Source organism: Roseateles sp. P4_D2 (genome assembly GCF_056401875.1).
Genome location: NZ_JBFUIM010000008.1, coordinates 169,128 through 224,751, shown reverse-complemented (window position 1 = coordinate 224,751; position 55,624 = coordinate 169,128). Strand labels below are relative to the sequence as shown.

The 55,624-nt window shown below is 68.0% G+C and carries 49 protein-coding genes and 1 tRNA gene (2 of these 50 only partly in view); 16 read left to right on the top strand and 34 right to left on the bottom strand.

The annotated features are described in order from the left end of the window. Window positions 1–1,125 carry the 5' portion of a TonB-dependent receptor gene (locus AC1DW0_RS16420; protein ID WP_457354287.1) on the bottom strand. 1,431 nt of this gene lie to the left of the window's left edge, so only the first 1,125 of its 2,556 coding nucleotides appear in the window; it begins with the start codon at window positions 1,123–1,125; the stop codon falls past the left edge of the window. Window positions 1,126–1,538: 413 nt separating this feature from the next. On the opposite strand from AC1DW0_RS16420, the gene AC1DW0_RS16415 reads away from it, so the two are divergent. The 3 genes from AC1DW0_RS16415 (at window position 1,539) to AC1DW0_RS16405 (ending at window position 6,884) form a co-directional block, all read left to right on the top strand. Continuing rightward, window positions 1,539–3,215, top strand: coding sequence for a bifunctional metallophosphatase/5'-nucleotidase (locus tag AC1DW0_RS16415; protein ID WP_477946918.1), 1,677 nt, complete (start codon window positions 1,539–1,541; stop codon window positions 3,213–3,215). A gap of 121 nt (window positions 3,216–3,336) precedes the next feature. Next, window positions 3,337–5,949: a response regulator gene (locus tag AC1DW0_RS16410; protein WP_477946916.1), complete on the top strand. Its 2,613-nt coding sequence runs from the start codon at window positions 3,337–3,339 to the stop codon at window positions 5,947–5,949. After that, on the top strand, window positions 5,946–6,884 hold the full coding sequence (locus AC1DW0_RS16405) for a diguanylate cyclase (RefSeq protein ID WP_457324618.1): 939 nt from the start codon (window positions 5,946–5,948) through the stop codon (window positions 6,882–6,884). The genes AC1DW0_RS16410 and AC1DW0_RS16405 overlap by 4 nt, the downstream gene beginning before the upstream one ends. A 194-nt stretch (window positions 6,885–7,078) precedes the next feature. Here the strand turns inward: AC1DW0_RS16405 and AC1DW0_RS16400 are convergent. Then, window positions 7,079–7,152, bottom strand: a tRNA-Gly gene (locus tag AC1DW0_RS16400). 286 nt (window positions 7,153–7,438) lie between these two features. Between AC1DW0_RS16400 and AC1DW0_RS16395 the strand changes: the two genes are divergently transcribed. The 4 genes from AC1DW0_RS16395 to rpoH all read left to right on the top strand — a co-directional run bounded on the left by AC1DW0_RS16395 (window position 7,439) and on the right by rpoH (window position 14,786). Beyond that, entirely contained in the window at window positions 7,439–10,006 is a 2,568-nt protein-coding gene (locus AC1DW0_RS16395; protein WP_457444773.1) for an ABC transporter permease, read from the top strand. Between the two features lie 5 nt (window positions 10,007–10,011). Next, the gene (locus AC1DW0_RS16390) at window positions 10,012–13,188 is read left to right on the top strand and encodes a CHASE domain-containing protein (RefSeq protein ID WP_056199371.1); all 3,177 of its coding nucleotides are present in this window, start codon (window positions 10,012–10,014) and stop codon (window positions 13,186–13,188) included. Window positions 13,189–13,219: 31 nt separating this feature from the next. Next, window positions 13,220–13,720 (top strand): chemotaxis protein CheW, encoded by a 501-nt coding sequence (locus AC1DW0_RS16385; RefSeq protein WP_056199375.1) that lies wholly within the window; start codon window positions 13,220–13,222, stop codon window positions 13,718–13,720. Window positions 13,721–13,868: 148 nt separating this feature from the next. Next, window positions 13,869–14,786, top strand: a complete 918-nt coding sequence (gene rpoH, locus AC1DW0_RS16380) for an RNA polymerase sigma factor RpoH (protein WP_477946913.1) — start codon at window positions 13,869–13,871, stop codon at window positions 14,784–14,786. A 44-nt stretch (window positions 14,787–14,830) separates the two neighbouring features. Here the strand turns inward: rpoH and AC1DW0_RS16375 are convergent, their stop codons facing one another. From AC1DW0_RS16375 to AC1DW0_RS16355, 5 genes are read right to left on the bottom strand one after another with little or no spacing between them, the layout of a single operon-like run. After that, window positions 14,831–15,433 carry an SCO family protein gene (locus AC1DW0_RS16375; RefSeq protein ID WP_056199381.1) on the bottom strand — a complete coding sequence of 201 codons (603 nt, stop codon included), beginning with the start codon at window positions 15,431–15,433 and terminating at the stop codon, window positions 14,831–14,833. After that, complete coding sequence (gene cyoE / locus AC1DW0_RS16370; protein WP_477946911.1) at window positions 15,430–16,335, bottom strand: heme o synthase; 906 nt, start codon at window positions 16,333–16,335, stop codon at window positions 15,430–15,432. The genes AC1DW0_RS16375 and cyoE overlap by 4 nt, the downstream gene beginning before the upstream one ends. Before the next feature lie 2 nt (window positions 16,336–16,337). After that, window positions 16,338–17,423, bottom strand: a complete 1,086-nt coding sequence (locus AC1DW0_RS16365) for a COX15/CtaA family protein (protein WP_457325419.1) — start codon at window positions 17,421–17,423, stop codon at window positions 16,338–16,340. Beyond that, complete coding sequence (locus tag AC1DW0_RS16360; RefSeq protein WP_477946909.1) at window positions 17,420–18,118, bottom strand: SCO family protein; 699 nt, start codon at window positions 18,116–18,118, stop codon at window positions 17,420–17,422. The genes AC1DW0_RS16365 and AC1DW0_RS16360 overlap by 4 nt, the downstream gene beginning before the upstream one ends. Then, a complete protein-coding gene (locus AC1DW0_RS16355) occupies window positions 18,069–18,779 on the bottom strand; it encodes an SURF1 family protein (RefSeq protein WP_477946907.1) in 711 nt (236 codons plus the stop codon). The genes AC1DW0_RS16360 and AC1DW0_RS16355 overlap by 50 nt, the downstream gene beginning before the upstream one ends. Before the next feature lie 29 nt (window positions 18,780–18,808). Between AC1DW0_RS16355 and AC1DW0_RS16350 the strand changes: the two genes are divergently transcribed. Further along, on the top strand, window positions 18,809–19,024 hold the full coding sequence (locus AC1DW0_RS16350) for a DUF2909 domain-containing protein (RefSeq protein ID WP_457391322.1): 216 nt from the start codon (window positions 18,809–18,811) through the stop codon (window positions 19,022–19,024). A gap of 58 nt (window positions 19,025–19,082) precedes the next feature. Here AC1DW0_RS16350 and AC1DW0_RS16345 read toward each other — a convergent pair whose 3' ends face one another. The 7 genes from AC1DW0_RS16345 to AC1DW0_RS16315 form a co-directional block, all read right to left on the bottom strand. Next, entirely contained in the window at window positions 19,083–19,967 is an 885-nt protein-coding gene (locus AC1DW0_RS16345) for a cytochrome c oxidase subunit 3 (RefSeq protein WP_056199399.1), read from the bottom strand. Between the two features lie 50 nt (window positions 19,968–20,017). Then, the gene (locus AC1DW0_RS16340) at window positions 20,018–20,260 is read right to left on the bottom strand and encodes a DUF2970 domain-containing protein (protein WP_457326213.1); all 243 of its coding nucleotides are present in this window, start codon (window positions 20,258–20,260) and stop codon (window positions 20,018–20,020) included. Then, on the bottom strand, window positions 20,257–20,871 hold the full coding sequence (locus AC1DW0_RS16335) for a cytochrome c oxidase assembly protein (protein ID WP_477946904.1): 615 nt from the start codon (window positions 20,869–20,871) through the stop codon (window positions 20,257–20,259). The genes AC1DW0_RS16340 and AC1DW0_RS16335 overlap by 4 nt, the downstream gene beginning before the upstream one ends. Before the next feature lie 83 nt (window positions 20,872–20,954). Continuing rightward, window positions 20,955–21,071, bottom strand: a complete 117-nt coding sequence (locus AC1DW0_RS16330) for a cytochrome oxidase small assembly protein (protein WP_394326330.1) — start codon at window positions 21,069–21,071, stop codon at window positions 20,955–20,957. After that, a complete protein-coding gene (ctaD, locus tag AC1DW0_RS16325; protein WP_056199408.1) occupies window positions 21,071–22,726 on the bottom strand; it encodes a cytochrome c oxidase subunit I in 1,656 nt (551 codons plus the stop codon). Before ctaD ends, AC1DW0_RS16330 begins: the two co-directional genes overlap by 1 nt. Window positions 22,727–22,756: 30 nt before the next feature. Continuing rightward, window positions 22,757–23,944: a cytochrome c oxidase subunit II gene (gene coxB, locus AC1DW0_RS16320; protein ID WP_477858554.1), complete on the bottom strand. Its 1,188-nt coding sequence runs from the start codon at window positions 23,942–23,944 to the stop codon at window positions 22,757–22,759. A 186-nt stretch (window positions 23,945–24,130) separates the two neighbouring features. Further along, on the bottom strand, window positions 24,131–25,054 hold the full coding sequence (locus tag AC1DW0_RS16315) for a class I SAM-dependent methyltransferase (protein WP_457444789.1): 924 nt from the start codon (window positions 25,052–25,054) through the stop codon (window positions 24,131–24,133). Between the two features lie 23 nt (window positions 25,055–25,077). Between AC1DW0_RS16315 and AC1DW0_RS16310 the strand changes: the two genes are divergently transcribed. Both AC1DW0_RS16310 and trmL read left to right on the top strand, forming a co-directional pair. After that, the gene (locus tag AC1DW0_RS16310) at window positions 25,078–25,830 is read left to right on the top strand and encodes a ComF family protein (protein ID WP_057295803.1); all 753 of its coding nucleotides are present in this window, start codon (window positions 25,078–25,080) and stop codon (window positions 25,828–25,830) included. Window positions 25,831–26,014: 184 nt separating this feature from the next. After that, window positions 26,015–26,485, top strand: coding sequence for a tRNA (uridine(34)/cytosine(34)/5-carboxymethylaminomethyluridine(34)-2'-O)-methyltransferase TrmL (gene trmL / locus AC1DW0_RS16305; RefSeq protein ID WP_457391331.1), 471 nt, complete (start codon window positions 26,015–26,017; stop codon window positions 26,483–26,485). Between the two features lies 1 nt (window position 26,486). Here trmL and AC1DW0_RS16300 read toward each other — a convergent pair whose 3' ends face one another. From AC1DW0_RS16300 to AC1DW0_RS16285, 4 genes are all read right to left on the bottom strand, one after another. Next, window positions 26,487–27,485, bottom strand: coding sequence for an NAD(P)H-dependent glycerol-3-phosphate dehydrogenase (locus AC1DW0_RS16300; RefSeq protein ID WP_477946900.1), 999 nt, complete (start codon window positions 27,483–27,485; stop codon window positions 26,487–26,489). 79 nt (window positions 27,486–27,564) lie between these two features. Beyond that, window positions 27,565–28,038 carry a protein-export chaperone SecB gene (gene secB / locus AC1DW0_RS16295; protein WP_056199425.1) on the bottom strand — a complete coding sequence of 158 codons (474 nt, stop codon included), beginning with the start codon at window positions 28,036–28,038 and terminating at the stop codon, window positions 27,565–27,567. A gap of 142 nt (window positions 28,039–28,180) precedes the next feature. Beyond that, window positions 28,181–28,441 (bottom strand): glutaredoxin 3, encoded by a 261-nt coding sequence (gene grxC / locus AC1DW0_RS16290; protein ID WP_457326074.1) that lies wholly within the window; start codon window positions 28,439–28,441, stop codon window positions 28,181–28,183. 83 nt (window positions 28,442–28,524) lie between these two features. After that, window positions 28,525–28,935, bottom strand: coding sequence for a rhodanese-like domain-containing protein (locus AC1DW0_RS16285; protein WP_056199428.1), 411 nt, complete (start codon window positions 28,933–28,935; stop codon window positions 28,525–28,527). 89 nt (window positions 28,936–29,024) lie between these two features. Here AC1DW0_RS16285 and gpmA point away from each other — a divergent pair, with 89 nt between their 5' ends. Next, window positions 29,025–29,768 (top strand): 2,3-diphosphoglycerate-dependent phosphoglycerate mutase, encoded by a 744-nt coding sequence (gene gpmA / locus AC1DW0_RS16280; RefSeq protein ID WP_457326075.1) that lies wholly within the window; start codon window positions 29,025–29,027, stop codon window positions 29,766–29,768. On the opposite strand, the gene AC1DW0_RS16275 is transcribed toward gpmA, so the two are convergent. Further along, window positions 29,753–30,799, bottom strand: a complete 1,047-nt coding sequence (locus AC1DW0_RS16275; protein ID WP_477946899.1) for a glycosyltransferase family 9 protein — start codon at window positions 30,797–30,799, stop codon at window positions 29,753–29,755. The two genes, gpmA and AC1DW0_RS16275, sit on opposite strands and share 16 nt — an antisense overlap. 30 nt (window positions 30,800–30,829) lie before the next feature. Between AC1DW0_RS16275 and AC1DW0_RS16270 the strand changes: the two genes are divergently transcribed. Next, window positions 30,830–31,591 (top strand): hydroxypyruvate isomerase family protein, encoded by a 762-nt coding sequence (locus tag AC1DW0_RS16270; protein ID WP_477946897.1) that lies wholly within the window; start codon window positions 30,830–30,832, stop codon window positions 31,589–31,591. Here the strand turns inward: AC1DW0_RS16270 and AC1DW0_RS16265 are convergent. From AC1DW0_RS16265 to AC1DW0_RS16240, 6 genes are all read right to left on the bottom strand, one after another. Further along, a complete protein-coding gene (locus AC1DW0_RS16265) occupies window positions 31,572–32,303 on the bottom strand; it encodes a lysophospholipid acyltransferase family protein (RefSeq protein ID WP_457324814.1) in 732 nt (243 codons plus the stop codon). The genes AC1DW0_RS16270 and AC1DW0_RS16265 overlap by 20 nt on opposite strands. 76 nt (window positions 32,304–32,379) lie before the next feature. Beyond that, window positions 32,380–33,681, bottom strand: coding sequence for a dihydroorotase (locus AC1DW0_RS16260; RefSeq protein ID WP_477946895.1), 1,302 nt, complete (start codon window positions 33,679–33,681; stop codon window positions 32,380–32,382). Between the two features lie 2 nt (window positions 33,682–33,683). Beyond that, window positions 33,684–34,646, bottom strand: coding sequence for an aspartate carbamoyltransferase catalytic subunit (locus AC1DW0_RS16255; protein WP_056199446.1), 963 nt, complete (start codon window positions 34,644–34,646; stop codon window positions 33,684–33,686). Then, the gene (gene pyrR / locus AC1DW0_RS16250; RefSeq protein WP_056199449.1) at window positions 34,646–35,134 is read right to left on the bottom strand and encodes a bifunctional pyr operon transcriptional regulator/uracil phosphoribosyltransferase PyrR; all 489 of its coding nucleotides are present in this window, start codon (window positions 35,132–35,134) and stop codon (window positions 34,646–34,648) included. Before pyrR ends, AC1DW0_RS16255 begins: the two co-directional genes overlap by 1 nt. Beyond that, window positions 35,131–35,526 (bottom strand): Holliday junction resolvase RuvX, encoded by a 396-nt coding sequence (ruvX, locus tag AC1DW0_RS16245; protein ID WP_457354310.1) that lies wholly within the window; start codon window positions 35,524–35,526, stop codon window positions 35,131–35,133. The genes pyrR and ruvX overlap by 4 nt, the downstream gene beginning before the upstream one ends. Next, window positions 35,523–36,101, bottom strand: a complete 579-nt coding sequence (locus AC1DW0_RS16240; protein WP_056199455.1) for a YqgE/AlgH family protein — start codon at window positions 36,099–36,101, stop codon at window positions 35,523–35,525. Before AC1DW0_RS16240 ends, ruvX begins: the two co-directional genes overlap by 4 nt. Window positions 36,102–36,213: 112 nt before the next feature. Between AC1DW0_RS16240 and AC1DW0_RS16235 the strand changes: the two genes are divergently transcribed. Beyond that, entirely contained in the window at window positions 36,214–37,638 is a 1,425-nt protein-coding gene (locus tag AC1DW0_RS16235; protein ID WP_477946892.1) for a cryptochrome/photolyase family protein, read from the top strand. Window positions 37,639–37,701: 63 nt separating this feature from the next. Here the strand turns inward: AC1DW0_RS16235 and AC1DW0_RS16230 are convergent, their stop codons facing one another. From AC1DW0_RS16230 to AC1DW0_RS16200, 7 genes are all read right to left on the bottom strand, one after another. Then, entirely contained in the window at window positions 37,702–38,739 is a 1,038-nt protein-coding gene (locus AC1DW0_RS16230) for a GGDEF domain-containing protein (protein WP_056199460.1), read from the bottom strand. Window positions 38,740–38,746: 7 nt separating this feature from the next. Next, entirely contained in the window at window positions 38,747–44,824 is a 6,078-nt protein-coding gene (locus AC1DW0_RS16225; protein ID WP_477946890.1) for a hybrid sensor histidine kinase/response regulator, read from the bottom strand. A 39-nt stretch (window positions 44,825–44,863) separates the two neighbouring features. Then, a complete protein-coding gene (locus AC1DW0_RS16220) occupies window positions 44,864–47,236 on the bottom strand; it encodes a methyl-accepting chemotaxis protein (protein WP_457354316.1) in 2,373 nt (790 codons plus the stop codon). Window positions 47,237–47,308: 72 nt separating this feature from the next. Then, window positions 47,309–47,839: a chemotaxis protein CheW gene (locus tag AC1DW0_RS16215; RefSeq protein ID WP_056199470.1), complete on the bottom strand. Its 531-nt coding sequence runs from the start codon at window positions 47,837–47,839 to the stop codon at window positions 47,309–47,311. 84 nt (window positions 47,840–47,923) lie between these two features. Then, window positions 47,924–48,289 carry a response regulator transcription factor gene (locus AC1DW0_RS16210; protein ID WP_056199473.1) on the bottom strand — a complete coding sequence of 122 codons (366 nt, stop codon included), beginning with the start codon at window positions 48,287–48,289 and terminating at the stop codon, window positions 47,924–47,926. Window positions 48,290–48,300: 11 nt separating this feature from the next. Further along, a complete protein-coding gene (locus AC1DW0_RS16205; RefSeq protein ID WP_477946887.1) occupies window positions 48,301–48,705 on the bottom strand; it encodes a response regulator in 405 nt (134 codons plus the stop codon). A 70-nt stretch (window positions 48,706–48,775) separates the two neighbouring features. Continuing rightward, window positions 48,776–48,928: a rubredoxin gene (locus AC1DW0_RS16200; protein WP_056199756.1), complete on the bottom strand. Its 153-nt coding sequence runs from the start codon at window positions 48,926–48,928 to the stop codon at window positions 48,776–48,778. Window positions 48,929–49,110: 182 nt separating this feature from the next. On the opposite strand from AC1DW0_RS16200, the gene thiD reads away from it, so the two are divergent. From thiD to mpl, 3 genes are read left to right on the top strand one after another with little or no spacing between them, the layout of a single operon-like run. Beyond that, a complete protein-coding gene (thiD, locus tag AC1DW0_RS16195; RefSeq protein WP_056199479.1) occupies window positions 49,111–50,058 on the top strand; it encodes a bifunctional hydroxymethylpyrimidine kinase/phosphomethylpyrimidine kinase in 948 nt (315 codons plus the stop codon). A gap of 18 nt (window positions 50,059–50,076) precedes the next feature. Beyond that, a complete protein-coding gene (gene hemL / locus AC1DW0_RS16190; RefSeq protein ID WP_477946884.1) occupies window positions 50,077–51,363 on the top strand; it encodes a glutamate-1-semialdehyde 2,1-aminomutase in 1,287 nt (428 codons plus the stop codon). Window positions 51,364–51,392: 29 nt separating this feature from the next. Further along, entirely contained in the window at window positions 51,393–52,754 is a 1,362-nt protein-coding gene (mpl, locus tag AC1DW0_RS16185; RefSeq protein ID WP_477946882.1) for a UDP-N-acetylmuramate:L-alanyl-gamma-D-glutamyl-meso-diaminopimelate ligase, read from the top strand. A 151-nt stretch (window positions 52,755–52,905) separates the two neighbouring features. Here the strand turns inward: mpl and AC1DW0_RS16180 are convergent, their stop codons facing one another. Both AC1DW0_RS16180 and AC1DW0_RS16175 read right to left on the bottom strand, forming a co-directional pair. Beyond that, on the bottom strand, window positions 52,906–53,316 hold the full coding sequence (locus AC1DW0_RS16180) for a PaaI family thioesterase (protein ID WP_457325307.1): 411 nt from the start codon (window positions 53,314–53,316) through the stop codon (window positions 52,906–52,908). A gap of 83 nt (window positions 53,317–53,399) precedes the next feature. Continuing rightward, window positions 53,400–55,624 carry the 3' portion of a zinc-dependent metalloprotease gene (locus tag AC1DW0_RS16175; protein ID WP_477946880.1) on the bottom strand. 460 nt of this gene lie beyond the right edge of the window, so 2,225 of the gene's 2,685 nt are visible here — the last part of the coding sequence; its start codon lies beyond the right edge, outside the window; its stop codon occupies window positions 53,400–53,402.

Below are 55,624 nucleotides of genomic sequence, written 5' to 3'. Positions count from 1 at the left end.
GCCGCCGTTGCCAAAGCCGTACCACATGTAGGGCTGGACCTTCAAATAAGTGTCCTGGGCGACCTTGAAGGAACCCGACACCGACGCAATCACGTTCTTGAACGGGTTCAGCGCCATGCCGTAGTAGACCGGCGACTGGGTGACGTCGGTCTGGGCCGTGCCGCCCACCGGTGTCTTCAGCGCCTTGAAGTTCGCGCCGTAGTCATAGTTGTAGCCATAGGGCGTGCCATTGGCATCAGAGCCAGAGGCAAAGGAGGCGGCGCAGCTGGAGAGCGGAACGAGCTGAGCTTGGCACAGGCTGACCGAGAAGATGTTCTGGTTGTACAAACGGTTGTACAGGATCGAGCCCAGGATGTGGTTGTCCTCGTTCAGGTCGAGCGTGAAGCCGGCGTCGACATGGTCCTTCTTGAGCTTGCCGACACCCTTCCACTTGTCGGCTTCGGCATGCGAATAGCTCAGGAAGACCTTGGCCTTGTTGTCCAGGAAACGACCCGTATCGACACGCAGGAAGGAGCGGAACAGGTTCAGGCCACCGAACGTCTGCGAGAAGCGGAGGCGGCTCGTGTCATTCGGGTCGCAGGTGATCATGCTCACGCTGCCGCCGGTGGCGCCGCTGTGGGGCGATTCCAGCTCGGGAGAGCCCTGGGCCACCGAAGCGGTACAGAGGTTCTCCTTGTCGATCATTTCCTGGGCGTAGAAAGCATAGCCGCCCGAATCGTTGACCGGCACGCCGTTCACCGTGAAGCCGATCTGATCGGAGCCGAAGCCGCGGATGCTCACGTCGCCGCCGTTTAGGCCGGTCGCGTCGTAGTTGTAGGTGTTCACGCCGGGCAGCTGCGCAATGCTCTGCAGCACGTTTCCGGTGGCGATTTCCTTTTCCATCGCGGCCTTGGTGATCGTGCTGCGGCCCTTGACGGAGTCGTCATTGATCATATTGCCACCGGCCAGCTTGGCACCGGAACCAATGACCGTGATCGTGCCCAGGCGGACGGCATCGTCCTTGGCGCGCGGTGCGGCCTCTTCCTTGGCTTGATCCACCGGCGCTTGCTGCGCGTACACCGTGCCGGTGGCCAGCACGGAAACTGCCAGGGCGGTGGCGGTCTTGCAGAATAGTCTGCTCTTCATTCCTAGACTCCTAGTGGGTGCGCCAAGCGCGCGGGCTTCAACAGATTCAGTAGGGTGCCGTTCGTCGATGACCGCGGCAGAAAGACGCTTCGCAAAGCGCCCCGGAATTGTCATGACTTTCTGTGACAGAACTTTACGGGTAAGTCAGAAGTGGCCCGATTCAGACACTCGCGCCCGGCGTGAAGCACTGGGACAGTGCGTCGCCGGCCGGCGACATTGCTCCCCGTTTTTTGGCCCGCTGACTTGGGAATCACGGACCCAAGCCACGAATCGGGCCACCGGCAGCACCGAAATGGTGCGATCTTTACTGAAATGTAAACCTTGCGGCAGAACCTCGTGATGTCGCGAAACCGCGACAAACTCGCGCTACAAACCGACCTCCAAGATCCCAGCCTCCTCCAAGCAGCTCCGTCATGGCCTTTACCCACTCCTTCCGTCTCGCCACCGGCCTCGTGCTGGGCGCCCTGTTTGCCGGCTGCGCCACCCAGCAGCAGCCCGCCACGACAGAGCTGACGCTGCTGTCCATCAACGACTTCCACGGCAACATCCAGCCCGCCGACCCGACGCCGCTGCTGCCGCGCCTCCCCGACGCCACAGGCGCGCTCAAGTCCCAGCCTGCCGGCGGTGCCGCGTATCTGGCCACGGCCCTGTCTGCGTTGAAGGCCAGGAACCCCGACGCCCTGGTTGTGGCGGGCGGCGACCTGATTGGCGCTTCGCCGCTGATCTCCAATCTGCTGCGCGACGAACCGACGCTGACGGCCATGTCCCAGCTCGGCATCGCCGCCAGCGCCCTGGGCAACCACGAGCTGGATGCCGGCCTGCCCGAGCTGCTGCGCCAGACCCGCGGCGAATGCGGCGCAGGCGGTTGCCTGTGGCCGGGCTACAAGGGCCCCGGCTTTCCCTATCTCGGCGCCAATGTGCTGGACGCGAACACCGGCAAGCCGCTGCTGCCCAGCCATGTCATCAAGCAGGCTGGCGCGCTGAAAGTCGCCATCGCGGGCGTAGCGACGCTGGAGACGCCCCATGTCATCGTCGCCCGGGCGATCAAAGGCATCCGCTTCGCCGACGAGGCCGACACGCTGAATGCCCTCGTCCCCCAGCTCAAGGCGGAAGGCGCGCAAGTGCTGGTGGCCGTCATGCACGAGGGTGGCGTTCAAGGAAGGGACGCCAGTGCCAACGATCCGAGCTACGCCTGCCCGACGTTGACCGGCCGCGTGCAGGACATCGCCAAGCGCCTGGACCCCGCCTACGCCATCATCATCGGCGGCCACACCCATCAGGCCTACACCTGCAAGATCGATGGCCGCCTCGTCGTGCAAGCCGGCAGCTATGGCGGCTGGATCACCGAAAGCCATCTCAAGTTCGACGCTGCCGGCCGCGTGCTCGATGCCCAGGCCGTCAACCACCCGGTGCTGCAGTCGGCCTACGCGCCCAACCCGGCACTGGCCGCCCTGGTCGCCCAGGCCGCCGCGCTGACCGAAGCAGCCCGCAACAAGCCGGTCACCACCTTGACGCAAGGCGCCTCGCGCAATGCCAAGGAGCCCCATGGCGACTCCGCGCTGGGTAACCTCATCGCGGACAGCCAGCTCGCCTTCGCGCGCAAGCAGGGCCCGGCCGACGTGGCTTTCATGAACCCCGGCGGCATCCGCGCCGACCTGACCGTGAAGCCCGGCAAGCCCACGACGATGAGTGACCTGCTCGCCATCCAGCCCTTCGGCAACGACATCGTCGCGGTGACGCTGACCGGCCAGCAGCTGCTGGACATTCTGCAGCGCCAGCTGCCCAAGGGCGACGCCGCCCCGCGCATGCTGCAGCCCTCGTCGACGCTGCGCTACCACTGGCGCGCCGCGGCCGATGGCGTCGCCCAACTCGTCGACCCGCGCATCAACGGCGAACCGGTGGATCCGGCTCGCAACTACCGCGTCGTCATCAACAACTTCCTCTCCGAAGGCGGCGACGCCCAGGCGGGTTTCAAGCATGGCCGCGACCGCGCCGTGCTCGGCACCGACATCGACGCCCTCGTCGAGCTGCTGCGCGACAACCCACAGGCGCTTTCCCAGGCGGCGCCGGGCCGCATCGTGCGCGACTAGGGCAAACCTGTAACTTCTTGTAGCGACCCCGGCCCGGCGCCCTGACGAGGCCGCCCTAGACTCTAAGCGCCCGGCAATGCTGGCTGGGCAGCAGCGGCTCGGGGGCGTGATGGCGTGGGACATGCAAGCCGGCGGTGACGCCCAGCCTCAGGCCGGTCCTGCAGCCGCGAGCCCCACGCCCGGCGCGCCCAGCCCGTTGATCCGCGAGGTCATTGCCCACCTGCCCTGCGGCTTGGCCGTTTTCGACGCCGAACGCCGTCTCCTCGTGCACAACGCCGAGTTCGAGCGCCTGCTCAACGTGCCGGCCTCCCTTTTCGAAGAACCGCCGCTGCGCTTCGACGACCTGATCCTCTTCTTCGCCGCGCGCGGCGACTATGGCGAAGGCGAACAGGCCCGCGCCGCGGTCGACGCGGCCCTGGCCCTGGGCCGCGACCAGCGCGCCAACCGCCTCGAGACCTACCGCACCGGCGAGCGCCTCATCGAGGCCCGCACGGCGCCCCTTCCCGATGGTGGCCTCGTGCTGACGGTCCTCGACCTGACGCCCCAGGCCCAGGCCCGCCTCGCCGCCGAGCGCGCGTCGCAAGCCAAGACGCGCTTCCTGGCCAATATGAGCCACGAGATCCGCACGCCGATGAATGCCGTGCTGGGCATGCTGCGCCTGCTGCAGAAGACGCCGCTGGACGCTCGCCAGCGTGACTACGCCGTCAAGAGCGAAGGCGCCGCGCGTGGCTTGCTCGGCCTGCTCAACGACATCCTCGACTTCTCCAAGATCGAAGCCGGCCACCTCGGCCTGGACCCGCACCCGACACGCCTGGACGAGCTGCTGCGCGACCTCTCCGTCATCCTGGCCGCCAACGTCGACAAGCGCGAGCTCGAGCTGCTGTTCGACCTCGACCCCGCCCTGCCGCCGGTCGTGGTCGCCGATGCACTGCGCCTGCAGCAGGTGCTCATCAACCTGGCCGGCAACGCCATCAAGTTCACGCAGGCCGGCGAGGTCGTGCTCGGCATCTCGCTCGTGTCGCAGAACGCCAGCAGCGTCGTGCTCGCCTTCTCGGTGCGCGACACCGGCATCGGCATCGCGCCCGAGCAGCAGCAGCGCATCTTCTCGGGCTTTGCCCAGGCCGAGGCGTCAACGGCCCGGCGCTTCGGCGGCACCGGCCTGGGCCTGGCCATCAGCCGCCGCCTGGTGCGCCTGATGGGCGGCGACATCCACATCGAAAGCACGCCCGGCAAGGGCAGCCGCTTCAGCTTCACGCTGAGCTTCCCCTTGCCCGCCGAGGAGTGCGCGCCGGCGCCGCGCCAGGCCCTACAGGCCCTCGTCATCGACGACCATGCCGAGGCACGCCGGGTCATCGGCACACTGGCCCAATCCCTGGGCTGGACGGCACGCCTGGCGGCCAGCGGTGCCGAGGCGCTGGAGCTGATCACCAGCGGCACGCCGGAGGTCGTGCTGCTCGACTGGGTCATGCCCGGCATGGATGGCTGGCAGACCGCCGTGCACCTGCGCCAGCGCCTCGGCCCCGAGCCGCTGATCCTGATGGTCACCAGCTACGACCGCGAACGCCTGGCCCAGCGCAGCGCGGCCGAGCAGGCCCTGCTCGACGGCTTCCTCGTCAAGCCCATCACCGCGACCCTGCTGAGCCAGGCCGTCAGCGCGGCCATCCAGGCACGCTGCAGTGACGGCGAGCCGCCCGAACCGGCACCGCAGCGCCTGGCCGGCCTGCATCTCCTCGTCGTCGAGGACAACCCCGGCAACCAGCAGGTCACGCGCGAACTGCTTGAACTCGAAGGTGCCCAGGTCAGCCTGGCCGGCGACGGCCAGCAGGCCCTGACCCTGCTCGCCCAGACCCGCGGCCGGCGCGGCTTTGACGCCGTGCTGATGGACGTGCAGATGCCCGTCATGGACGGCACGACGGCCACGCGGCTGATCCGCCGCCAGCTGGGCCTGACCCTGCCCATCATTGCGATGACGGCGGGCGCGTTGGACGCGGAACGCCAGGCCTGCCTGGAAGCCGGCATGGACGAGCACATCGGCAAGCCCTTCGACCCCGACGTGCTGGTCGCCGTGATCAGCCGGCGCTGCGGCGCTGCGCCCACGGCGCCCAGGACCGTGGCCGCCGAGCTGCCCCCCACCCTGCTGGCCGACGCGGGCCGTGCCGGCATCGCACTGGCCGAGGCGCTCGCGCGCATGTCCGGCCGCATTGAGCTGTTCGAACGCACGCTGGCCGCCCTGCACGAACAGGATCGCAAGCTCGCCCGGGCCCTGGCCGAGGGCGGCCGTACCGCCACGCGCGGCCTGCATGGCTACCGCGGGCTGGCCGCCATGCTCGGCGCGGGGGAACTGGCGGCCCTGGCCGCCGAAGGTGAACATGCCGGCGCGCCCGACGAAGACTGGCGCCGCCGTTTTCTCGAGCGCCGCCAGGCCGACCTCGCCGCGCTGGACCGGCTCGCCGCCGACCTGCACGCCCGCCAGGCCCTGCACGACGATCTCGCCGAACAGCAGCGGCCCGCAGCGCCCGGCAGCCTCGCCCAGCGCGTGGACGCCCTCGCCGAACTGCTCGACGGCGCCGACCTCGCTGCGCTCGACTTCCACCAGGGCCTGCGCGAGCGGCTGCGGCAGGAGGCCGATGAAGGCACCGCGATTGCCCTCGATTCGGCCATGGAAGCCCTCGACTTCGGCACTGCGCTGACGCTGTGCCACCGCCTGCGCACGACGCTGGAAGCCCGACCATGATGCAGCTCTCCCTGCCTGACCGCGCACCGCTGACGCCCGGCCACGCGCCGGCCGGCCGCCGCCCGCGCCTGCTCATCGTCGACGACCAGCCGGTCAACATCCAGGCCCTGCACCGCGTCTTCGCGAGCGACTGCCAGGTGCTGATGGCCACCGACGGCAGCCGCGCCCTGCAGCTGTGCCGCGACCGCCAGCCCGACCTGGTGCTGCTGGACGTGCAGATGCCCGGCATGGACGGCCACCAGCTCTGCGCCGAATTGAAGGCCGACCCGCTGCTGCGCAGCATCGCCGTCATCTTCGTGACCGCGCAGGACCAGCCCGAGGACGAGACCCGCGCGCTGGACGCCGGCGCGGCCGACTTCATCACCAAGCCCTTCAACCCCACCGTCGTGCGGGCGCGGGTGCGGACCCAGCTGACCTTGAAAGCCCAGTCGGACCTTTTGCGCGAGCTCGCCTTCATCGACGGGCTGACCGGCGTGCACAACCGCCGGCATTTCGACGAGCGCTTCATCGCCGAGGCCCGACGTGCGCAGCGCTCGCGCTCGCCACTGGCCATCGTGCTCGCCGATGTCGACCACTTCAAGCGCTACAACGATGCGCTGGGGCATCTGGCGGGGGACGACTGCCTGCGGCGCGTGGCGGCGGCATTGCGGGCTTGCCTGCGGCGGCCGACCGATCTGCTGGCGCGCTACGGCGGAGAGGAGTTCGTCTGCCTGCTGCCGGACACCGATCTGGCAGGAGCGATCGGGGTGGCGCAGTTGATGGAGGACACGGTGAGGGCCTTGTCCTTGCCGCATCCGGGGGTGGAAGGCTGCGTGACGATCAGTCTGGGGGTGTCCGCGGGGTCGCAGGCTCAGGGTCTCGTCGAGGCGGCGGACAAGGCGTTGTATTTGGCGAAGGCGGCGGGGAGGGGGCGGGTGAGTTGGGTGGAGGGGTGACGTGGGGTGGTGAAGGGATGGGAATGCTCGGAATGCGATGGATCGGTCGGACCGATCCCTCGGCCTCGCTGGTACTCGGCCCGGCGCACGGCGCCGTCCAAGGACAGCCACTGGCTGTCCTTGAGCGAACCGTGGGTTCTCATCCCAAGCCCCCACCCCAAATGCCAACGGCCCCGAGTGGGGCCGTTGGCATTTGGAGCGGGTGATGGGAATCGAACCCACGTAGTCAGCTTGGGAAGCTGAAGTTCTACCATTGAACTACACCCGCAATGGGCCGCGAGTTTACGTGACTCAGAGGCTCAGACCAGGAAGGTCGAGGTCATGTTGAGCAGCACGCCAAGAGGCGATGGGAATGCTCGGAATCGGCTGGACCGATTCCTCGGCCTCGCTTGTACTCGGCCCGGCGCTGAGCGCCTCCAATGACAGCCGCTGGCTGTCATTGAGCGAACCCACGTAGTCAGCTTGGGAAGCTGAAGTTCTACCATTGAACTACACCCGCATCGGGGCGCGAGTTTCCAGGGCCGGATGTGATTCCCACGGCTACAGTCGCGCGCATGACGTCCTCCGCCTCGCCCGCCCAGCGTCCGCCTGCCACTTTGCTGATCGCCTGGCGCCAGTTGCTGCGGGACTGGCGGGCCGGCGAGTTGCGCTTGCTGATGCTGGCCGTGGCCCTGGCCGTCGCGGCGCTGTGCGCTGTGGCCTTCCTGTCCGACCGCCTCGACCAGGGCCTGCGCCGCGACGCAGCCAAGCTGCTGGGCGGCGATGCAGTCGTTGCCAGTGACCAGCCCACGGCCCCTGCCCTCGTCGACCTGGCCGCCGCCCAGAACCTGACCACCGTGCGCACGGCCACCTTCCCCAGCATGGCGCGCAGCGACGAAGCCCATGGCGGCGAGAGCCGGCTGGTGGCCGTGAAGGCCGTTGGTGCGGGTTATCCGCTGCGCGGCAGCATCAAGCTGCGTGAGGCCCTGCCCGGCCGCAGCGGTGCGCCAGCCGCCGGCGAGGTCTGGGTCGATCCGGCCGTAGCCGATGGCCTGGGGCTGAAGCTCGGTGACTCGCTGCTGCTCGGCGACGCGAAGCTGAAGCTCGCCGCGCTGATCGAGACCGAGCCCGACCGCGGCGCTGGGTTCATGAGCTTCGCGCCGCGCGTCATGCTGGCCGAGGCCGACCTCGCCGCCACCCGTCTCGTGCAGCCCGCCAGCCGCCTCACCTACCGCATGGCGGTCGTGCCCGGCCCGGGCGCAGCACCGGGTGCCGTCGGCCGCTTCGTGGCCGGCGCCGAGCAACTCGTCGAGAAGGACAAGCTGCGCGGCGTGCGCCTGGAGTCGTTGGAGTCCGGCCGCCCCGAGATGCGCCAGACGCTGGACCGCGCGGCCCGCTTCCTGCGCCTGGTGGCCATGCTGTCAGCCCTGCTCGCAGCCGTGGCCGTGGCGCTGGCGGCACGCGACTTTGCAGCCCGCCATCTGGACGACTGCGCCATGCTGCGCGTGCTCGGCCAGCCGCAGCGCCGCATCGCCTGGGCGTACGGCCTGGAGTTCCTGCTCGCAGGCCTGAGCGCCAGCGCGGTCGGCGTGCTGGGCGGCCTGGCCCTGCACCAGGTTTTCGTGTCGCTACTGGCCGGGCTGATCGACGTCGACCTGCCACCGCCCAGCATCTGGCCGGCGCTGCTGGGCCTGGGCCTGGGCTTGTCGCTGCTGCTGGGCTTCGGCCTGCCGCCGGTGCTGCAGCTCGCCGCCGTGCCACCGCTGCGCGTCATCCGCCGCGACCTCGGCGCGCCCAAGGCCGGCTCACTGCTGGTGCTCGGCGCGGGTGTGGCGGGCCTCGCGGCCATCCTCGTCGTGCTGGCAGGCGACGTGAAGCTCGGCGCCATCGCCGCCGCAGGCTTTGCCGCCGCGGTGCTGCTGTTCGCGCTGCTGGCCTGGGCGGCGGTGTGGCTGCTGCGCCGGCTGGTGCCGGTCAATGTCAGCGGTGCGGGCGTGCCGCGCTGGCTGCTGCTGGCCACGCGCCAGGTCGCGGCACGGCCGGGCTTTGCAGTCATGCAGGTGTCGTCGTTGGCCGTTGGTCTGCTGGCGCTGGCGCTGCTGGTGCTGCTGCGCACCGACCTGATCGACAGCTGGCGCCGCGCGACGCCGGCTGCCGCACCGGACCGCTTCGTCATCAACATCCAGCCCGACCAGGCGACTGCCTTTCGCAAGACGCTGACGGACGCCGGCGTGAAGGACTACGACTGGTACCCGATGATCCGCGGCCGCCTGACGGCGATCAACGGCGAGCCCGTGCAGGCCAAGCGCTTTGCCGAGGAACGCGCCCAGCGCCTGGCCGAGCGCGAGTTCAACCTCAGCCACACGGCCGACAAGCCGGCGCACAACCAGATCACCAGCGGCCGCTGGGGTGATGCCAAGCCCGACGAGACCGGCCTGAGCGTCGAGGAAGGCCTGGCGCAGACGCTCGGCCTGAAGCTCGGCGACACGCTGGCCTTCGACATCGCCGGCCAGCCCGTGCAGGGGCGCATCACCAATCTGCGCAAGGTCGACTGGTCGTCCATGCGGGTCAACTTCTTCGTGCTGTTCGAGAAGGCGGAGCTGCCCGAGTTGCCGTCCACGCAGATCGCCGCCTACCGCAGCCCGCCGGCCACCAAGCTGGACCGCGAGCTGGCGCGCCAGTTCCCCAATCTCACGGTCATCGACGTGTCGGCCCAGCTCAATCAGGTGCAGGGCGTGCTGGACCAGGTCATCCAGGCGGTGCAGTTCCTGTTCAGCTTCACGCTGGCCACCGGCCTGGTCGTGCTGCTGGCGGCCGTGGGCAGCACGCGCGAGGCGCGCACGCGTGAGTTCGCGCTGATGCGGGCCCTGGGCGCGCCGTCGTCGCTGCTGGCCCAGGTGCAGCGCGCCGAGCTGCTGGGTGTCGGCGCCCTGGCCGGCTTCCTGGCCGGCACTGTGGCGCTGGTGCTGGCGGCCCTGCTGGCGCGCTTCGTCTTCGAGTTTGACTGGCACATCAAGCCCTGGGTGCCGCTGGTTGGCGCGGCCTGCGGCGCGCTGCTGGCCTGGAGCGCCGGCTGGTGGAGCCTGCGCGGCGTGCTGCAGCGGCCCGTCGTGCAGACGCTGAGGGAGGCCCAGGCCGAATGAAGGCCATGCGGCCGCTGAGCGCCCGCGACGTGGGCCGCTACCTGGCGCTGTCGGCGGCCATCGTCGCCGTCTATTACGTGCTGGCGCGGCTGGGCCTGCTGATGGTGCTGCCGCCCTACCAGGTCGCGCCCATCTACCCCGCCGCCGGCTGGGGCCTGGCCGTGCTGCTTGTCTGGGGCCTGCGCTACACGCCGGCCGTGGCTTTGGGGTCCTTCATCGTGCAGGCCACGACGATGAACGAACTGAGCGGCGTGCTGCCGCTGGCCCTGGGCATCGGCCTGGGTGCCGCCGCCCAGGCAGTGGCCGGCACGCTGCTGATGCGGCGCTGGTGCGGCCGGCCGCTGGTGCTGGCCTCGCCGCGCGAGATCGCCGGCTATCTGTTCGCGGCGGCGCTGGCGGGCGTCGTCAGCCCAACTTGCGCGAGCTTGGTGCTGAAGGCCTTCGGCGTCATCGCCACCGCGCAGATGGGCCTGGTCTGGACGATCTGGTGGACCGGCGACCTGATGGGCGTACTCATCGCCACGCCGATCACCCTGGCCCTGATCGGCCAGCCGCGTTCGGCCTGGGCAACGCGGCGCTTCAGCGTCGGCCTGCCGATGCTGCTGACCACGCTGCTCGTGGGCCTGGGCGTGGCCGTCACGATGGAATGGGACCGCCAGCGCAACCGCGCCGACTTCACGCGCGACGCGACCAGCGCCGCCCAGGACCTGGCCGGCCGGCTGCGCGAGCCGCTGCTGGCACTGGAGGGCGTGCACGGCCTCGTCAAGGTCAAGCCAAGGCCGACGCGCGCGGAGTTCGCCCAAGCGACGAGCGGCTTCCTGACCGAGGAGAGCCCGTTGATCGCGCTGGGCCTGACGCTGCGTGTTGCGCGCGCCGACGTCGACCGCTTCAACGCGGCTGCAGCGGCCGATGCCTTTCCCGGCGGCTACCAGGCGCGCGACCGCCTGCGTGCCGGCGACCTGCGCCCACCGGCGGACGAGGACATGCTGGCCATCCGCCTCATCGAACCGCTGTCGCGCAATGCCGGCGCGCTGGGCGTGAACGTGCGCACCATCCCCGGCGCGCGCGCAGCCATCGAGCGCGCCGCGTCGCTGGGGAAACCGGTGGCGTCGGCGGGCTTCCAGCTGTCGCAGGACAAGGAGGCCGCGGTCGGCGTCGTGGTCTATCAGCCCCTCTACCGGGGCCAGGCGGCGCCCAGCGAGCAGGCCCTGGACGGCGTCGTCTTCGCCACGCTGAGGCCCGACCTGCTGCTGTCGCGCCTGGCGGCCAACTGGCCCGAGCATCTCGGCGCCTGTCTCGTCGACCTGGAGCGCGGCGCGCTCTATCCGCGACTGGGCGGGCGCCTGGGCTGCGAGGCCGTGCAACGTGGGGGCGCCGACCTGCCCCTGGTCAAGATGCCGCTGGAGTTCGGCGGCCGGTCATGGGAGATTCGCATCTATGACCTGCCCGGCTTGGTGCAGGCGCCGGGGCGCAGCTGGGCCTTCGCCCTCGTCGGCCTGCTGGCCACGGCCATGGTGGGCGCGCTGCTGCTGCTGATGTCGGGCCGCACCCAGCATGTCGAGGCGCTGGTGCAGGAACGCACCGCCGCGCTGGAGCGCGAGGTTGCCAACCGCGCCCAGGGCGAGCGCGCGCTGAGCCAGAGCGAGCAGCGCTTTCACAGCATCTTCGAGACTGCGCCCATCGGCATCGCCTTCACCGACCTCAACGGCGGCTTCCAAGAGGTCAATGCCCATTTCTGCCATCTGGTCGGCTACACGGCCGAGGCGCTGGCGAACAAGCGCTCCATCGACGTGACCCATGCCGATGACCGTCGTGAGGACATCCGCCTGGCACGCCGGCTGATGCGCGGCGAGATCCCGTTCTACCGCCGCTTGAAGCGCTATATCCGTCCCGACGGCAGCACCGCCCATGCGCGCGTGCTGGTCAGCCTGCTGCGCGGCGCGGACGGCCGGCCGCACCGGCTGGTGGGCATCATCGAGGACATCACCGACCAGCTGCGCATCGAGGAGCTGGACCGCGCCCGCGAGGCCGCCGAGGCGGCCAACCAGGCCAAGAGCGAGTTCCTGTCGCGCATGAGCCATGAGCTGCGCACACCGATGAACGCCATCCTCGGCTTCACGCAGCTGATGCAGATGGACGCCGGTGAACCGCTGGCACCGGGCCAGCGCGCACGCGCCCAGCAGATCGCCCAGGCCGGCTGGCATCTGCTGGAAATGATCAACGACACGCTGGACCTGTCGCGCATCGAGGCAGGCTCGCTGCGCCTGGAGCCTGTGCTGCTGGAGCTGCCGCCGCTGCTGGCCCGGGCCTTGGCGCTGGTGCAAGGTCAAGCCGCAGAGCGCGGCCTGGCCATCAGCCAGCGTATCGACCCGGCCGCCGTGCGCCTCGTCGGCGACCCCACGCGGGTTACCCAAATCCTGACCAACCTGCTCAGCAACGCGGTCAAGTACAACCGCCCAGGCGGCAGCGTCAGCGTCGAGGTGGCTCGTCCTGAGCTGGGGTGGGTCGAAATCGCCGTGCGCGACACCGGGCTGGGCCTTACCGAAGAGCAGCGCGCCGCCCTCTTCCAACCTTTCAACCGCCTGGGCCGCGAGCGCAGCGGCCTGCCGGGCACGGGTATCGGCCTGGTCATCAGCCAGCGCCTGGCCGAGATGATGGGCGGCAGCCTGCGCGCCGAAGAGCAGGACGGCCCCGGCGCCTGCTTCGTGCTGAGGCTGCCGGCCAGCGGCGCTGCCGCTGCACTGTCCCAGGAGACGGCCCCGGACGAACCGACCAGCCCGCGCCCCAGCCCCCAGCGGAGCGTGCTCTACGTGGAGGACAACCCGCTCAACGCCGAAGTCATGCGCGGCATCCTGGAGCAGCGGCCCGGCATCGAGCTGGAAGTGGCGCCGACCGTTGAAGCCGGCCTGCGCGCCTTGCGCGAGCGCCCGCCGGCCCTGCTGCTGCTCGACTGGCAGCTGCCCGATGGCGACGGCCTGACGCTGCTGAGCCGCATGCGCGAGCTGGGCCAGCCACTTCCCCCCGTCGTCGTCGTGTCGGCCAATGCCCAGCCCGAGCAGATCGCCGCCGCCGAGGTGGCGGGCGCCCAGCACTATCTGACTAAGCCGCTGGACGTGCGTGAATTGCTCGCCCTGGTCGATGAATTGTTGGCGCCGGGCTCCGTCGTAGCGGGGGCAGAATGAGGGCCCAGTCCCCAACACGCGTCAGCGCCCGATGAGTTCCACCGATCTCGTTCCCAGCACCGGTGCCCAGGCCGTGCAGGCCCTGGCACGCACCGATGGCCGCCAGTTCCTGACCTTTCGCATCGGCGCAGAGGAATACGGCCTCAACATCCTGCGCGTGCAGGAAATCCGCTCTTACGAGCCGCCCACCCGCGTTGCCAATGCACCGGCCTTCGTCAAGGGCGTCGTCAACCTGCGCGGCGTCATCGTGCCCATCGTGGACCTGCGCATCCGCCTGGGCCAGGCCGGTGAATACAACGCTTTCACCGTCGTCATCGTGCTCAATGTGGCCGGCCGCGTCGTCGGTGTCGTCGTGGATTCGGTGTCCGACGTGCTGGAACTCAGCGCCGACGAGATCAAGCCCCGCCCGGAAGTGGCCGCCGCCCTGGACGCCCGCTTCATCACCGGCCTGGGCAAGCTCGGCGAGCGCATGCTGATCCTGCTGGATATCGAGGCCATGATCAAAAGCCCGGATTTCGGCCTGGTCGACTGAAGGAAAGTTAGCGATCGCTGACTGTTTCACCGTTGGAAACATTGCATTCCAGCAGCGTCACGAACTGACTTAGCACTCGCCAAACCAGAGTGCTAATATCCTGCTCACCGCGGCATTCCGCGCCGCGGTTTAGCAAGGATTCATGACGATGTCCGCCTCTTCTGCCATTGCCGTCCGCGACCCCTGGGCCATGGTGCCTTCGCTGGGCAATCTGGACGCATACATCTCCGCCGTCAACCGCCTGCCGCTGCTGACGGCCGAGGAAGAAGGGTCCGCCGCGCGCAGCCTGCGCGACAAGGGCGACCTGGAAGCCGCCGGCCGCATGGTGCTGTCGCATCTGCGCCTGGTGGTGGCCATCTCCCGCCAGTACATGGGCTACGGCCTGCCCCAGGGCGACCTGATCCAGGAAGGCAATGTCGGCCTGATGAAGGCCGTCAAGCGCTTCGACCCGGACCAGGGTGTGCGCCTGGTGAGCTATGCCATGCACTGGATCAAGGCCGAGATCCACGAGTACATCCTGAAGAACTGGCGCATGGTCAAGGTCGCGACGACCAAGGCCCAACGCAAGCTGTTCTTCAATCTGCGCTCGATGAAGCACCAGATGAAGGCCGACCAGGCCGACGGCCAGACGCATCGCAACACGCTCACCGAGGCCGAACTGGCCCATGTCGCCAGCACGCTGAACGTCAAGCGCGAGGAAGTGCTGGAAATGGAAACCCGCATGTCGGGTGGCGACGTGGCGCTGGAGCCGCAGACCGACGACGAGGGCGAGAGCTTCGCGCCCATCGCCTACCTGGCCGACGACAGCCACGAGCCGACCCGCGTCATCGAGGCCCGTTCGCGCGACGAACTCGCCGGCGACGGCATCCACCGCGCGCTGGACGTGCTGGACCCGCGCAGCCGCCGCATCGTCGAGGAGCGCTGGCTGAAGGTGAACGACGATTCGTCGGGCGGCATGACGCTGCACGAGCTGGCTGCCGAATACGGCGTGTCGGCCGAGCGCATCCGCCAGATCGAGGTGGCGGCGATGAAGAAGATGAAGAAGGCGCTGACCGAAGCGGCCTGATTGACCCTCTTCCGCTCCAGGTAAAAGGCCCCTCGGGGCCTTTTCTACTTTTTGGCTTCGGCCAGCAGCAGCTTGATGTCGTCCGCCAGCGGCTGGGCGCCTGAGCCGTAGCGCGCGTAAACGCGCACGCGGCCTTCGGTGTCGAAGATGAAGCTCGCCGCCGTGTGGTCCATCGTGTAGGTCTCGGGTGTCTTGCCCGGCGCCTTGGCGTAGAAGACCTTGAACTCCTTGGCCGCGGCCTTCGTCTGCTCCTCGCTGCCGCGCAGGCCGACAAAGCTGGGATCGAAGCTGGCCAGATAGGCCTTGAGCAGCTGCGCCGTATCGCGCTCCGGGTCGACGGTGACGAAGATGCCCTGCACCTTGTCGCCGTCCGCGCCCAGGCTGCGCTTGACTTCGGCCACCTCGGCCATCGTCGTCGGGCAGACGTCGGGGCATTGGGTGTAGCCGAAGAAGACCACCAGCACCTTGCCCTTGAAGTCAGCCAGCGAGCGGGCGCGGCCGTCCTGGTCGGTCAGGTTCAGCGTGCGGGCGTACTCGGCGCCGGTCAGGTCGATGCCCTTGAAGGCAGGCTTGTCGGGGCTCGCCTTCTGGCAGGCGGCCAACGACAGTGCGGCCAGCGCGGTCAGCGCGAAACGACGGGTGTTCATGCGATGTAGTGGTCGATCAACAGCGCCGCAAAGAGCAGCGACAAATGCCAGATGGAGAACCAGAAGGTCCGCCGCGCCAGCATCTCCGAATACGAGCGCCACAGCCGGAAGGCATAGCCGCAGAAGCCCAGGCCGAGTGCGACGGCGCTGGCGAGGTAGAACCAGCCGCTCATGCCGGTCAGGAAGGGCAGCAGCGTGGCCGCAAACAGCACCCAGGTGTAGAGCAGGATCTGCAGCCGCGTGTAGTCGTTGCCATGCGTGACGGGCAGCATGGGTAGGCCGGCGCGCGCGTAATCTTCAGCGCGGTACAGCGCCAGCGCCCAGAAGTGCGGCGGCGTCCACAGGAAGATGATCAAGCACAGCAGCCAGGGCTCGGGGCCGAGGTCGCCACGCAGCGCGGCCCAGCCCAGCACCGGCGGCATGGCGCCCGAGGCGCCGCCGATGACGATGTTCTGCGGCGTCATCGGCTTCAGGATGACGGTGTAGATGACGGCATAGCCGATGAAGGTGGCGAAGGTCAGCCACATCGTCAGCACGTTGACGTACAAGCCCAGCAGCGCCATGCCGGCTGCACACAGCAGGGCCGAGAAGGTGAGCGTCTGCGTACGGCTGAGCTCGCCCTTGGCCGTAGCGCGCCAGGCGGTGCGCTTCATGCGCGCGTCGATGCCGTCCTCGATGAGGCAGTTGAAGGCGGCCGCGGCGCCGGCGACCAGCCAGATGCCTGCGACGGCGGCAAGCATGGTGAGGGCCTGTTCCAGCGACGGCAGGCCGGGCACGGCCAGGGCCATGCCGATGGCCGCGCAGAAGACGATGAGCTGGACGACGCGCGGCTTGGTCAGCTGGTAGAACTGCTGCCAGCGCGGGCTGTGCACGAAGGCGCTGGCGGTGGACGTGGAAGCCATGGTCAAGTTTGCGCCCTCAGGCGCGCGAGCAAGATGGTGAGCAAGGCGAGCAGCAGAGCGGCGCCAGCGGTGTGGGCGAGGGCCGCCACGATAGGCCAGTCGAGCACGACATTGGACAGGCCGGAGGCGAGCTGCCAGCCAGCCGCGGCGAGCAGCCAGTTGGACCAGTTCGCCGCATGCCGACGCAGCCGCCAGGCCAGTGCCAGGATGGCCGCAAAGACGACGCCCGCGCCGATGCGATGGGCCGTGTGGATGGCGGCCAGCGCCTCGAACCCGAGCCAGCCGCCGTCGGCGCGCTGGCCCAGTGCGCGCCAGAGCTGAAAGCCCTGCGCGAAGTCCAGTTGCGGCCACCACTGGCCGCCGTGGCAGGTGGGGAATTCGTCGCAGGCCAGCACGGCGTAATTCGTGCTGACCCAGCCGCCAAGGGCGACCTGGACAAGTGCAAGCACAAGGACGACGGCGACCGCACGGCGCAACGCCGACGGCGCGATGATCGGCCGCGGCTCGTAGGCCTCGTGCTGCCAGGCGAGCAGCATCAAGAGGCCGATGCCGAGCAGCAGGTGCAGCGTGACGATGGCCGGGAAGAGCTTCATCGTGACCGTCAGCGCGCCGAAGGCCCCCTGCACGCAGACCCAGGCCAGCGTCAGCGTCGGCAGCCAGGGCGATGGTGCGGTCTCTGCGCCCCGCCGCTTCAGCCGCCAACTCAGCGCAGCCATGACGAGGATGAGCAGGCCCACGCCGCTGGCCAGATAGCGGTGAACCATCTCGATCCAGGCTTTGCCGTGCGTGACCGGGCCGGTGGGCATCGCGGTCTGGGCGGCCTCGATGTGGTCGTGGGCGCCGGCCGGGCTTGCAGCGCTGTAGCAACCCGGCCAGTCCGGGCAGCCCAGGCCCGAATCGGTCAGGCGCGTGAAGGCGCCGAAGACGATGAGGTCGAAGGTCAGGAACAGCGTCAGCAGGGTCAGCGCGCGCAGCCGCCCTGCCGGCGTCGCGCTTCGCGAGCGCTGGCGCCACCAGAGCAGTGGGCCGATGGCGACCGCGCCGCCGATGGCGGCGACCTGGCCAAGAGGGACCAGCAGGTCGTTCATCGGCCTGCCGTATCCCAGCTGGCGCTGGCGCGCAGCAGCCTGTCGAGATCGGCTTTGAGCTTCTTGGGCTCGGGCTCGGCAGGGGCGCGCTCCATCCAGTTGCCCATGGGGTCGACGATGTAGAAATGGTCGGCCAGCGCCTTGCCCGAGGCGGGTTTGAGCCAGGCATCCAACCGGTCCCTGGGCACGCGCAGCACGGTCACTTCGGCGCCCTTCTGACTGACGGCAGCCATCACTTCGGGGCGCGGCGTGCCGGTATCGGGAATGAGCCAGAGCTTGTCCACGCGCGCCCGCTCCTTGCCCAGCATCTCGCGCAGTTGGCGCTGCACGAAGAGCTGCTGTTCGCAGGCGGCCGGGCAGTCGGAACCGTGCACGACGGCCAGCAGCCATTGACCCCGCAAGGAAGCCGGCGCGACCGCCCTGCCCTGCAGGTCGGTGAGCGGCAGGTCGGCAGGCATGTCGACGGCAGGCGCGATCAGTTCGCCATAGGCCGAGCCGCTGGGCCTGACGACGTAGAAGGTGAAGTAGGAGGCGACGACCGGCGCCGCGCACATGGCCAGCACCAGCAGCATCTTCCAGCGGCCGACGCGCTGCTGCCCCGTCGTGCGGGGATCGGGCAGGCTGTGCACCGCGAAGCTCAGCGGTTCAGGACTGCTGACGGCGGAGCCGGGGACGGATGAGTTGGAACCAGACATAGAGACCGACGATCAGCGCGCAGAGCGCAAACCATTGAAAGGCATAGCCATAGTGTTTTTGCAAGCCGAGGTCGGGCGCCGGCCAATGGCGCAGCAACGTGTCGTCGGGCGTATCCGCGGCGGTCTGCACGACGGTCAGCGGCAAGAGCTTCAGGCCGGACTCGACGGCGAAGGCCGCAGGGTCGAGATTTTGCCGGATCGGGCCGGCCGACCCTTCGCCCAGCTCGTAAAGCCGGGAGGGCGACGTCGCCAGCCGCCCTTCGACGGCAACCTCGCCGGGCGGCGTGAGCAAGGGGGGCAATTGCTGGCGCTCGAGTTGATTGCGCGGCGCCCAGCCGCGCTGTACCAGGACGGCGGCGTCGCGGCCCGCCAGGCGCAGCGGCGTCACGACGAAGAAGCCCGTGCGGCCGTCCATGGGCCGGTTGTCCAGCCAGATCGTGCGTTCGGCCATCCAGGTGCCACGCAGGGCCACACGGCGGTGCAGTTGGCCTTCGCCGCCCAACTCGGCCTCGGTGAGCGCCGGCTTGTCGGCTTCGGCCTCGATGGCTGCTTGCAACGCGATCTTCTGCGCGGCACGGTCAAGCTGCCAGACGCCCAGCCGCGCCGTCAGCGCGGCGCCCACCAGGCCCGCCAACAGCACCAGCCAGCGCCTACCGCTCATGCAAGACCCCGAGCGGATAATTCGACACCATGAAATTCGTGATCCTGATCGCCTTCATCGGCATCCTTGGCGCGCTCGGCGCGGCCGGCTTCTTCATGCTGCGCAAAGGCGGCAACAAGAAAAGCCCCAACATGGCCCGTGCGCTGGCGGTGCGGGTCGCCGTGTCGGTGACGCTGTTCCTGGTCATCCTGCTGAGCTGGAAGATGGGCTGGATACAGCCGACCGGACTGCCGGTGAAATCCTGAGCTTCAACAACAAAAAAGCGCCGCTGCTGCGGCGCTTTCTCATTGCGAGACCGGGAAGTCACATCCAGTAGACGATGACGTACAGGCCCAGCCACACCACGTCCACGAAGTGCCAGTACCAAGCGGCGCCTTCGAAGCCGAAGTGGCGCTCCGGCGTGAAGTGGCCCTTCATCAGGCGGATGGTGATGAACAGCAGCATCAGTGCGCCCACGCAGACGTGAAAGCCGTGGAAGCCGGTCAGCATGAAGAAGGTCGAGCCGTAGATGCCGGAGGTCAGCTTGAGGTTGAGCTCGGTGTAGGCGTGGTGGTATTCATAGGCCTGGAAGCCGACGAAGGTCGCGCCCAGCAGCACGGTGATCCACATCCACAGGATGGTCTTGCCGCGGTTGCCGGCGATCAGCGCGTGATGGGCAATCGTCAGCGTGACACCGGAGGTCAGCAGCAGGGCCGTGTTGATCGTCGGAATGGGCCAGGGGCCCATGGTGCTGAAGGCCTCGACGGTGCCCGCCGGCGCAGCGGTAAAGCCGGGCGCCGTGCTGGGCCAGATGGCCTTGAAGTCGGGCCACAGCAAGGCGTTTTCCAGGCTGCCAAGCACCGGCACCGAGTACAGGCGGGACCAGAACAGCGCGCCGAAGAAGGCGGCGAAGAACATCACCTCCGAGAAGATGAACCAGCCCATGCTCCAGCGGAAGGAGACATCGATACGGTCGCTGTACAGGCCGCCCTCGCTCTCGCCGATGGCCTGGCGGAACCATTGCTGCAGCACGAAGGCCCAGAAGGCCAGGCCGCCGAACAGCGAGTACATGCCCCAGCCATGGCCGTTGACCCACTGGCCCGCGCCGAGGATGACGAAGAACAGGCCGATCGCGGCCATCACCGGATGCCGTGAAGGCGCCGGGACGAAGTAGTACGGGGTCTTGCCCGGGGTAGTCGCTGCCGACATGTTGTTCTCCTAGTACTCGCTCGTTCTGAACTCTGTTGCGGCGCGGGCCTTCAGGCCCCGGCCACGCCACTGCTGATGACCCAACGGACCAGCAGCACCAGCACCAATACAAACAGGGCGGCGCCAAGCACGCCCGCGATCAATACATGCACCGGGTTGAGCTTGGCCATGTCGTTCTCATGATCCTTGCCCCGGCGCACACCGAAAAAACTCCAGGCCACGGCCGAGATCGTCTGGGCCAGCGAGGCCTTGCGGCCCACGGCGTCCTTCAGATCCTTGCCGGCTTCGCTCACAGCGCGGCTCCCGTCGCTGAACGGGATCCAGGCGCCTGGCCCAACTTCACACCGCCCTTGCCCGCCACCTCGAAGAAGGTATAGGACAGGGTGATGGTCTTCACATCCTTGGGCAGCTTGGGGTCGATGACGAACACGACCGGCCACTGCTTGCTCTCGCCCGGCTTCAGCGTGTACTCGTTGAAGCAGAAGCATTCCAGCTTGTTGAAATGCGCACTCGCCTGCATCGGCGCATAGCTCGGGATGGCCTGGGCCGCCATGGTGCGGTCCTGCACGTTGCGGAACTCGTACATGACCTGGGTCAGTTCGCCCGGGTGCACCGTCAGATGGCGCACCGCCGGCTTGAAGTCCCAGGGGCCGCGGGCATTGGTGTCGAACTCGACCGTGATTTCACGGCTGAAGTCGATCTGGCCGTTGCCGTCGGCGATGCCTTTGGCCGAAAGCGCGGTCTGGCGCTCGGCCAGCGACAGCACGTTGATGCCCAGCGCATTGCAGATGGCCTTGTACAGCGGCACCAGCGCGTAACCGAAGCCGAACATCAACGCGACCACCACCGCCAGCTTCATGACGAGCTGCCGGTTGTCGCGATGCAGAGCGGCCAGGAAACGCATGTCAGTGCCGCCCGGCCGCCCGAAGGCGCTGACGCGCCCCCTCGGGGGGCAGCAAACGAAGTGCGCGTGGGGGCTTCATCATGTCAGTGAGCCAGCAGCACCATCTTCGTGACGAAGCCGATGCCGAAAATCAAGGCAATCGACAGCAGGATCAATCCCAGCCGTCGGTTGGCTTTGCGCTGTTCGGGCGTCATGGCCATCAGGCGACGATCTTGGTGGCCGAAGCGTTCAGCTTGGGCGGCTCTTCGAAGGTGTGGAAGGGCGCCGGCGACGGCACTTCCCACTCCAGGCCTTCGGCGGCTTCCCAGGGCTTCTGCGCCGCCTTCTCACCCTTGCCGCGCATGGCCGGCACGACGACGAACAGGAAGAAGTAGACCTGCATCAGGCCGAAGCCGAAGGCGCCGATGGATGCAATCGCGTTGAAGTCGGCGAACTGCATCGGGTAGTCGGCATAGCGACGCGGCATGCCGGCCAGACCCAGGAAGTGCATCGGGAAGAAGGTGATGTTGAAGAAGATCAGCGAACCCCAGAAGTGGATCTTGCCGCGGGTCTCCGAATACATCACGCCGGTCCACTTCGGCGACCAGTAGTAGTAGCCGGCGAACATGCCGTACAGCGAGCCGGCCACCAGCACGTAGTGGAAGTGGGCCACGACGTAGTAGGTGTCCTGCAGCTGGATGTCGACCGGTGCCATCGCCAGGATCAGGCCGGTGAAGCCGCCCATCGTGAACACGAAGATGAAGCCGACGGCGAACAGCATCGGCGTCTCGAAGGTCATCGAGCCGCGCCACATCGTCGCCAGCCAGTTGAAGATCTTCACGCCCGTGGGCACGGCGATCAACATGGTCGCGTACATGAAGAACAGCTGGCCCGTCACCGGCATGCCGGTGGCGAACATGTGGTGGGCCCAGACGATGAAGGACAGGATCGCGATGGAGGCCGTCGCGTACACCATGGAGGCGTAGCCGAACAGGCGCTTGCGGGCGAAGGCCGGCACGATCTGGCTGACGATGCCGAAGGCCGGCAAGATCATGATGTAGACCTCGGGGTGGCCGAAGAACCAGAAGATGTGCTGGTACATGACCGGGTCGCCGCCGCCAGCCGGGTTGAAGAAGGCGGTGCCGAAGTGACGGTCGGTCAGCGTCATCGTGATGGCGCCGGCCAGCACGGGCATGACGGCGATCAGCAGATAGGCCGTGATCAGCCAGGTCCAGGCGAACATCGGCATCTTCATCAGCGTCATGCCGGGGGCGCGCATGTTGAGGATGGTGACGATGATGTTGATCGAGCCCATGATGGACGAGGCGCCCATGATGTGCATCGCGAAGATGCCGGCGTCCATCGACGGGCCCATCTGCAGCGTCAGGGGCGCGTACAGCGTCCAGCCCGCGGCGGGGGCGCCACCGGGCATGAAGAAGCTGCCCACCAGCATGATGGCCGCGGGGATCAGCAGCCAGAAGCTGAAGTTGTTCATCCGCGCGAAGGCCATGTCGGCCGCGCCGATCTGCAGCGGGATCATCCAGTTCGCGAAGCCGACGAAGGCCGGCATGATGGCGCCGAACACCATGATCAGACCGTGCATGGTCGTGAACTGGTTGAAGAGTTCGGGGTTGAAGAACTGCAGGCCCGGCTGGAACAGCTCGGCGCGGATGCACAGGGCCAGGATGCCGCCGACCATCAGCATCGTGAAGGAGAACAGCAGGTAGAGGGTGCCGATGTCCTTGTGGTTGGTCGCGAACACCCAGCGGCGCCAGCCGTGGGGTGCGTGGTGATCATCGTGGTGGTCGTGATCGTGATCGTGGGCGTGGCCGTCATGGCCACCGACCGCGCCGTGGGGGGGGAGCACTGCACTCATGTGATTTCCTCTGATTCGGCGTTCGGTCGATTACTTGCGGGCGGCCAGCACTTCGGCCGGTTGCACCGTCTGGCCCGTCTTGTTGGACCAGCTGTTCTTCGTGTACGTGATCACGGCGGCGATGTCGGTATCGCTGAGCTGCTTCCAGGCGGGCATGCCCTTGTCCATGCGGCCGTTCAGCACGACCTGAACCTGCTGCAGTTTGTCTTCGGCGAGCACGACCGGCGACTTGTCCAGCGGCTTGATCGGGCCGGCGCCCGAGCCGTCGGCCTTGTGGCAGACGGCGCAGTTGGCGCCATAGACCTTCTCGCCGCGGGCGACCAGGGCGGCTTGCTCCCAGACCTTGTTCGGGTCATCGGCCTTGGCGGCGATTTCCTTCTTCTTGCCATCCACCCACTTGGTGTAGTCCTCGGCGGACACGACCTTCACGTGGATGGGCATGTAGGCGTGTTCCTTGCCGCACAGCTCGGCGCATTGGCCGTAGTAGTCACCGATCTTCTCGGCCTTGAACCAGGTGTCGCGCACGAAGCCGGGGATGGCATCCTGCTTGACGCCGAAGGCCGGCACCATCCAGGCGTGGATGACGTCGTTGGCCGTCGTGATGATGCGGACCTTCTTGTCCACCGGCACGACCAGCGGGTTGTCCACCTTCAGTAGGTAGTCGTCGACCTCTTCGGGGTGCTTGGAGTTCGAGGACTCGCGCTGGGCCGTGTCCAGCGTGGCCAGGAAGCCGATGCCCTCGCCTTCGCCCTTCAGGTAGTCATAGCCCCATTTCCACTGGTAGCCGGTGGCCTTGATGGTCACGTCGGCATTGGTGGTGTCCTTCATCGCGACGACGACCTTGGTCGCCGGCAGGGCCATGCCGATGACGATGAGGAAGGGCACCACCGTCCAGGCGATCTCGACGGCCACGCTCTCGTGGAAGTTGGCCGACACCGCGCCCTTGGACTTGCGGTGCTTGAAGATGGAATAGAACATCACCCCGAACACCGCGAAGAAGATGACCAGGCAGACGATCATCACGAAGTTGTGCAGCCACATCTGGTCGGCCGCGATGCGCGTGACTGGCTCGTGCAGATTGAGCTGATTGACGCCGGGGCCGCCCTTCAGGTCGTTGACCGCCAGGGCTGGGCCGGCCGCCAGGGCCGCCATCGCCGCCGTGGCCCAACGGCCCCAAGCGCGTGAGGCGCTATGCACTCGTGCGTTCATCATCGTCATGGTTGTCACTTGGTTCTTTGAAGAGCGGGGCTTGCTTGTCCAGCCCGACAGCTGGATTTGGGAGGCAAGTTCCGTGGGTTGAGCCGGGTGTTGCCCCAAAGCCCTCTATGCGGCGCGGGATTTTAGCCCAGGCTCCGAGAGGGACGGCCCATGCCGCCCCCGGGGATTCACCCCCTTCATCCCCCTTCACCCGGTTTCACGGCCCTTGCGCAGCGTTGCGCGCATGGCGTCGACGGACACATGGGTCTCGGCCGCCATCGTCAGCCGCGGCGCCGCCTTGAAGGCGTGGCCGAAGACGAGCTCTACCGTCAGCGCAAGCCGGCCCTCGCCGTCGCGCAGCGTTTCCAGCTGCGCCAGCAGTGCCGCCTTCCACTTGCGACCGCGCAAGCCGGCGAAGCGCGCGGGCGCCAGGTTGCCGCCCAGCGCCCGCAGGTCGGCCAGCAGGCTTTCGGGCGTGGCCCAGGTCAGGCGCAGCCGCTGCTGGTCCATGACGGGGTCGGCAAAGCCGGCCTTGAGCACCAGGTCGCCGATGTCATGCATGTCCCACCAGTCAGGCGCCGGCCGGCCCCAGCCGGCGCGCGCATACAACGGCCGCAGTTCGACGAAGCTGTCCGGGCCCAGGCAGGAAAACATCACAAAGCCGCCGACCGCGACGCTGGCCTGCCAGGTGTCGAGCAGCTCCGGCAGGTCGGCGCAGGCATGCAGGGCCATGTTGGACCACAACAGGTCGACCTGGGGCAACGCTGGCAGCGAATCGACATGACCGGAGGAGGCGCCACGCAGCTTCTGCCACCAGTTGCGCTGGCGCTTCTCGGCCGCGCGAGCCGCCAGCGCCGTGTCGGCTTCATGCCATAGCAACTCCGCGCTCGGGTAAGCCAGGCGCAGCAGCTCGCCACTGGCGCCCAAGGCCGGCGATGCGTCCAGCACGCGGTTCGGCTGCAGCTTGATATAGGTCAGGCGTTCGGCCATGCGCCCGGCGACCTCGTCGTGCAACCACGGCGGCTGCGCAGCGGCCGCGAGGCGGCGCGCCTGGTGGCGAACGGCGGCGGCGTCGAGGTCCTGGGGCCGCGGCCCCTTGTTTGAAGTAGGGGTCGAAGCCGGTTCACTCATGGAGCGGTCAGTATATTGAGCCGATGCCCGAGCGCTCCCTGTCGGCAACGAAGCCTGCTCTGATCGAGAAAGTCCTGCTGCGCTGCGCCGGCCAGTGCGCCGTCTGCCGCGCCTGGAGCCACCAGACCATCTGCGAAGCCTGCCTGGCCCTCTACGCACGCCCGCAGCCGCGCTGCTGGACCTGCGCGGCCAGGCTGCCCATCGAATTGACCGGCAGGCCCCGCCCCCAATGCGGGCGCTGCCTGCACGCGGCACCACCGCTGGACCGCGCCGTGGCTGCGCTGGACTACCGCTTCCCCTGGGACGGCTTGCTGCAGCACTTCAAATACCACCAGGCCCTGGAACTGCGCGAGAGCCTGCTGGAGCGCCTGAACACGGCGCTGACCGCGGCCGAGGTCGACGCGCCAGACTGGCTGCTGCCCGTGCCGCTGTCGAACGACCGCCTGCGCGAGCGCGGCTACAACCAGGCACACGAGCTGGCCAAGGCGCTGGCGCGCCGGCGCGGCCTGCGCTGCGAGCCGGAGATGCTGCTGCGGGTACGCCACAACGCTGCCCAAGCCAGCCTGAAGCTGGAGGCGCGCGCAGCCAATGTGCGCGGCGTCTTCGCCGTCGAGCCGCTGCGCGCGGCGCAGTTGCGCGGCACCTGCGTCGCGCTGCTCGACGACGTGATGACCAGCGGCGCGACGCTGTTCGAGCTGGCCCATGTGCTGCTGCAGGCCGGCGCGATGAGCGTGCAGGCCTGGGTCATTGCGCGCACGCCGGAGCCGGGCGAATGACGCCCCTCGTCCAGTCCTGCCGCGCTGGACGCCGGCAAGCCTGGCCGGCCCCCCGAGGGGGCGGCGATGCTTGCCGGATCGACCGGCAAGCACATCGCCATGACGGGCCGGCTTGGGAGCGGCCCGGCGCTCGGCCCGAATGCAACACGTTGATCGCCGCGATCCGGCGAAGATACTCGCGTCCATGTTCCATATCGTCCTTGTCCAGCCGGAGATTCCGCCCAACACGGGCAATGTGATCCGGCTCGCAGCCAACACCGGCTGCAGCCTGCACCTGATCGAGCCCTTGGGCTTCTCGATGGAAGACAAGCTGCTACAACGCGCCGGCCTGGACTATCACGAGTACGCCCGCGTGCAGCGCCATGCCGATTGGGCGGCCTTCCTGGCGGCCCAGTCGCCCGACGCCGCACGCATGTTCGCCTTCACCACGCGCGGCAGCCGGTCCTTTGGCGAGGTGGCCTGGCAGCCGGGCGACTACTTCGTGTTTGGCAGCGAGACGGCCGGCCTGGCGCCCGAACTGCGTGAGAGCTTCCCGCTCGATCAGCGTGTGCGCCTGCCGATGCGCGAGGGCCAGCGCAGCCTCAACCTGAGCAACAGCGTCGCGGTCGCCGTGTTCGAAGCCTGGCGGCAGAACGGCTACGCAGGCGGCGCCTGAATTATTCGGCGCGGGCCTCGCGGCCCATCAGGTGCTCGACCGCCTCGCCGACACGCAGCCGCCCGTCCAGCAAGGCCACCATGGCCTCGGTGATCGGCATCTCGACGCCGGCCTCGCGCGCACGCGCCAGCACCGTCGGCGCGCTGTAGACGCCTTCGGCCACATGACCGAGTTTGGCCAGGATGTCCCGCAACGCGAGCCCCTGCGCCAGCATCAGGCCGACGCGGCGATTGCGCGACAGGTCGCCCGTCGCCGTCAGCACCAGGTCGCCCAGACCCGACAGACCCATGAAGGTCTCGGCCTTGGCGCCCAGGGCCAGGCCCAGGCGCAGCATCTCGGCCAGGCCGCGCGTGATGACGGCGGCGCGGGCGTTCAACCCCGGCGCATCAGGTGCGGCGCCGGAGAGGCCATCGCAGACGCCCACCGCTATGGCCATGACGTTCTTGACTGCGCCGCCGACTTCGACGCCAACCGGATCGTTGGAGGTATAGACGCGCAGCCGTTCGCCATGGAAGGCATCGACGGCGGCCTGGGCGAGCGCCGCGTCCTCGCTCGCCGCGACCAGGGCCGTGGGCCGGCCAGCGGCCACTTCCTGCGCAAAGCTGGGGCCGGACAACACACCGACGCGCATGGCCGGCTGCAACTCGCGTGCGATCTCGTGGCCGAGCCGCCCGGTGACTGCCTCGAAACCCTTGCACAGCCACAGCACGCGCTGCGTTGGCGGCAGGGCGGCGAGGGTTTCGCGCAGGCCGGACATCGGCGTCGCGACGATGGTCAGCCCGTCGGCGGCGTGCGCAATGGCTGCGGCACGGTCGCCGGTCAGGCCGAGCGCGGCGGGCAGTTCGCCGTCGGGCAGATAGGCCGCGTTGCGGCGGCTCGCCCGCATTTGTCCGATGGCAGTTGCGTCACGGCCCCACAGGCTCACATCATGGCCGGCGTTGGCCGCCTGGATGGCCAGGGCCGTGCCCCAGGCACCGGCGCCGAGAACGCTGATCTTCATCGTCGTCATGCGCAGAAGTGTCACCCAAGTAAAACGCCCCGCACGGAGCGGGGCGTCATCACGAGGCGAGCCTCGATGCTCAGTTGACGGCCTGGCCGCCCTGGGCTTCGCGCTGCGCCTGCTGGGCCTCGAACATGGCCTGGAAGTTCACTTCCGTCAGCAGCACCGGCGGGAAGCCGGCGCGGGTGCAGACGTCGGACACGATGGCGCGCAGATAGGGGTAGACCATCTGCGGGCAGACGATGCCCAGGATGCCTTCGAGCTGGTCCTGCGGCACATTGCGGATCTCGAAGATGCCGGCCTGCTTGGCTTCGACCAGGAACAGCGTCTTGTCGCCGACCTTGGTGTTGACCGTGGCCGTCACGCAGACCTCGAAAATGCCGTCGGTGACGTTCTCGGCCGACAGCGTCAGGTTGATGTCTACCTGGGGCTGTTGCTGCTCCAGCAGGATGTGCGGCGCGTTGGGCTGCTCCAGCGACAGATCCTTCAGGTACATGCGCTGGATCTGGAACACGGGGGTGCCTTCGGGGGCGGCTTGGATCTCGTCGGCCATGGGATTCTTTCTAGCGAAGCGTCAAACAAAAGCCCGCAGGCGGCGTGCTGCGGGCAGTCACTGGATTATGGGCGATGCCTCGTGACAAGCCGATCGGGCTTGCCCGGTGTTGAAATCAGGCAAGAACGCCCAAAGCGACCCTTCAGGCCGCTTGGAGCAAGGGCAGCAAGCCGCCCTTCTGGTCGAGGGCGATGAGGTCATCGCACCCCCCGACATGGGTGTCGCCGATGAAGATCTGCGGCACGGTGCGGCGGCCCGTCCTGGCCATCATCTCCTGGCGTTCGCCCGGGTTGAGGTCGACGCGGACCTCGTCGATCTGCTCGACGCCGCGTTGCTTGAGCAGCATCTTGGCGCGCACGCAGAACGGACAGACCAGGGTGGTGTACATCTTGACGGCAGCCATCTCAATCTCCTTCAGCCGCAAATCTGCCTACGCAGATTTCTGCCCAATGAAAGGCAGAAAAAGTCGGTTGGGCGAAAAACCGCTCACGCGCTTTTTTCCACCGGCAAATTCGCCTCCCGCCAGGCCTTGAGGCCGCCGGCCAGCACCTGGGCCTTGTCATAGCCCAGCTTGCGCAGCATGCCCGCGGCGCGGCCGGCGCGTGCGCCGGTCGGGCACACCAACACCAGCGGCAGGGCCTTGTTGGACGGCAAGGACTTGTGGCCCTCGATCTGGCCAAAGGGGATGTTGCGCGCGCCGACGGCATGGCCCTTGGCAAACTCTTCGGGCTCGCTGACATCGATCAGCACGCCCTTCTCGCGGTTGATCAGTTGCACCGCCTGGGCGGGGGCGAGGCCGCCGCCCTGTGCACCCGACATCAGCATGGGCCAGAGCAACAGGCCACCGGACACAAGTGCGGCGACGAGCAGAAACCAGTTCTCGATCAGGAAGTTCAAGCAAGCATCCCGTGTAATTCAACGAAGCCGGCGATTATCGCTGGGTCGGATAATCCGCCGCCTCCCACCACCTCAGCGCGCCTTGCCCCATGTACAAGCTCGTCCTCATCCGCCACGGCGAATCGACCTGGAACCTGGAAAACCGCTTCACCGGCTGGACCGACGTGGACCTGACGCCCACCGGTGTCGAGCAGGCCAAGACGGCCGGCCGGCTGCTGAAGGAAGCGGGCTATGACTTCGACATCGCCTACACCTCGGTGCTCAAGCGCGCCGTGTGGACGCTGTGGCACGCCCTGGACCAGATGGACCGCACCTGGCTGCCGGTGCGCCACGCCTGGCGCCTCAACGAGCGCCATTACGGCGGCCTGCAGGGCCTGAACAAGGCCGACATGGCCAAGCAGTACGGCGACGAGCAGGTGCTGATCTGGCGCCGCAGCTACGACACACCGCCGCCGGCGCTGGAAGCGACCGACCCACGCAGCGAACGCAGCGACCCTCGCTACCGCGGCCTGGACGCCGAGGACATTCCGCTGACGGAATGCCTGAAGGACACCGTCGCCCGCGTGCTGCCCTTCTGGAACGAGACCGTCGCGCCCGCCATCAAGGGCGGCCAGCGCGTGCTCATCGCCGCCCATGGCAACAGCATCCGCGCGTTGGTGAAGTACCTCGACAACATCGCCGACGACGCCATCGTTGGCGTCAACATCCCCAACGGCATCCCGCTGGTCTATGAGCTGGACGAGAACCTGAAGCCGATCAAGAGCTACTACCTGGGCGACGCCGAAGCCGCCGCCAAGGCGGCTGCCGCCGTGGCCAATCAGGGCAAGGCCTGATCCACCTCGGCCAGCACCTCCTCCACGCTGGCCCAGCCGGGCCAGTACTGAAGCAGCTTGACCGTCGGCCCCCACGGCGCCCAGACCGCGGGATCGGCCGGCCCCCAGGGGGTGAGCAGCCGTGCGCCGACGCCGGCGGCGATGTGGCCCGGCCCGGTGTCGTTGGAGACGACGATGCCGGCCATCTGCAGCAACGCGGCGTAGATGCCCAGGCCCACGCCTTCGAACCGCACCACGTCAGGGTAGAGCTGGCGGGCACCCTCCAGCTCGGTCGGTCCCGGCACCATCACGATGCGGCGCCCCGCCGCATTCAGGCGGCGCACGAATTCCGGGAAAGCCGGCCAGGTACGGTCCAGGAACTCGGTTTTCCCGTTGGCGAACGGGCAGATCATCACGTAGCGCCCCGGCGCGATGCCTTGCGCCGCCAGCAGAGCGGCGGCCCGCTCCCGCTGGGCCTCGCTGACCTGCAGGCCGATGACCGGCGGAGGCGGCTCGTCGATGCCGAGGAAGTCGCAGGCCAGTTCCCAGTATTCGACCAGCGTGTGCCGCCCCGGGCGCCGCGGGTGACCACGGCGCATCAGCCAGGTGCGTCCCTCCACCGCATGGCCCTCGGCGCGCAGGCCGGCCAGTCGCGCGTCCAGCGCCGCTGAAAACGCGTAGGGAAAGAGCAGCGTATTGGAGCGCCGGTCGAATCCGGGGTCTTGCGCACGCAGCTGCCGCCGCAGCGCGCGCAACTGCGCCACGCGCTCGCCGAGCCTCTCGGGCCGCACATGGACGCGCCAGCCTTCCGTCTCCAACAACCCGCATGCCCAGCTCTTGCCGACCAGTTCAAGGCGATAGCCGTGGCTTTGCAGCAGCCGCAGCGCCGGGATGCTCAAAACCGTGTCGCCAACGAAGTTGCGCAGACGGACGATCAACGGTCGGGCTTCTATCATCAGCAATTCTTTACAAGTGACGCGGGATTCTCCCTGCGCAGGCCCGCTCTCCATGCCCGAGATCACCCTGCCCTCCTCAGCCAAAGTGATCGCCATCCATGACGCCGCCCTGGTAGCGGGGTTGCAGTGATCCCGCCACGCTTCGCAGCCAATCTCGATTGGCTCTATACCGAGCACGCCTATCTCGACCGGCCGGCGGTGGCACGGGCCGACGGCTTTGCCGCCGTCGAGCTGCAGCAGCCGCATCTGCATGACCGCCCACCGCTGACGGCCGCGCTGGCGGGGCTGAAGGTCGTCCTCATCAACGCCCCTGCCGGCGACTGGGCCGTCGGCGAGCGCGGCTTCACCGCCCTGCCCGGCCGCGAGGCCGAGTTTCGCGACGCGACGCTGCGCGGCCTGGACTTGGCCGACCGCCTTGGCGCGGCCCGCGTGCATCTTCTGTCAGGCTTGGCCGAGGACACGCCCGAGCACCGCTCGACCTGGCTGGCCAACCTCGGCTGGGCCGCCGAGCAGTCCCCCCTGCCCCTGGTCGTCGAGCCCATCAACCGCCGCGACATGCCCGGCTATTTCCTGCATCGCCAGGCCCAGGCGCTGGAGCTGCTGGCGGCGCTGGACACGCCACGCGTGCAACTGCAACTCGACCTCTACCATTGCCGCGTCGCTGAAGGTGAATCACTGACACATCTGGCGCGCGCGCTGGACCTCGGCATGCTGGGCCATGTGCAGCTCGCCGGCGTTGCCGGGCGGCATGAGCCCGAGGCCGGTGAATTCGCGGCGGAGCTGGCCCTGCTGGACGCACGTGGCTGGCAAGGCGTTGTCGGCCTGGAATACCGGCCCCGTGGCAATACGTCGGCCGGCTTGGCCTGGCTCAGCCCAGCTTCGCGCTGATCACGCCGCGCAGCATCGCACCCAGGGCGCGACGGTCCTGGCCGGTCGCCATCACGCTGGGCAGGATCTGCACATCAATGCCCAGCCCCTTGGCCGAAGCAATGCGCCACAGGCTCTCAACCAACGTCGTGTCGCCAATGAAGCGCGCCGACGAGCTGAAGCGCTCGCCGGGCTCGTGCCACCGCAGCACGACGGGCAGCACCGGTGCATCGACCGACACCGCCGCCTGCAGCAGGTTGGCGTGGAAGGGCAGCATCTCGGGCCCGGCGCCCGTGGTGCCTTCCGGGAAGACGGCGACACAGTCGCCCGCCTGCAGGGCTGCGGCCGTCTGGTGCACGACACGCAGCGCATCGCGCTTGCTGGCGCGCTCGATGAAGAGCGTGCCGGCGCCTTCGACGAGGGCGCCGACCACCGGCCAGTGCCTCACGTCCGCCTTGGACACGAAGCGCGCCTGCGGCAGCACCGCGTGGACGCCGGCGATGTCCAGCCAGGAGATGTGGTTGGCCACCATGAGATGACCCGTCGGCAAGGCCTGGCCCTGGGACTTCAGCGCGATGCCGAGGATGCGCAGCGTCTTGAGCGACCACCACTGGATCAGCCCATGCCGCTCGGACGCCGTCAGCAGCTCGAAGCGGCGCTTGACGATCCACAGGCCGTGCAGCACATGCGGCACAAGGCGCGTGAGGCGCCAGGTGGCGATCAGGGATCTCATTCAGCCTCCCGCCGGGCCGCCCCTAGGGAGGCTGCACCCCCTCGGGGGGCAGCGTGCGAAGCGCGCGTGGGGGCCGTCATCCTTCATAGGCGACGTGGCCGGCGACAAGGGTGCAACGCACACGCGCGGGCAGCTCGAAACCGCTGGAGGCGAAGGCAAACGGCGTGTGCTTGCCCTGGCTGGCCAGGGCGTCGGGCGTGACGGACCAGCTCGCCGCCGCGTCGAACACGCAGACATCGGCGACGCCACCTTCCACCAGGCGACCGGCGCTGGCGGACAAAGAGCCGAGTGCGCTGCCCAGCACCCGCACCGGTTCGGCCGTCACGACGGCCAGCGCACGCTGCAGCGGCAGCTTGGAATCCTGGGCCCAGCGCAGCGCCAGGCTCAGCAGCAGCTCCAGGCCCGTCGCGCCCGGCGTGGCCTCGGCAAAGGGCACAGCCTTCTCGTCGGTCGTCACGGGCATGTGGTCGGACACCAGCGCGTCAATAGTTCCATCGGCGAGGCCCGCGCGCAGCGCATCGCGATCACGGCCTTGGCGCAGCGGCGGCGTCAGGCGCATGGCCGAATCGAAGTAGCCGATGTCGACGTCACTGAGGTGCAGCGAATTGATGGACACGTCCGCCGTGACGGGCAGGCCCTCGCGCTTGGCCGCGCGCACCAGCTCGACGCCGGCGGCGCTGGACAGGCGGCACACATGCACCCGGGCGCCCGTGGCGCGTACCAATTCAAAAATGGTGTGCAGCGCCACTGTCTCGGCGCTGACGGGCACGCCGGACAGCCCCAGCCGCGTCGCGACCGAACCGCTGGCCGCGACGCCACCGCCGAGATACGCGTCCTGCGGGCGCAGCCAGACCGTGTAGCCATAGGTGGCGGCGTATTGAAGCGCCCGGCTCAGCACCAGCGTGTCCTTGATCGGCACCTCGGCCTGCGAGAAGCCGATGCAACCGGCTTCGGTCAGTTCGGCCATCTCGGTGAGTGCCGTGCCGTTCAACTGGCGCGTCAGCGCGCCGAGCGGAAACAGGCGGCAGCGGCTCAGCTTGCGGGCACGGAACTTCAGCATCTCCACCAGACCGGGCTCGTCGAGCACCGGGTCGGTGTCGGGCGGGCAGACCAGGCTGGTCACGCCACCAGCGGCCGCTGCGGCGAGTTCGCTTTCGAGCAGGCCTTCATGCTCGTGCCCGGGCTCGCGCAGCCGGGCGCACAGGTCGACGAGGCCGGGCGCGACGATGAGGCCGCTCGCGTCAACCGTGCGGTCAGCACCGAAGTCAGCCACGGCGCCCAGATGCACGATGCGGCCGTTCGCGATGGCGACGTCGCCGATGCGGTCGAGATTGGACGCCGGGTCGATCAGTCGGCCGCCTTTGATCAGGATCTTCATGCTCATGCCTCGTTGCCAGCCAGGATGGCCATGACGGCCATGCGCACCGCGATGCCGAAGGTGACCTGCGGCAGGATGACGCTGCTCTTGCCGTCGGCCACTTCGGACGCGATCTCGACGCCGCGGTTGATGGGCCCCGGGTGCATGACGATGGCGTCGGGCTTGGCCAGGCGCAACTTGTCGGGCGTCAGGCCGAAGTGCTTGAAGAACTCGCCGCTGCTGGGCAGCATGCCGCCGTTCATGCGCTCGTTCTGCAGGCGCAGCATGATGATGACGTCGGCGTCCTTCACGCCTTCGGCCATGTCGTGGCAGACGCGCACGCCCATGTCGCGCAGGTCGCCGGGGACCAGGGTCTTGGGGCCCACCGCGCGGATCTCCGGCACGCCCAGGATGTTGAGCGCGTGGATGTCGCTGCGAGCGACGCGCGAGTGAACGATGTCGCCGACTATGGATACGGTCAGGTTGCGGAAGTCTTTCTTGAAGTGCCGGATCGTGTACATGTCCAGCAGCCCTTGAGTCGGGTGGGCGTGGCGGCCGTCGCCGGCGTTGACAACGTGCACGTGCGGCGCGCAATGCTGGGCGATCAGGTGGGGCGCGCCGCTCTCGCTGTGGCGCACGACGAACATGTCGGCGTGCATGGCGCTGAGGTTGGCCACCGTGTCCAGCAGCGTCTCGCCCTTGGCCGTGGAGCTGCGCGCGATGTCCAGGTTGATGACGTCGGCCGACAGGCGCTTGGCGGCGATCTCGAAGGTGGTGCGGGTGCGGGTGCTGTTCTCGAAGAACAGGTTGAACACCGACTTGCCGCGCAGCAGCGGCACCTTCTTGACCTCACGGTCGTTGACCGAGAGGAAGCTGCCCGCGGTGTCCAGGATCTGCTCCATGACCGCACGCGGCAGGCCTTCGGTGGACAGCAGGTGGATCAGCTCGCCGTGCTTGTTGAGCTGGGGGTTGCGTTTGGAAAGCATCACTTCACCTCAAAGGCAAATCGGCCCCCGTCGGCGCGCGCGAGGCGCAGGCTCTGGTCTGCGGCGAGCGTGACGCGGGCCGCAGAGAACGCCGGCTCGATCGGCAGCTGCCGCCCGCCGCGGTCCACCAGCACCGCCAGCTGCACGCTCGCCGGGCGGCCGAAGTCGAACAACTCGTTGAGCACGGCCCGCGTCGTGCGGCCGGTGTAGAGCACGTCGTCGATGAGCAGGATGTCGCGGCCGTTGACGTCGAAAGGCAGCGAGGTGTGGTCGGCCTTGGCCAGGCCCCGCGAGCCGAAGTCGTCGCGGTGCAGCACGCTGGAGATGGTGCCGGCGTCGGCCAGGCCCAGGTCGACGGCCAGGCGCTCGGCCAGCCAGGCGCCGCCGCTCCAGATGCCCACGAGGGCGGTGTCGGCGGTCAGCAGTCGCTGCACGCCGCGCCTGAGCTCGAGGTAAAGGCCTTCAGCGTCCAGCTTGAGGTCACTCATGGATGTTCCCGGAAAAATTGTTCAAGGATGAGGGCGGCCGCTGCGGCGTCCACGTCGTGCGCGCCTTCAGCCTCGGCTTCAACACTGGTGTAGCGCTCGTCCACTTCGAAGACCGGCAGGTGATGGCGCCCGGCCAGCCTGCGGCCGAAATTCTGTGCCTTGGCCGTCATCTCGTGCGGCGCGCCGTCGGGGTGGCGCGGCACGCCGATGACGAGGGCGTCGGGCTGCCAGGTCTTGACGAGGGCGGCAATCGCGTCGAAATCGCCACTCCTGACCGTGGCACGCGGCTCGGCCGAACCGAGCAAGCGTGTGCCCGAGGCGACGCCGATGCGTCGGGTGCCAAAGTCAAAAGCAAGAAAGATCTGATGCGACGGCGCCAACGCCGCCATCATGCGTGCCCCGCGTCCGAGCTGAGCATGCGTGGGTCCACGCCCAGCAGGGCCAGTGCGCGCTCGTAGCGCTGCTCCACCGGAGTGTCGAAGATGATCTCGGGCGCCGCGTCCACCGTCAGCCAGCCGTTGCGGCCGATTTCCTCTTCGAGCTGGCCCGCGGCCCAACCGCTGTAGCCGAGCGTGACAAAGATCTTCCTGGGGCCGGCGCCGTTGGAGAGCGCTTCAAGCACGTCGCGGCTGGTCGTCATCTCCAGGCCGCCAGGCACGGCCAGCGTCGCGTTGTAGTGGCCGCCCTCTTCGTCCAGCGGCTCGTGCAGCACGAAACCGCGGTCGGTCTGCACCGGGCCGCCATAGAAGACGGGGCTGTCGGCCAGCGGTTCGGCCGGTGGGCTGAGCTCAACCTTCTCGAACAGATTGCCCAGCGTCAGAGAGATGGGTTTGTTGATGACGAGGCCCAGGGCGCCGTTGTCGTTGTGCTCGCAGAGGTAGACCACGGTGCCTGCGAAGGCCTCGTCGGCCATGCCGGGCATGGCGATGAGGAATTGGTTGGTCAGGACGATCCGGTCGGCGGGCATGGCGGCATTTTATTCTGGCCGCTTTGCGCTTCAGCGCTTTATCGCCCGGGAGACTGGTGCTTGCCGAGGTCGCCCAGCCTGGGCGGGCGTGCAAAGACCTTAATCTGCGCCCATGCCTGCTCACCTTGACCGCGCTCTTGTCTGGTTTCGCCGCGACCTGCGCGCGGGCGACCAGGCCGCGCTGTATCACGCGCTGCGCAGCGCGAAACAGGTCTTCTGCGCTTTCGTCTTGGACCGCGACATCCTCGACGCCCTGCCACGCGCGGACCGACGCGTCGAGTTCATCCTGGGCGCGCTGCAGGTGCTGGACGAGGACCTGCGCAAGCTCGGCGGGGCGCTGATCGTGCGGCATGGCTTTGCGGCGGACGAGATCCCGCGCCTGGTGGCCGAGCTGGGCGCGCAGGCCGTGTTCACCAACCACGACGACGAACCGCAGGCGCTGATGCGCGACGCGCTGGTGGCCGACCTGCTGAAACCCCTCAATGCCGAGCTGCGCACCTTCAAGGACCATGTCATCTTCGAGCGCGGCGAGGTCATGACGGCCGCGGGTGGGCCGTACAGCGTGTTCACACCCTACAAGAACGCCTGGCTGCGCAAGGTGGATGAGTTCTATCTGGGCAGCTATCCCATCGAGCGGCATGCGCATGCGCTGGCGAAGAGCAAGCTGGCCACTGAGATCCCCAAACTCGAAGAAATCGGCTTCAAGCCCGCCGGGCTGACCGAGCATGTCGGCCAGGGCGTCCGCGGCGCCGAGGCGCTGCTGGAGGACTTCCTGAACCGCATCGACGCGTATGACAGCAGGCGGGACTTCCCGGCGATGAAGGGGCCGAGCTATCTGAGCGTGCACCTGCGCTTCGGCACGGTGTCGATCCGGCGCCTCGCGCGCATCGCGCACCAGCGGATGCTGGGCGGCGAACATGGCGCCGAGGTCTGGCTGTCAGAACTGATCTGGCGCGACTTCTATCACCAGGTCATGCACCACCACCCGCATGCGATGACGGCGGCCTTCAAGCCCGAGTACGACGCCATCCGTTGGGAGACCGGCGCTGAAGCCGACGCGCTGTTCGCCGCCTGGTGCGAGGGCCGCACCGGCTACCCGCTGGTGGACGCCGCCATGCGCCAGCTCAACCAGACGGGCTATATGCACAACCGCCTGCGCATGGTGACGGCCAGCTTCCTGACCAAGGATCTCGGCATCGCCTGGCAACGCGGCGAGGCTTATTTCGCGCAGCAGCTGCTGGACTTCGACCTCGCGGCCAACAACGGTGGCTGGCAATGGGCCAGCAGCAGCGGCTGCGACGCCCAGCCCTATTTCCGCATCTTCAACCCGGTGAGCCAGAGCGAGAAGTTCGACGCGCAGGGCCGCTTCATCCGCCGCTACTGCCCCGAACTGGCGGAGCTGCCGGCCAAGACCATCCACGAGCCCTGGACGCGCGCGCCGCTGCAGATGCAGGGCAGCGTCTACCCGCGCCCTATCGTCGACCACGCCATCGCACGGGAGCGCACGCTGGCCCGCTACGCCGTCGTCAGGCGATGAACGGAGAGCAAAAAGGTCAGCCTGCGGTCTTGCGCGGGTGACGAATGCTTCAGCGCGGCGGCTTCAGAACAGCTCGACGTCGCTGAGCTGTGCCGATTCCTGGATCACGCCGCTGGCCACCAGGGCCGCGTAGTTGTGGACCTGGTTGCGGCCATGGCCCTTGGCGTGATAGACCGCCTTGTCGGCGCGCTCGAAGGCATCGGCTGGCCCGTCGCCCGGGCGCACCTCGGTGAAGCCGATGCTGACGGTGATGCGGCCCACCTGCGGGAAGGCGTAGCGTTCGGTGTTCAGGCGCAGGCGCTCGAAGGCCTCGCCCGCGTGGATCTCCTCGTCGCAGCGCATCAGCACGACGAACTCCTCGCCGCCGAAGCGATAGAGCATGTCGTGAAAGCGGAAAGAGCCGCGCATCAGGCGCGACAGCAACAACAGCACTTCGTCGCCGATCAGGTGCCCGAAGCGGTCATTGACGGTCTTGAAGTGATCAATGTCGATCACGCCGAGCACATAGTGTTGGATGGCCGTCTCGTGGCGACGGTCCTCGGCCTCGTGCGTCACGTCGGCACGCGTCGGGATGTCCGACAGCACCTTCAGGAAGCTCTCGTCGAAGGTCTTGCGGTTCAGCAACCCCGTCAGCGTGTCACGCTCGGAGTAGTCGAGCAGGCCCTGGAAGTTGTGATAGATCCGCAGCACGCTGCTGACCATGCGCTGCGCGCCCGTGCCCAGGCGCCGCGTGGACAGGATCTCGATGACGCCGATGACGTCGCGGTCGGTGGCGATCGGGAACAGATACAGCCACTGGCCGCCCTGGGCCACCTGGGTGACGCTGCGGCTGCGCATGGCTTCCAGGCGCAGCGGATGGTCGGTCGCCTTCGGCAGCGCACCAGGCTTGGCCCACAGCGGGTCGGCCGACGCGACCGCATCACCCGCGCGCAGATGGGCACGGGTCAGCCAACGTTCGTCGCCCGGCTCGCCGACGCTGCGGTAGATCGCGACGGACTCGGGCTCCAGCAGGTCACGCAGCGCCATGACCAGGGTGACGTCCATGACATCCCGGTCACGAAAACCGGTCAGTTCAGCAAGATGGTCGACAACCTGGGACATGGGGGGCTCAGGCCGCCACGGTCTGCTGGGTGAACTGCTGGATCAACCCGAGCAGATACTCCTCATCGTAGGGCTTGCCCAGGTAGTGGTCGACACCCAGCTGAGCTGCGTAGTCGCGGTGCTTCTGGGCAATGCGCGAGGTGATCATGATGACGGGCAGAGCAGCCAGCCGCGAGTCGGCGCGCATGTTGCGCACCAGGTCGAAACCGTCCATACGGGGCATTTCGATGTCGGACAGTACCACCGAAGGCAACTCGTCACCCGACAGCTTCTCCATCGCATCCAGGCCGTCCTTGGCCAGCATGACGCGCAGGCCGACGCGCTCGAGGAAGCGCTGGGTCACGCGACGCACCGTCAGCGAGTCGTCGACGACGAGGACGAGCGGCGCCTGCGTCACCGTCTCGACGACCGGTGCGGTCTGCTGCGGCGTTTCGCCCAGCGACATGGCATGGGCCGCCGCCAGCCGGGCCTGGGCGTCGAGGCCGTACCAGTCGGCGAGTGCCACGACGTTGTAGATCAGCGCCACTTCGCCCGAAGCCAGCAGGCTGATGCCCGCCAGGCCCGGTACGCGGTTGAGCTGGGCGCCGAGGTTCTTGACGACAACTTCCTGGTTGCCGACGACCTCATCCACGTGCAGGGCCAGTGCGCCCTGGGCGCTGCGCACCAGCACCACATGGGTGTGGCGGCCATGGACATGGCCACGGCCCGCGTGGCCGAGCAGGCCGCCCAGCCAGTAGAAGGGCATCTCGACACCGCCATGCTGCAGCTTGCCGGTGGCATAGGCCGCCTCGACTGCATCGACGGGCACGCGCTGCACTGACTGCATCAGCGCCGCGGGGACGGCGATGACCTGATCGGAGCTCTTCAGCAGCACGACCTGCGTCAGCGCCGTGGTGAGCGGCAGGCGCAGCAGGAAGCTGGTGCCCTGGCCGGTGGTCGACGTGGTTTCGATGGTGCCGCCCAGCGTGCCGACCTCGGCACGCACGACGTCCATGCCGATGCCGCGGCCGCTCAACTCGGTAACCTGGCTGGCCGTGGAGAAGCCCGGCGCGAAGATCAGGCGCTTGAGCTGCGCGTCGTCAGGCTCGGCGTCGGGCGAGATCAACCCGAGCTGCAGGCCGCGCTCGCGGATGCGTCCGAGGTTGAGGCCGGCGCCGTTGTCGGAGAAATTCAGCAGCACTTCGTTGCCGTGCTGGCTGACCTCGATGCGCAACGTGCCGACCGGGTCCTTGGCCGAAGCCGTGCGCACCTCGGGCGACTCGATGCCGTGAGCGACGCTGTTGCGCAGCAGATGCTCGAAGGCCCCAGCGGTACGTTCCAGCACCGAGCGGTCCAGTTCGGTCTGGCCGCCGGTGATCTCCAGCTTGACCTGCTTGCCGGCATCGCGGGCAGCCTGCCGCACGACGCGGTGCATGCGCTCGCCGATGCTGTCGAAGTCGACGAGGCGGGTGCGCAGCAGGTCGTCCTGCAGCTCGCGCGTCAGCCGGGATTGCGCGGCCAGCTCGTCTTCGCCGGTCTGGACGTTGCGGCCCAGTGTGCGCTGCAGCGTGGCCACGTCACCCACCGACTCGGTCAGCATGCGGGTCAGTTCCTGGAAGCGCGTGTAGCGGTCGAACTCCAGCGGGTCGAACTCGCGGCCGCCCTGCTGCGCCGCCTCTTGCTGGGCGTGCATCTGGGCCTCGGCTTGCAGATCCAGCTCGCGCAACTGGGCGCGCAGGCGCTCCAGGTTGTCGTCCAGGTCAAGCAGCGCGCCCTTCATCTGGACCAGCTCGGACTCCATCCGCGCACGGCGGATGCTGACCTCACCGGCCTGCGTGGCCATGCGCTCCAGCAAGCTGCCGCGCACACGCACCAGGGCCTGGCCGATGGCGAGGTTGTCGCTGCCGGCAGCGACCTCGGCGGTGTCGGTGAAGCGGCTCCAGTCGATCTCGCGCGCTGGTTCGGCGGGCTTCTCGACGAACGTGGATGCGACCGGCCGCACATCGGCTTGGGCAATCTCGGCCAGCAGGCGCTCAGGTTCAGGCGCCGGCGCAGCCGCCTCGACAACGACCGGCGGCTTGGCAGCGGGTGCGGGCGGCGGCGGGGCGACGATGGCCGGCGCGGCTGGCACGGCGGCAGATGCGAGCCGGCGACCGAGTTCCTCGAAGGCGTGCTCGAGGGCATCACCCTCATGCTGCAGCGCCTGGACCTGGCTGTGGTTGGCGCTGCCGGCCCTCAGCAGGTTCTCGATGGCGGATTCGAGGTTGTGGGCCTGCTCGCCCAGGCGCATGGCGCCGGCCAGGCGGGCGCCACCCTTGAAGGTGTGCAGAGCACGCATGCAGGCGTCGGAGCGACCCAGCTCGCCCGGATGGGCCAACCAGTCGCGCAGCGCACCGTGCAGTTGTTCCAGCAGGTCGCGCCCTTCCTCCTCGAAGATGGGATAGAGGTCGGGCTCGATGTGGTCGGGCAGGCCCGGCTCGGGCTCGTCGTCGGCCGCCAGCAGCGGGGCAGGCTCGGTTTGCGGCACAGCCTCGGCAACCGTCTCTGCGGCCGGCTCGGCAATGGGCTCGACGAGGGGTTCGGCCAGGTCGACGAAATCGGCGAGATCAACGACGGGCTCCGGCAGATCAGCAGCCACGGTGACCTGGTCATCCAGGTCGCCGGCGAGGGTGTCGTGCAGGGCTGGCACAGGCAGCGCATCCAGGGGCGCGGATGCCGTGAAGGACTCTTCCTGCGGCTCGTAGGCATGCAGCTGCGCGACGACCTCGGGATCGTTGGGCTTCAGGAAGCCGGCTGCGAACTGGTGCAGCAGGCGGCGGATGTCGTCGGCGGCGCGCACGAACAGTTCGGCGTCGGCCTGCTCGTAGCGCACGGCGCGATGGGCGCGACCCAGGGTGTGCTCGAGTTCCCGGGCCAGGATGGAGAGATCCTCGTAGCCCACCGTGGCCGCATTGCCGGCCAGGGCGTGAGCCTGCACTTCGCAGCTCTGCGGCACCGGATGGCTGAGCTCGACGGCCCACTCGGCCAGGCCGATGGACAGCTTGCGCGACAGCTCGTCAGCCTCGTTCAGGAAGATGTTGAACAGCGCGATGCTGATGCGCAGCGAGCCGATGACCTTGAAGCCTTCGTCGGGGTCGGCCGACTCGGGTTCAGGTTCCAGCTCCGGCTCGGCAGGGCTGACCAGCGTGAGAACCGGCGCGGCCGGCTCCTCGTCCTCCTCGAGCAGCTTGTGCAGGGCCAGCGTGGACTCCTCCGGCCGGACCGGGGGCTCGGCCAGGGGTTCGGCGGCAATGACAGGCTCAGGCTCGTCCAGATCCAGCACGACGCCGAAGTTGGCCAAGGTCGGCTCTTCATCAGGCGTGGGTGGCAGCGGCAGGGGTTCGGTCGGTGCGTGGGCGTCGAACTCGCTGACCAGCTCGGCGGGTAGTTCGGTCGGGTCGAGATCCAGCGTGACCTCGGGCAGGGCGAGGTCGAGGTCAGCCTCGATGGGGGCCTCGTTGGCCGGTGCGCCAAGCTCGAGAACGAAGTCGGGCACCAGCGGCGGCGTCTCCTCCATCTCCGCCGGCAGCGCGGCGACGATGGGTTCTGCTGCCGGCTCGGCCATGACCTCGGGGCCACGCTCGATGGCTTCGACCGGGGTCGCGGCGTCCAGCGGCAGGTCGAGGCCTTGGGCTTCTACCGCTTCGATGGCTTCGGCGGCCGGAGCAGCCGAAACGGCAATAGGCAGGGGCTGGCCATGCAGGCGCAGCGAATCGGCACTGCGGCGCACCGGGTCGGGCAAGCTGTGGCCCGGTTCCGTGCCAGCAATCTGGTTGCGCCAGTGGGCAAAGTAGTCCAGCGCCTCGGTGGTGAAGCCCAGCAAGGCGGCGTCGGACTGGGGGGTGGCTTCGGCGAGGCGGGCGTTGTAGAGCTGTTCGCAGGCCCAGGCACCTTCACCGAAGGGGTCCAGGCCGACCATGCGGGCGCTGCCCTTGAGGGTGTGGAAGGCGCGACGCACGATGGTGAGCTGGCCGTGGTCGGCGGGGGCCTGGCGCAGCTCTTCCAGCGCGGCCCGGGCGTTGCCGATGACCTCGTCGGCTTCCTCGAGGAAGATCTCGCGCATCTCGGGGTCGTCCGCGACGCTGGGCGCGGGCGGCGGGGGAGCAACCACGGGAACGGGTGCGGGAGCGGCCGGCTGCGACAGGTCGACGTCGGGCAGGCTGAGGTCGGGCAGGTCCAGCGTCCCCAGGTCGATGCGCAAGGGCTGGGTGGCGTCGTAGGCGGCGGGAGCGGCAATCTGGGCCGATTCGTCGCCCAGGTCGACGTGGAAGCCGCTGGCCTCGAAACTCGGCAGCTCGACGGCGCCTTCGCGGCGGCCCATGACGGCGTCCAGGCGGCCGCTAGCGTCGTCGAACTGGAACATGCGCTTGGCCAGCTGAGGCTGGACGCTGAGCATGTCGATCAGGAAACCCAGGGCGCCGAGGTTGTTGGCCAGGCGCTCAAACACGCCACGGGCGCTGGCGCGCTCGAAATCGATCTCGGTGTTGGCCAGGCCGTCGACCTCGTCGCGCATGCGAACGGTGGCCTGCGCCGCCTGGTCCAGGCCCAGCACGCTGAGCACGCCGCGCATCGCCTGCAACTGGCCGGGCACGGGAATCAGCAGCTCACGCCGGGCCGGGTCGCGGAAGTATTCGTCGCACTGCTTCTCGACTTCCGACAGGCTGGCACGCAGCTCGTGCACGACGCTGCCCAGGGTCTGGCGGTCGGAGACCCGGCGGTACAGGTCCTCCATCCAGTCTTCCAGCGGCTCGGGCGTCTGGCCATGGGCCACGGCCTCGACGCGGCGCGCCAGGCGACGCACGCGATCGGCCTGCTCGGGCTGGTCGAACGCGGCGTCTTCCAGCGCGGCTTCGACATAGAGCAGGCTGGTGGCGATTTCCATGGCCAGCGCGGGTGGCGGCGTGCTGCGCGAGCGCAGCGTCGCGACGACGGCGCGCTGCAGTGTCTGAGCCAGCACTTCACCGCTGGGGAAGAGGCGGGTCAGCGAATCGGCCAGACCGGCGAACTGCTCGTCCAGGCCGGCCAGGCGGTGCTGGTCGCCTTCGGCGGCGCTGGACCAGCTTTCCTTGGCTGAAATCACGCGGCGCTTGGCTTGCGCGACCCAGGCAGGATCGATGCGGCCGAGGCCGGCGTCCTCGTAGTCGCCGGCATGCTCATCAGTGAGGCGGTAGGTTTCATGCACCGCTGTCAGGCGCGGGCCGGCGCCTTGGTTGACGCGGCACTGGGCACAGAAGAACAGCAGGTCCTGGGCCAGACGTTCGCGCGCCGGATCCATCTGGTCGCCATGGCCAACGAGGCGCAGTTCATGCAGCAGCTTGGAGCCCAGGCGTTTGGCATAGCCGTCGCTGGGAATCAGCTTGAGCGCCTGGCCTTCGAAGACGGCGGCGGCGAGCTGCCACAGCGTGCGCGTCGTGCCAGCGGGCAAGGCGGCTGCCAGACCAGCGCACAGGCCGGAAAGATTGGCTGCATGCGTCGAGCTGGGCTCGCGCATATGGCGCAGCAATGCGGCTTCAAAAGGCGCGCGCACGGCCTCGGGCGAACGCGGCGACACACCGGCTTCGGACGCAATGCTGCGCCAGGACCAGTCGTACTGCCAGAGGTCGGCCGGGTGGATGCGATCGGCACCATTGAGCTGCTGCAGCGCGCGATAGCCCGGGTAGAGGGCCAGCGACGAGGTCTTGTTGCCAGCCAGCAGGCGGGCGACATAGGCCAGCAGGGCAAAGTCGGCGCGTTCGATGGTGTCGACGGTGCTGGCTTCGACCTCCAGCGGCCGCTCGGCCAGACGCGCGACGGCCACTTCGGCGGCGCGCAGCACGCTGGCGCCGGCCGGCAGGCCGACCAGCGACAGCACGCCGCTGACCTGGTGCAACTGCGCGGCCGCCTGCTGCAGCGGCGCGCTGGGCTGGGCATCACCGCCAAAGGCGGAGAGGCGGTTGTCGCCGCTGTCGCGCACGAGGCGGCGCAGGGTCTTGTGCACCGACTCCAGGGAGCGGCGTAACTCCTCCTGCACCCAGGCCAGTGGGCTGAGGTCGGCCGGGAGTTCGGAGTCTCGCAGGGAGCTGTCCATGCGTGGGCTTTCTCGCTCGATGCGGTAGGGCGGGGCCGGTCAGGCGACCTTGAATCGGGACACGGACGTGCGCAGCGCCTCGGCAGAGCGCGACAGCTCATGCACCATCTGGGCGGTGGAGCGCGTGCCCTCCGACGTCTGCTCGGTCACCGCGAAGATGTGCTGGATGTTGGAGGCCACCTCGTTGGCATGCTCGGCTTCCTGCTGGGCCTGGGTCGAGATCTGGCCGATCAGGTTGTCCAGCTGGCGGGACACGCTGTCGATGTCTTCCAGCGCCTTACCGGCCGCGTCAGACAGCTGCGTACCTTCCACCACCCCGCGCGTCGAACGCTCCATGGCGGCCACCGCGTCATGGGTGTCGGTCTGAATGGTCTTGACCAGCGCAGCGATTCGCCGCGTCGCGTCGCCGGAGCGTTCCGCCAGGCGCTGCACTTCTTCCGCAACCACCGAGAAGCCGCGACCGGCTTCGCCGGCGGACGCGGCCTGAATGGCGGCGTTCAAGGCCAGCACGTTCGTCTGTTCCGTGATGTCCGAGATCAGCTCCGTGATCTCGCCGATTTCCTGAGACGACTCGCCCAGTCGCTTGATGCGCTTGGAGGTCTCCTGGATGGAGTCGCGGATGGTGTTCATACCGGCGATGTTGTTCTGCATCGCGGAGAGACCCTGCTCGGCAGCCTGACGGCTCTGGCGCGCCACACCGGCCGTTGTCTGCGCCTGCGCGGACACGTCGGTGATTCGGCTCGCCATGCCGAGCACGGCCTCGCCGGTGGCGCGGATCTCGTGCAGCTGCTCCTTGGAGGCCGCCAGCAGGTCGGTGGACGTCTGGTCCACCGCGCCGGTCGTGTCGGTCACGCGGGCTGCCGTGGCCTGCACCTGGCCGACCAGGTTGCGCAGTTCCTCCACCGTGTAGTTCACGGAGTCGGCGATGGCGCCGGTGATGTCTTCCGTCACCGTCGCTTGTTGCGTCAGGTCGCCTTCAGCGACGCTGGCCAGTTCGTTCATCAACCGCAAAATGGCGGCCTGGTTGGCGTCGTTGACGCGCTTGGCCTCTTGCTCCTGGGCCTCGGCTTCACGGCGTGAGGCTTCGGCGAGCGCCGCGCGCTCGGACTGGTCGGCCACGAACAGGCGCAGGAAACCGAAGGCACCGGCCACCAGGGCAATCAGGGACAGCACCATGAAGGCGATCAGGCCCCAGCCCGCGCCGCCGGACTTTTCCAGCTCGCCAGCGGCCTGCTCCAGGCCCTTACGCAGCGGCTCGGAATCGTTCAGGATGGCCGTCTGCGCTTCACGTGCCGACACCAGGCCCTGCAGGTTGCCCAGAATCGCAGAGGCTTGCGTGCGGGTCTGCTCGTACTGCTTGAGCAGGGTCTGCAGGCGTTCCTTCAGTTGCGGGTCGCGTGCCGCGTTCAGGCGCAGCTCGGGGCTGCCGCTGATGAGCGCTTCGGTGATGAGCTTGAAGGAGTTCAAGTCCTTGCCCAGCAGGAACACCGCCTCGGGGCTGACGCCTTCCTGGGTCAGGAATTCGTTGGCGCTCTTGCCGATACGCTGGGTCAGCATGACAAGCTGGCCGACGGCAGAGACTTCACCCGCCGACGAGCCGATCTGCAGGGCTTGAGATGACACGGCCTCGGCGCTTTCCAGCAGGTCGCTGGACTGCCGGTTGATGGCGCGCAGCGCCTGGCCGACCTGGGTCAGGATCTTTTCCTGGGACTGCACGACCTTGCCGTTCTTCTCGGCACGTTCGACCAGCGGCTTGACCATGTCCAGCGTCGGCTGCACGGCGGCCGGCGCGACCGCCAGGTCGCCTTCGCCGGTGCGCAGGTTGTTGACGACGCCGCTCAGCGTGCTGACCGACTCGCGCAGCTCCGCGAACGCGGCTGGATTGCCGACGAGGGCCGCGGACACGGACTTGGCCATGCGCTGCGAATGCATCAGCGCCTGACCGGTGGCACGCACCTGGGCCGCACTGCGGCTGGAACTGGCCAGCACCAGGCTGACCGACACGGCCGTGCCGACGAGGCCGAGGACGACGAGGCCGGTCAGTGCACGCTGGCGGTGGCGACCGAACAGGTCGGTCAGCTTCTCGGCACCGGTGGCCGCCTTGGGCGGCAGCATGGTCGGGTCGGCGGCCTGCGTGGTGGGCGCGAAGCTCATCGTGCTGCTGGGCGCGAACTCGCTGTTCGGGCCCGGTTCGGTGGGCACCGCCTGCGAAATGATGGACGGCGCCTCGGTGCGTGGATACACCTCGGTGCGCGCGGGAATCTCGACGCCGGCCAGGGTGGAGTCGGCGTTGCGGGTGGCGTCGAAGCCGACGTTGCTGCGCGAATCGATGGTCGTGTCGACGCCTTCCGGCGGCGCCAGCGGCAGATCATCGGCTTCGGACTTTCCCCTGATTTTGTCCAGCAGGCTCATCTCACCCTCGTCCTTCAGTGTTTGTGGTGCCGCACTCGCGCGCGGCTTGAAGCTTGGAAACAGATGCGCGCATCACGCGACGATGTGCAGGAAATTCTCCTGCCGCGACAACGCTTCGAGATTGATTTCTTGCCAGTTGCGCCCAGCTTCGTCGCGGCGCAGGGCGCCAGCAAAACGGGGCAGCGGCCCGGCGGGCTGCTGCTCGGCCAGCGGCAGTTGCTCGTCGCTGCGCAGGCCGGCCAGCCGGTCGACGAGCAACGCGCAGTTCAGGTTCAGGTCGCTACCCAGCGACACCAGGCGGCTTTGCACCGCCACGGCGCGGCCAGGCGCGGGATCGCGCAAGCCCAGGTAGACGGCCAGGTCGACCACGGTGAACAAGCCGCCGCGCAGGTTGGCCACGCCCGCCAGCCATGGCTTGGCATAGGGCACGGGCTTGATGGGCACGGGCGCGAAGATTTCGCTGGCCTGCTTCAGCGAGAACAACAGGCCGACGCCGGCACATTCCACGGCCAGCCAGTTCGCCACGAGCGTCTGCTCGCGCGCGGCCGCCATGCGCTCGGCCAAGCGCTGCTGGAGTTCGCGGAGTGCCGTCTTGTTTGCCATGCTCAGCGCCGCCCGGCCGCCCGAAGGCGATGAAGCGCCCCCGCGGGGGGCAGTGAACGAAGTGAACGTGGGGGCGTCATCATTTCAGCCCAGGGCTTTGATCTTGGCCAGCAGCTCTTCGGCCTTGACGGGTTTGACGACGTAGTCGCTGGCGCCCTGGCGCATGCCCCAGACCTTGTCCGTCTCCTGGCCCTTGCTCGTGCACATGATGATGGGGATGCCGATGTAGCGCTCGTCGCGGGTGATTGCACGCGTCAGCTGGAAGCCGTTCTGGCCGGGCATGACGACGTCCATCAGGATCAGGTCGGGCTTGGCCTCGGCCAGGCGCTTCATGGCCTCTTCGGCGTTCTCGGCCGTGCGGACAGTGAAGCCGCGCTTGCCCAGCATTTCCGATAAGGCATGCAGTTCGGTCTTGGAATCGTCAACCAGCAGGATGTTGTGAATGCTCATGGCAGTTCTCTTTACGTACGCGCTTCTTGCCGACGGTGCTGGAGCACCGCCTGAAGCAGCTGGTCCTTGGTGAAAGGCTTGGTCAGATAGTCCTGCGAGCCCACCATGCGCCCGCGGGCCTTGTCGAAGAGGCCGTCTTTTGACGACAGCATGATCACCGGCACTCCCGAGAACTGCGGGTTGCGCTTGATGATGGCGCAGGTCTGATAACCGTCCAGGCGGGGCATCAGGATGTCGCAGAACACGAGATCGGGATGAAAGTCGCCCAGCTTCGCCAACGCATCGAAGCCGTCCTCGGCCAGGGCCACCTCATGGCCGCCCTGCTTCAGGAAGATCTCCGCGCTGCGGCGGATGGTGTTGCTGYCGTCGATGACCAGGATGCGGGTGGGTCCTGCACCGGAAACTTGCTCGTTCAAACGTCGTCTCCTCGGAACTTCAGCTCGGGGCCCGGCCCTTTCGGCCCCCTGTGAGGCATGTGAGGCCGAGTCAGATGCGCACCATCTCAAAATCCTCTTTGCGCGCGCCGCAGTCGGGGCAGGTCCAGTTCATGTCCACATCGGCCCAGGCGGTGCCCGGCGCGATGCCGTGCTCCGGATCGCCCGCTGCTTCGTCATAGATCCATCCACAGATCAGGCACATCCAGGTACTGGGTTCGCTCACGGTGCTTAGAGTTTGCTCACTACAATCGAATCATTCTAGCCAGGGCTCGAAAGCGCAATGCTGAGGGCAAACGCCTGTGCCCCGGGCCTCAGAAGCGCCCTTTTAGCGGCAGACTCCACGCTTTGCGGCTGCTATTTGGCCGCGACCGCCATGACTTCCCCATGAGCCCAACACCCCTCCCCACCGACCCCGCGGCCGAAGATGCCCAAGACGAACAGGAAAGCCCGCCGCCAGCTTGCGTGCTGAGCTTCAATGCCAGCGACGCCTCTGGCGCAGGCGGCCTGGCCGGCGATGTAGCCACGATTGCGGCTATGGGCGCGCACTGCCTGCCCGTCGTCACCGCCATCGTGCTGCGCGACACGGCCGAGACCTTCGAGCACGAGAACCTCGACGCCGACACCGTCGCCGAGCAGGCCCGCCACATCCTGGAAGACGTGCCCATCACGGCCTGGAAGGTCGGCTTCCTGGGCAATGCCGAGGCCGTCAGCGCCGTGGCCGAGGTGCTGAGCGACTACCCCGACGTGCCGCTGGTGACCTATCTGCCCTCCGTCGCCTGGATCGACGAGGACGACCAGCAGCAGTACCTGGACGCGCTTCGCGAGCTGGTGCTGCCGCAGACCGCCGTGCTGGTGGGCAACCACAAGACCATGACGGACTTCCTGCTGCCCGATTGGGACAACGAGCGCGCGCCGTCGGCCCGCGAGCTGGCCGTCGCCGCCGCCCAGGCCGGCGCCCAGCACGTGCTGGTGACCGGCATCCAGCTGCCCAACCAGTTCGTGGACAACGTGCTGGCCAACTCGCAGGGGCCTATCACCGGGGAGAAGTTCGAGCGCTTCGAGACGGCCTTCGTCGGCGCGGGCGACACGCTGTCGGCGGCGCTCGCGGCGCTGCTGTCGGTGGGCGCGGAACTGCACTCGGCCGTCAGTGAAGCCTTGTCCTTCCTGGACCAGTCGCTGGATGCGGGTTTTCGTCCCGGTATGGGCAACGTCATCCCCGACCGCTTCTTCTGGGCCCTGCCCGCAGCGGACGAAGAAGGCGGCGAGCCGCCCGACTTCGAGCCCGAACCCGAACCCGAGCAGCCGCCCAAGACGCCGCGGCGCATGCATTGATCTCCTGACTCCTCTCTCATGGCCAGCAATTCAGAGCTCTTCGAGCGCGCCGCGCGCGTCATTCCCGGGGGCGTGAATTCCCCCGTGCGCGCCTTCCGCGCCGTCGGCGGCACGCCGCGCTTCATCCAGCGCGGCGAAGGCGCCTACATCCATGACGCCGAAGGCAAGCGTTATGTCGACTACATCGGCTCCTGGGGGCCGATGATCCTCGGCCACGGCCACCCGGCCGTGCTCGAAGCAGTCACAAAGGCCGCAGCCGAAGGCTTCTCCTTCGGCGCGCCGACGGAGCGGGAGATCGAGCTGGCCGAGGAGATCTTGAAGCTCGTGCCCAGCATGGACCAGGTGCGCCTGGTCAGCTCGGGCACCGAGGCGACCATGAGCGCCATCCGCCTGGCGCGCGGCGCCACCGGCCGCGCCAAGTTCATCAAGTTCGAAGGCTGCTACCACGGCCACACCGACGCGTTGCTCGTGAAAGCCGGTTCCGGCCTGGCCACCTTCGGCCACCCGACCAGTGCCGGCGTCACGCCGGGAGCCGCGGCCGACACCGTCGTCCTGGAATACAACAACGTCGAGCAGCTCGAAGCCGCCTTCGCCCAGTACGGCAGCGAACTGGCCTGCGTCATCGTCGAGCCCATCGCCGGCAACATGAATTTCGTGCGCTCGTCAGTGGTCTTCATGAGCGCCATGCGCCGCCTGTGCACCCAGCATGGCGCCCTGCTGGTGCTGGATGAGGTGATGACGGGCTTTCGCGTCGGCCTCGGCAGCGCCCAGGCTCACTACGCCCGGCTCATCCCGGGTTTTGCACCCGACATCTCGGTCTTCGGCAAAGTCATCGGCGGCGGCATGCCGCTGGCGGCTTTTGGTGCCCGGCGCGCGGTCATGCAGCATCTGGCGCCGCTGGGTGGCGTCTACCAGGCCGGCACGCTGTCCGGCAACCCGGTGGCCACGGCCTGCGGGCTGGCAACGCTGCGCGAGATCCAGAAGCCCGGCTTCTTCGAGGCCCTGTCGGCCAAGACCCGCCAGCTCGTCGATGGCCTCAAGGCCGTCGCCGCCGAGAACGGCGTGCCCTTCAGCGCCGACTGTGAAGGCGGCATGTTCGGCTTCTTCCTGATGCCCGATCTGCCGCAGAACTACACCACCGTCATGACGACGGACAAGGAGCGCTTCAACCGCTTCTTCCATGCGATGCTGGATGCCGGCATCTATCTTGCTCCGGCCTTGTATGAGGCGGGCTTCGTGTCGGCGGCCCACAGCCAGGCCGATATCGACGCCACCCTCGCGGCCGCACGCACCGCATTGCGCTGATCTCTTGACGTCCTTCGGGGCGCGTTGACATGCATCTCCACATCCTCGGCATCTGCGGCACCTTCATGGGTGGCCTCGCGGCACTCGCACGCGAAGCCGGCCACAAGGTCACCGGCTGCGATGCCAACGTCTACCCGCCCATGAGCACCCAGCTCGAGGTGTTAGGCATCGAGCTCATCACCGGCTTCGGCGCCGAGCAGCTGGAACTCAAGCCCGATGTCTTCGTCATCGGCAATGTCATCACGCGCGGCGAGCGTTTCCCGCTGATGGAAGCCATCCTTGACACCGGCCTGCCCTACACATCGGGCCCGCAATGGCTGGCCGAGCATGTGCTGCAGGGTCGCCACGTGCTGGCCGTGGCCGGCACGCATGGCAAGACGTCGACGACGTCGATGCTGGCCTGGATCCTGGCGCATGCCGGCCTCAAGCCCGGCTTCCTGGTGGGTGGTGTGCCGCAGAATTTCGGCGTGTCGGCTCGCCTCGGTGAGGGCAAGACCTTCGTCATCGAAGCGGACGAGTACGACACCGCCTTCTTCGACAAGCGCAGCAAATTCGTGCACTACCGGCCGCGCACGGCTGTGCTGAACAACCTCGAGCACGACCACGCCGACATCTTCCCGGACCTGGCCGCCATCGAGACCCAGTTCCATCACCTCGTGCGCACCGTGCCGGCCAGCGGCCGCCTGGTCGTCAACGCCCGCGAGGAGGCCTTGCAGCGCGTCATCGCGCGCGGCTGCTGGAGCGAGGTGCTGCGCTTCGGCGCCAAGAAGGAAGAGGCCGGCATGCTGCGCGCGCGCGGCGAGCCGCAGGCTTTCGACGTGCTGCGCGGCAGCCTCAAGGTCGCGCGTGTCGAGTGGAGCCTGTTCGGCGAGCACAACCAGTTGAATGCGCTGGCTGCCATCGCCGCCGCGGAGCATGTCGGCGTGTCGCCCGAGCAATCGGCGGCGGCCCTGGCGGAGTTCCAGAACGTCAAGCGCCGCATGGAACTGCGCGGCGAGGTGCGCGGCATCAAGGTGTACGACGACTTCGCACATCACCCGACGGCGATGCGCACCACCGTCAACGGCCTGCGCCGCCGCATTGCGCCCGTCGACCGCATCCTCGCGATATTCGAGCCGCGCTCCAACACGATGAAGCTGGGCACGATGAAGGCTCAGTTGCCCTGGGCGCTGGAGGAAGTGGACCTCGCGTTTTGCAATCAGCAGGGTTTGAGCTGGGATGCGAAAGAGGCGCTGGCGCCGATGGGTGCGTCAGCGGTTGTGGGTGCGGATGTGGATGCGTTGGTGGCGGCTGTCGTCAAGGCCGCCAAGCCTGGGGACCATTTGCTGTGTATGAGCAATGGTGGGTTTGGCGGGATCCACGAGAAGCTGTTGGACGCTCTGTCCAAATAGCGTCTGCTCGATGCATTGCCGGGAGTCCGTCCCGGCGGCCGGGTAACTTTCTTCTGCGGCGCCAGAAGAAAGTTACCCGCCCTCGCGGGGCGGATTCCCGCGGCACTGCACGCGAGTCATGAGGACGCCTGCAAGAGCAAACCACACCAACTCACTTCCCGTACAACACCATCTGCGTACACCTGAACAAAGCCATCGTCTTCCCGGTGTCCTTGTTCGTCACCACCGCATCCCAGATCTGCGTCGTCTTGCCCAGGTGAACCGGCCTCGCCACGCAGGCGATAGTCCCTTCGCGCGCTGTGCCCAGGTGGTTGGACTTCAGCTCGATGGTCGTGAAGCCCACCGCGCCCGGCGGCAGGTTGGCGATGCAGCCGTAGCCGGCGCAGCTGTCCGCCAGCGTGACGATGCTGCCGGCGTGCAGATAGCCGTTGGGTGCCATCAGCTCCTCGCGCACCACCAGCTCGGCCTTGATCTCGCCGGGGTCGGCCTGGGTGAAGACGATGCCCAGATGGCCAGGCAGGTTCCTGGCACCGAATTGATTCAGTTTGTCGGGTGTGGACATGGCGGATCCCTCGAAGTGGCGGCCATGCTAAGACAAGAAAAAAGGCCGGCATGAAGCCGGCCTTTGATTGAGCACGAAGCCGATCAGCTGCGCACCAGCGACGCCTTCAGCATCGAATTCAGCATGTCCAGCGTCTCCGCCAAATGCGCACGCGTCTCGACCGACAGGCCCGGCTTGGCCGAGGCCACACGCAGCTCGTTGGCGAGCTGAGTCGCGTGCCAGCGTGCCATCGAGAAAGCGTCGGCGTACACCGTCGCCCCATTGGTCGCACGGTTCAGCTGGCCTTGCAGGCGGCGCAGGTACTCGCGTTGCAGGCTGCGGCGCATGCGGTCGATCTCGGCACCGGTCTTCAGCTCGCTGAAGATCGCACCCTGCAGCGTGCCATAGACCTCGCTCAGCGACACCGCGCCCTTGCGCTGGGCCTCGGGCAGGTAGGCGCCCTGCTCGATGAGACGGCGCGCCGTGTTGGGCGACATCAGGCGGTCCAGCACCCGGCCCTGCAGCGCACTGACGCTGTCCGGGATGGAGATGGGCAGGCCGCGGTCCCACTCGTTGTAGTCCAGCGTCTGGGTCACGAGGAACTCGGGCTTGAACTTGAAGGAGTCGCTGGACAGCAGGCCTGCCGCAATGAAGCGCAGGGCCTCGCGCTGCTGGGCGTTGTCGACCGGCTTGAAAGCCGGACCGGTCGTGATGCCCGGCACCACGCGCTCGGCCTGCATGCCGCCCACGTATTTGCTGACGTTGTTGGCCGTCATGCCCAATTGGCGGAAGCTCTCAAAGATGGAGCGGCGGTTGCGCAGCGGGTCGTCACCAACGGCGGCCTGGCGCGACTGCACACGCTCCCACAGCTCCTGGCTGAGCTTGAGACGCTTCTTGGCATAGGCCAACGGGTCGTCGCCCAGGTCGCGCTGGTTGGTGCGCGGGTCGAAGCCATCGTAGGGGCCGCCGACGCCCTGGTCGAAGTCGTCGCCATAGGCCAGCTTGGGCTCGGTCGAGCGTGCGGCGATCTTGGCGAGTTCCGCCGCTTCCTGCTCCGCAGCGATGGGCTTGTAGGCGTACTCGATGGCCCAGTAGTCGTAGGCGCCCAGCGTGGTGTTCGTCAGGCTGGCCTTGGCCTCGCCCTTGAGCGGCAGGTTGTAGGCGTTGTAGTCCATCACCGAGTTGGAGATGCCGTGGGCCTCGGTGAAAGCCTTGTCCTTGAGTTGGGCCTGGGTGACCGTCGTGGAGGACTTGAAGTTGTGCTTGAGGCCGAGCGTGTGGCCGACCTCATGCATGACCACGTCCTTGATGACGGCCTGGGCCAGGGCCTCGGCCTCGGGGCCGTTCATGTCCATGCCCTCTGCCCCGCCCCGCAGGGACAGCAAATCCAGCGCAAAGCCGAACTCGTTGGCCTGGTCGGCCATGTAATTGCATTGCTGCTCGGAAAGCCGCAGGCTGCGCTCACCCATCCAGCTGCTGCCGTGATCGTGGCCAGCGAAGCCGAGCACGTCGTCCGAAGCCAGGCGGCGCGAGCCGCGGCCGAAGACGTCGCTCATGCCGATGTCGGCGTCCAGGATTTCACCGGTGCGCGGGTCCTTGTTGCTAGGGCCGATGGCAAAGCCGACGTCGGCGCCGGTGAACCAGCGGATGGACGCGTGCGTCGAGTCCATGTTGTCCCAGTCGGCATCGTCGGGCTGCTGCCTGGCCTGCACGGCGTCCTTGAAGCCGATCTTCTCGAAGGCCTTGTTCCACTCCTCGATGCCGGCCTTGACCGCCTCGCGGTATTTGGTCGGGATGTTCTTGTCCATCCAGTAGACGATGGGCTGCACCGGCTCGGACAGGGCGGCGGCCGGGTCCTTCTTCTCCAGGCGCCAGCGGGCAATCATGTGCACGCGCGGGTTGGCCTTGAGGTCGTCGCCGAAGTCGCTGTAGCTCTCCATGAAATGACCCAGGCGCGGGTCGGCATGGCGCACGGCGGCCGGCTGCTCCGGCAAGGCACGGAAGCTGTAGACGAAGCTGAAGAACATCGAACGCGGATCCGGCGTCGCCTGAGGCGGCGTGGGCACAGGCACGGGCACGGGAACCAGCGGCGGCGCGGGAATGCGCGGCGTGGCGAAGTGCACGCGTGAAGTCAGCGTGGAAACCTGGGCATCAGCGCGGGTGGCTTCGATGAATGAGTTGGCGCGGTCAGGCGCGAACGGCAAGCGGTAGGCGAATTCCAGGCGCGTGGAATAGCCGGGGATATCGCCCAGCAGCAGGTTGCTGGCGTCGATCAGCACCGACTTGCGGTCCGGGTGGTCGGCGCTGGCGACCGGCACGCCGCCGATCA

Excerpts from the sequence above, each read along its gene's own strand:
- AC1DW0_RS16415 (WP_477946918.1), top strand. The coding sequence starts at position 1,539 with ATGGCCTTTACCCACTCCTTCCGTCTCGCCACCGGCCTCGTGCTGGGC.
- AC1DW0_RS16410 (WP_477946916.1), top strand. The coding sequence starts at position 3,337 with ATGCAAGCCGGCGGTGACGCCCAGCCTCAGGCCGGTCCTGCAGCCGCG.
- AC1DW0_RS16405 (WP_457324618.1), top strand. The coding sequence starts at position 5,946 with ATGATGCAGCTCTCCCTGCCTGACCGCGCACCGCTGACGCCCGGCCAC.
- AC1DW0_RS16395 (WP_457444773.1), top strand. The coding sequence starts at position 7,439 with ATGACGTCCTCCGCCTCGCCCGCCCAGCGTCCGCCTGCCACTTTGCTG.
- AC1DW0_RS16390 (WP_056199371.1), top strand. The coding sequence starts at position 10,012 with ATGCGGCCGCTGAGCGCCCGCGACGTGGGCCGCTACCTGGCGCTGTCG.
- AC1DW0_RS16385 (WP_056199375.1), top strand. The coding sequence starts at position 13,220 with ATGAGTTCCACCGATCTCGTTCCCAGCACCGGTGCCCAGGCCGTGCAG.
- rpoH (WP_477946913.1), top strand. The coding sequence starts at position 13,869 with ATGTCCGCCTCTTCTGCCATTGCCGTCCGCGACCCCTGGGCCATGGTG.
- AC1DW0_RS16375 (WP_056199381.1), bottom strand. The coding sequence starts at position 15,433 with ATGAACACCCGTCGTTTCGCGCTGACCGCGCTGGCCGCACTGTCGTTG.
- cyoE (WP_477946911.1), bottom strand. The coding sequence starts at position 16,335 with ATGGCTTCCACGTCCACCGCCAGCGCCTTCGTGCACAGCCCGCGCTGG.
- AC1DW0_RS16365 (WP_457325419.1), bottom strand. The coding sequence starts at position 17,423 with ATGAACGACCTGCTGGTCCCTCTTGGCCAGGTCGCCGCCATCGGCGGC.
- AC1DW0_RS16360 (WP_477946909.1), bottom strand. The coding sequence starts at position 18,118 with ATGTCTGGTTCCAACTCATCCGTCCCCGGCTCCGCCGTCAGCAGTCCT.
- AC1DW0_RS16355 (WP_477946907.1), bottom strand. The coding sequence starts at position 18,779 with ATGAGCGGTAGGCGCTGGCTGGTGCTGTTGGCGGGCCTGGTGGGCGCC.
- AC1DW0_RS16350 (WP_457391322.1), top strand. The coding sequence starts at position 18,809 with ATGAAATTCGTGATCCTGATCGCCTTCATCGGCATCCTTGGCGCGCTC.
- AC1DW0_RS16345 (WP_056199399.1), bottom strand. The coding sequence starts at position 19,967 with ATGTCGGCAGCGACTACCCCGGGCAAGACCCCGTACTACTTCGTCCCG.
- AC1DW0_RS16335 (WP_477946904.1), bottom strand. The coding sequence starts at position 20,871 with ATGCGTTTCCTGGCCGCTCTGCATCGCGACAACCGGCAGCTCGTCATG.
- AC1DW0_RS16330 (WP_394326330.1), bottom strand. The coding sequence starts at position 21,071 with ATGGCCATGACGCCCGAACAGCGCAAAGCCAACCGACGGCTGGGATTG.
- ctaD (WP_056199408.1), bottom strand. The coding sequence starts at position 22,726 with ATGAGTGCAGTGCTCCCCCCCCACGGCGCGGTCGGTGGCCATGACGGC.
- coxB (WP_477858554.1), bottom strand. The coding sequence starts at position 23,944 with ATGACGATGATGAACGCACGAGTGCATAGCGCCTCACGCGCTTGGGGC.
- AC1DW0_RS16315 (WP_457444789.1), bottom strand. The coding sequence starts at position 25,054 with ATGAGTGAACCGGCTTCGACCCCTACTTCAAACAAGGGGCCGCGGCCC.
- AC1DW0_RS16310 (WP_057295803.1), top strand. The coding sequence starts at position 25,078 with ATGCCCGAGCGCTCCCTGTCGGCAACGAAGCCTGCTCTGATCGAGAAA.
- trmL (WP_457391331.1), top strand. The coding sequence starts at position 26,015 with ATGTTCCATATCGTCCTTGTCCAGCCGGAGATTCCGCCCAACACGGGC.
- AC1DW0_RS16300 (WP_477946900.1), bottom strand. The coding sequence starts at position 27,485 with ATGAAGATCAGCGTTCTCGGCGCCGGTGCCTGGGGCACGGCCCTGGCC.
- secB (WP_056199425.1), bottom strand. The coding sequence starts at position 28,038 with ATGGCCGACGAGATCCAAGCCGCCCCCGAAGGCACCCCCGTGTTCCAG.
- grxC (WP_457326074.1), bottom strand. The coding sequence starts at position 28,441 with ATGGCTGCCGTCAAGATGTACACCACCCTGGTCTGTCCGTTCTGCGTG.
- gpmA (WP_457326075.1), top strand. The coding sequence starts at position 29,025 with ATGTACAAGCTCGTCCTCATCCGCCACGGCGAATCGACCTGGAACCTG.
- AC1DW0_RS16275 (WP_477946899.1), bottom strand. The coding sequence starts at position 30,799 with ATGGCGATCACTTTGGCTGAGGAGGGCAGGGTGATCTCGGGCATGGAG.
- AC1DW0_RS16265 (WP_457324814.1), bottom strand. The coding sequence starts at position 32,303 with ATGAGATCCCTGATCGCCACCTGGCGCCTCACGCGCCTTGTGCCGCAT.
- AC1DW0_RS16260 (WP_477946895.1), bottom strand. The coding sequence starts at position 33,681 with ATGAAGATCCTGATCAAAGGCGGCCGACTGATCGACCCGGCGTCCAAT.
- AC1DW0_RS16255 (WP_056199446.1), bottom strand. The coding sequence starts at position 34,646 with ATGCTTTCCAAACGCAACCCCCAGCTCAACAAGCACGGCGAGCTGATC.
- pyrR (WP_056199449.1), bottom strand. The coding sequence starts at position 35,134 with ATGAGTGACCTCAAGCTGGACGCTGAAGGCCTTTACCTCGAGCTCAGG.
- ruvX (WP_457354310.1), bottom strand. The coding sequence starts at position 35,526 with ATGATGGCGGCGTTGGCGCCGTCGCATCAGATCTTTCTTGCTTTTGAC.
- AC1DW0_RS16240 (WP_056199455.1), bottom strand. The coding sequence starts at position 36,101 with ATGCCCGCCGACCGGATCGTCCTGACCAACCAATTCCTCATCGCCATG.
- AC1DW0_RS16235 (WP_477946892.1), top strand. The coding sequence starts at position 36,214 with ATGCCTGCTCACCTTGACCGCGCTCTTGTCTGGTTTCGCCGCGACCTG.
- AC1DW0_RS16230 (WP_056199460.1), bottom strand. The coding sequence starts at position 38,739 with ATGTCCCAGGTTGTCGACCATCTTGCTGAACTGACCGGTTTTCGTGAC.
- AC1DW0_RS16225 (WP_477946890.1), bottom strand. The coding sequence starts at position 44,824 with ATGGACAGCTCCCTGCGAGACTCCGAACTCCCGGCCGACCTCAGCCCA.
- AC1DW0_RS16220 (WP_457354316.1), bottom strand. The coding sequence starts at position 47,236 with ATGAGCCTGCTGGACAAAATCAGGGGAAAGTCCGAAGCCGATGATCTG.
- AC1DW0_RS16215 (WP_056199470.1), bottom strand. The coding sequence starts at position 47,839 with ATGGCAAACAAGACGGCACTCCGCGAACTCCAGCAGCGCTTGGCCGAG.
- AC1DW0_RS16210 (WP_056199473.1), bottom strand. The coding sequence starts at position 48,289 with ATGAGCATTCACAACATCCTGCTGGTTGACGATTCCAAGACCGAACTG.
- AC1DW0_RS16200 (WP_056199756.1), bottom strand. The coding sequence starts at position 48,928 with ATGTGCCTGATCTGTGGATGGATCTATGACGAAGCAGCGGGCGATCCG.
- thiD (WP_056199479.1), top strand. The coding sequence starts at position 49,111 with ATGAGCCCAACACCCCTCCCCACCGACCCCGCGGCCGAAGATGCCCAA.
- hemL (WP_477946884.1), top strand. The coding sequence starts at position 50,077 with ATGGCCAGCAATTCAGAGCTCTTCGAGCGCGCCGCGCGCGTCATTCCC.
- mpl (WP_477946882.1), top strand. The coding sequence starts at position 51,393 with ATGCATCTCCACATCCTCGGCATCTGCGGCACCTTCATGGGTGGCCTC.
- AC1DW0_RS16180 (WP_457325307.1), bottom strand. The coding sequence starts at position 53,316 with ATGTCCACACCCGACAAACTGAATCAATTCGGTGCCAGGAACCTGCCT.